The following is a 56993-nucleotide window of genomic DNA, read 5'->3' as shown; positions in this document are numbered from 1 at the left end:
GGCGGCCGTTGCCCTCGTTGACCAGGTTCTGGCCGAACATCGCGCCGTCCTCCGTCTTGCGGTAGGTATCCAGTGTGGCGAAAGGCTCACGGTCGGCACTGCGCTCGCCGGTTTGCGGGTCGATGGTGGTGAGAATGCAGCGTGAGCAGCGTTTGACCGCACGAAACTCCACATCACCGATGCGCAGGCGCTTCCAGCCGTCTTCAGCGAAGGCTTCACCGCCTTCGATCACCAGGTTGGGACGAAAGCGCAGCATCTCCATGGGGCGGCCGATTTTTTGCGAGAGGTCGTCCAGCGACGCTTGCCCGATAACGAGCAACGGATAACCGTCGGCAAACGCCACCTGGTCATCATCGCGACCGTAACCGGCCTCGGTCGTGCGGGCACGGTCCAGGGGCATCTGCACCAGCCGCGTCGGCTTGCCGATAAAGGCGCTGACCCAGGCGGCGGCTTCATCACCGGCGTCCGGCACGCGCAAGGTGTCGCGCCAGATGGTCACGCCGCGCAACTCGGCATCGCTGCCGGGCAGCGCCACGTCCAGCGGCGCATGGCCGGGCGAACTCAAGGTCAGGCCACCGCTGCGGCTCCACAGGGCCGAGAGCTGGCTCATCTTCGCCACTGCCCGCTGCGTAAGGAAACGCCCGCTGGCCTCATCCACCAGCATCCAGCGTCGATCCCCGTCCAACCCGAGTTTATCCAGGCCGATCTGCTGCAAGGTTTCGGCCTTGCCGGACTTCAAAGGGTAACGGTACAACGCACTGAGACGAAGCATGGGCCTGCATTCCTGAGGGGGCAAAGATGCAACCCTAAGGTCAAGCGGTGGCTTCGTCCAGCATCAGTCGCTGACGCACCACATCCACCAGTTTGTCGGGCTGGAATTTGGACAGGAAGTTGTCGCATCCGACCTTCTTCACCATCGAGTCGTTGAAGCTGCCCGACAGCGAGGTATGCAGCACCACGTACAGCTTGCGCAGACGCGGGTCGTTGCGGATCTCGGTGGTGAGACGGTAGCCGTCCATCTCGGGCATTTCGGCGTCGGTGAAAATCATCAGCAGCTTGTCGGTCATCACGTGGCCGGCCTCGGCCCAGGCCTTGAGCATGTTCAGTGCCTTGAGGCCGTCGCTGGCGATGTGCATCTTCACGCCCAGTTGGCCCAGGGTGTCGCGCAATTGCGACAGGGCAACGTTGGAGTCGTCCACCAGCAATACTTCGCGGCCACGGGCTCGTTCCAGCACCGGGTCTTCGAGCTTTTCGCGGGAAACCTTGGCGTTGTAGGGCACGATCTCGGCAAGGACTTTTTCCACGTCGATGATTTCCACCAGTTGATCATCGACCTTGCTGATGGCGGTGAGGTAGTGCTGACGCCCGGCGCTGGTCGGCGGCGGCAGGATGGACTCCCAGTTCATGTTGACGATGCGGTCCACGCCGCCCACCAGGAACGCCTGCACCGAACGGTTGTATTCGGTGACGATGATGGTGCTGTTCGGGCCAGGCACCAGCGGGCGCATGCCGATGGCCTGGGACAGGTCGATCACCGGCAGGGTCTGGCCACGCAGGTTGACCACACCGCACACAAAGGGATGGCGCTGGGGCATCAGGGTCAACTTGGGCAGTTGCAGGACTTCCTGCACCTTGAACACGTTGATTGCGAACAGCTGCCGCCCGGCCAGGCGAAACATGAGGATCTCCAGGCGATTCTCACCCACCAGTTGCGTGCGTTGGTCTACCGTGTCGAGAATGCCGGCCATTAAAAGCTCCTGGTGTGCGCTGGAAAATGCGCGAAGGGATTGTGCAATTCATTACTGCTGTTATCGGCGGCGAAAGCCAGACCTTGACCCCCTTAAAATGCCACGCAAATTTATTGATGTCACACTGACATCATGCTCTACTGCACGCACGTCTCCAGACAGCGGTACTGCGGCATTGCACGACATTCAAATCGGTGCAAGGTTCCGCCATGTAAGGGATTCCCCTATACACAATCAGGCCCAACCTGATATTCGCAATATCTAATAGCCATTAATGTGACGCCATTCTCATTGCATGAATGGAGTCAGGCTTTTGTTTGTCATCGCAAGCCCTCGGCCCACGGGTCTTCCGGACGCTCACGTCGCGGCAACTGATGGTGTGCAATTGAGCCTGCTCACAAGGGCCACGCGCAGCCGTCGCCATCATTCAAATAAACGTCCTACTGAACAATCAGAAGCGACCTACATACTCCAGTTATCTTTCAGCAGTAGTTTTACGCCATTCACCCTGTGCGACCTCTCATCACCCAACCTTATGTTGCGGAGATTTGCATGATGAACGACGGTAACGAGTGGCAATTTGCACTTCCAGAGTTCCTGTACGAGGCTGAAAAGCTGCTGGCCAAGTCGGAGGAGTGCCTGAGTCACCTGCATTTGATTCGCAACGACAACGACGCCATCGACTGCATGAAAGTCAGCCTGATCAAGCTCGCCGAAAAGGCCGATTGCCTGGCTCTGGGGGCGATCAGCGAATTTTCGCGGCATATCCAATACCTGATCGCCAACGCCGAAAACCCTCTGCAGCTGCACGATGAGGCCCTCAATGCCTTGGAGGATTGCCTGAGACTGCTGGCCTGGCAGCTGGAGTTGATCGATGCGAAGACAGGCCTGTTGGCACTGGATGAAGCGGAACAAACCACATTGATCGCCACGGTCACACTGCAGATTCCACAAAAGGACTTCAGATATAAACCGCAGCAGCGTATTCACCACGCTTCTTGAGGGGTTATCCAGTCGGATTCAGCGCTAAGTTGTCTAAAAACGACAGATTTAATTAACGCGCTGAAATTGAATGCCCCCTGCATGGATATCAATTAGCCATTAAGGCTACAGGCCTTTTAAAACAATAAACCTCACTTCATTAACTCTGGGATTAGCGTCCCGGGGTGTTTGCGCGTCTAAATAAGCCCGCCAGACAGGCACCTGGCGACCAACGGTAAGAGTAGTGGTACTATCACCCGCTCGAAGTGGCTGAACTTTTGCCACTTTGAAAACGATTCAATCACGTATTCCAAACAGCGTCCGGTCAGCGTCGACCGGTCTTCCAGCAGCGAACCTTCATTGGCTACATCCGCTATGCATGCCAGCCTCAAGACATTCATCGCAAGGTCCGCGTCCCGCAGCAATGCACGCCGTTTGATCCTCACCCTCTGCCTTGGCTCGCTGCTGCTGAGCCTGTGGGCTTATTCCCACTCGGCACCGTTGCCGCTGATGATCCTGCTGTTCAACCTGGCCACCGTGTTGGTGGTGGGCGTGCAACAGTGGTACTCGCGCAAATCCATCAAGTTCCAGCCCCAGGAACTGGCCGATCGCCTGCTGCAAGTGCAGGAAAACGAACGCCACCGCCTCAGCCGCGAATTGCATGACGATATCGGTCAACTGTTGACCGCCGCCAAGCTGCAAAGCGAATGGCTCAAGCGCCGCCTGCCGGATGAGCTGCAAACCCAGTGCAACGTCCTGTGCAACACCTTGAACGAGACCCTGGCCAAGGTGCGCGACGTGTCCGCCATCCTCAACCCTCGCCAGCTCGCCAGCCTGGGCCTGGAAGCCAGCCTGCGCGCGCACCTGCTCAAGACCCTGGAAAACACCCCGGTGCATTGGAGCCTGGAATGCCAGCAACGGCTGACCGGCATCCCGGAAGAAATGGCCGTGGCGGCTTTTCGCATCACCCAGGAAGCCGTCACCAACATGCTGCGCCACGCCCAGGCGCGCAACCTGCTGGTACGCCTGCAACGCCTGCCCGAGGGACTGTCGCTGACCATCTGCGATGACGGTCAGGGCTTTTCGCCCGCCATCAATCCCAGCCTGGAAGGCCAGCGAGGCATGGCGGGCATGTCCGAGCGGATCGATCAGCTTGGCGGTTCATTATCCGTGAGCAGCCAGCCAGGCAACGGAACACGCATCGACGCGCTCTTCCCCTGGGCGCCCCGCGCCCTCGAACGGGCCAGCGCCCCTAAGGTTATCGAGTGAGCTGCACATTACTGCTGGTGGACGACCATGCCCTGATCCGGGCCGGCGTACGTGCACTGATCCAGGATATTCCCGGCTACACCGTGACGGGCGAAGCCAGCGATGGCGCGCAGTTGCTGGAGCAATTCAATACGCTGCTGCCGGACATCGTGCTGCTGGACCTGTCGATGAAGCACACCGGCGGCCTGGACGCCTTGCAGCAACTCAAGCGTGCGCACCCCAAGAGCAAGGTGCTGATCCTGTCGATGCACACCGACCCGGAGCTGATCATGTGCGCGCTGGAGGCCGGCGCCCACGGCTATCTGCTCAAGGACACCACCGCCAATGAGCTGGAACACGCGCTGCAAGCCCTGCGCAACAACGAGCGTTACCTGAGCCCGGCGATCGCCCACACGGTGATCAACCAGGCGCTGGTGCGCAGCCAGGGGTCAGTCACACCCGCTGGTCACAGCCATAACCTCACGGCTCGCCAACTGGAAATCCTGCGTCTGATCGTGCGCGGCAAATCCACCCGCGAGATCGCCCACGGCCTGGGCCTGAGCATCAAGACCGTGGAAGCGCACCGGTCGCAGATCATGAAGCGCCTGCAGATATTCGACGTGGCGGGGCTCGTATTATTTGCCGTGCGCGAGCAGATCATCAGCCTGGACGACTAGGGGCGAACCCACCGGTAAATGCACGCGAAGCGCCTTGGGCAGCGCTTCGAAACGCAGGTCGTCCCCTTCCAGCGGCTCACCATCAAGGTTGATGTACAAGCCCTGCGCAACCTTGATGTTGACCCACGGCAGGCGCGCCCGCACGAACATATTGTCGAGCCCGCCGTCGCTCATCAGATTGAGCAACGTGCCGACCACTTCCTGGGGCGCCGGCAGAATGCTGACGTCGAGCAAGCCATCATCAGCCAATGCGCCAGGGCACAGCACATGCCCCCCGCCCGCCTGGCGACCGTTGCCGATGCCCAGCGCCAGCAGCTCGCCCTTCCAGTGGAAGTCCGGGCCTTCCAGCTCGCCATAGGCGGCCTTCAACTCGCTGAAGCGCGTCAGGCCGGTGAACAGATAAGCCGCGCCGCCGAGGACTTTCTTCAGGTCTTCGGAGGTATTGGCCGTGACCTGGCTGCCGAAGCCGCCAGTGGCCATGTTCAGGAAAATCTGCCCGCCGACACGGCCCAAGTCGATTGCCCTGGGCGGCACATCCAGCAACGCCAGGGCCTGGGCCGGCTCCAACGGCACGCCGGCGGCCTTGGCAAAATCATTGGCGGTGCCCAATGGCATCAGCACCAGGCTGGCGTCGCTCTTGGCCTGGGCCATGGCTTCGGCCACGTCACGCAAGGTGCCATCGCCGCCGCCGGCAATGATATGGGTATACCCAACGTCCAGGGCCTCCTTGACCAGCCGTTGAGCGTCACCGCCCTCCCACGTCACCCGCACCGCCAACTCCCAACCCTGCTCGCGCCGGGCCAACACCGCCGCGCGCACGTCCTCGTTGAGGGCTTGCTTGCCGTGGAGGATCAACAATGCCTTGGGGGTGGTCATGGGGGGCGTACTCCTGGGTTCAATGGTGCTTGAAGGATGTTGACCTTTGAGGAGTAGGAAAAAGTCATTCAGGCCGAAAAATAATTGGCCTGTTAGAAATTATCCATCGCGTTGCACATCGACACCTTGCCCCTGGGCGCAGGCTCCACCGCGACCCATTGCTTAGCGCCCGCCGGCAGTTCGTGCAGCTGGAACGAACAGCTTGCATAGATGGACGCCTGCACCATGTAGTCCATCCCCGGCCGAGGCACGAAGGTCATTGTGCTGGAGCATTGCCGGGAATACTGCAACTTCCCCAGGTAATGAAACGCGATCGGCGTGTTCGCCGGCACCACCAGCTCGGACGACACGGCAGCGTCCCACGAGTAAATCGGCCCTGGCATGCCCAGGCTTTCGCCGTTGTGATCGGGGAAGCCCGCCTTCGTCGACGCCATCACCCCGGCGCCCGGCACGTTCCAATCCAGGCAATCACGCCCCGGTACTGCGCGCACCAGACCGTCGGTGATCAACCGCACGCGAGCGGTTTCGCCGGACGTCGGGGCGACGTAGCCGGTGGACAGCGAGCGGATGTTCGCCACCTGGCCGCAGCCCGTCAGCAGCACCAGCAACACCACGGGAACCCCACGTAAAACATTCATTGGCAATCAACTCGCAAAGGAAAAAAGAGCCGCTTACGGCTGTCGGCAATTCTGGTTGACCGACAGCTGCGGCGCCGGCTCGTACTTCACCATCTGCAAGCCATCGGCGCCCTGGAAGATGAAGTACTTGATACGGCAGTCCTTGAACATCGGCGAGTAACCCTCAGCCCGAAAGCCTTCGCCCTCGACCCGCTTGGTCACGGCGTTGTTGCGGCTGACCACCGCGAGCACCTGGGCATAGCTCTGGCCCATTTTCACCCCCGGCTCGCCGGTGACCGTCATCGACGAGGCACAACCGCCCAACCCTGCCGCCACCAATGCCAGCGCGACGCCGTACAGTCCATTGCGTAGCTCGTTCATTCCCTGCTTCCTTTCAGTAATGGATTACCGGCGGCCTTCGCACACCGGTGATTCGCCGATACGGCCTTCCTTGCACAAGTCAATGTTGTCCGTACGCTTGAAACCGGCGTCTTTCATGCAATAAAACCGTTTGAGTACCTGATCAATCGGCGTCTTGTCCCCCGTCCCTGTCAGGTTGGTATAGCCGCAAGCGGTCATAGCGCTCTTGACGCCTGCTTGCGAGACGCCGCTTTTTTTCCAATTGGTGAATTCCGGCGGCGGTGGTTGAAAGCCCCTCCCCGTGCAGCCGATCAATAACACCGCGTAAACACTCAGCAGCAGGCTCTTCCTGAACATCGTGTTCTTCCTAAGGGTTTGCGCAGATCGTTCATTCCCTACGACCTTTTAGTGATGGATCAGCGGCGACCTTCACACACCGGTGATTCGCCAACGCGGCCAAGCTTGCATAGGTCCAAGTTATCTTTGCGTGTGAAGCCCGCATCTTTCATGCAGTAGAAGCTCCTAAGCCTCTCATCGATTGAGCCGCCGCCCGTGCCCGCCACATTTTCGTACCCGCACGCGAGCATGCTGTTCTTGACGCCATCGACAGAGACCCCGCTCTTTTGCCAATAGGTAAAATCCGGGGGCGGTGGTTGGAAGCCCCTGCCCGTGCAACTGATCAATAACACAGCGCAAACACTCAATAGCAGGCTCTTCCTGAACACCGCGATCTTCCTCATGGTTTGCGTAGATCGTTCATTCACTACGCCCTTTTAGTGATGGATCAGCGGCGGCCTTCACACACCGGCGATTCGCCGATACGGCCAAGCTTGCACAGGTCTAGATTATCCTTGCGTGTGAAGCCTGCATCTTTCATGCAGTAGAACCGCGTCAGAACCACATCAATTGGCGACGTGTCTCCCGCCCCATCTAGATTCGTATATCCGCAAGCGCGCATGGCATCGTCAACCCCCTGTTGCGAAACGCCGCTTTTTTTCCATTGGGTGTAATCCCCAGGCGGCGGCTGAAAGGGTGTACAAGCGCCGAGGGCCAAAAAGCCAAGACTGAACAGCAGATGCCGTATGAACATGCCCGAATACCTCATGATTGCGGTTTGACCTTGACGAACTCCGGCTTGCCCGTGGGGGAGCTGGTCCAGTACTTGCGGCACGCTTCACCGCCATTGCCATAGCAGTTATGCACGGTGCTTTCCGCACCAAATACTTTCAGCCACTCCCACACGGGGTTACTGCCATCTGGAATGTTTCCGCCGGTCCCGGGGTTGAACCCGACGCCAGGGGTACGGGCAACAGGGTCGAAATCGTGGTTCTGGTACTGCAACGCCATCTTCTCGCGTTGTGCCTCAGAGCTGAATGTTGAGCGATCCTGCAATACCCCTAACAACGTATCGGCTTTTTGCACTCCATAAGCGGCACCAAAGAAGTTCATTGACGTATCGCCCAGCACGCCAATATTTGATGGGTCCCGTGCCAACGAATCCATGGCATTGCCCGTGGTCATGGTGCCCCGGCTATGCCCGTCGATATGCAGCCCGCTTTGACCGAACTGGACCATGTATTCCTTGGTCTGCACGGTCGCGTTGGAGAGGCCCCAGAAATCGTTTTCCAGATTTTTCTGATACGCCGCAATCATCAACTCCGAGGTGAAGTTGTTGGCCTTCTCGAAGTGGATCAAATATTGCGGCCCGGTATCGGCCGAACTGTGTTGCTCGGCATATTTGGCCGCGCCATCGGCGTCGTTGAAAATGCCGTTGTTGGCAATATGCACTTTGTTGTCCGGCCCGGGCTTGAGGTGCTGTTTTTCTTCGTCGCTCAACTCGCGATAACGAACATGTTTTTTGTCGTCCAGCAGCGCCTTGCCATCCGGACCTTTTTCAATCTCATACACCCTGGCCTTCTCCAGAAAGATCTTGCGATACGCCTCATCCGCCAACAACGAAACCTGATGATAGAACTCGCGCTTGATCTCCTGCTCGGCCTCGACCTTGCGCCCCATTTCCGCCACATCCAAGCGTCCCACGGCGACATGGGCAGCCTCGGTGTTGCGGTTGAGGTTGGCAATCGTCTGGTCGACCGTCATGCCGCCAACCACACGCTGGCGCTCGGCGTTGGTGATCACCAATGTGCCGGCGCTGATCGCGCTGCGGGTGTCGCTGGATTCGGAGTCGGAGTCCGAGCCGTTGTTGAGGCTGTTGGCGAGCAGCGCCTTGGCCGTGCCCAGTTTGCCGTCGAGCATGTCCGAGCTCAGGTCGACGCCTGAGGTCTTGGCGCTGGCTTCGGACACGTTGTGGATGTCGGACACGGTCAGCGTGCCGGTGGTCAGGCTGTTTTTGCCGTCGGCAATGGCCTTGTCGGAACTGGCGATCACGCCGCCCTTGAGGTCGGTATTGCCGCGCACGTTGATGTCGAAACCACCGTCGCCGGCCCGGATGCCCGATTGCTCGATCACGCTGGCAAAGTTGGACTTCTGCTTGGCGTTGGTGGAACTGAAGCTGGCGGTCGCCGCACCGGCACACACCGGCGGGATGCAGATGCTGATCCCGGCGCTCATGCTCTTCTGCTCGGACGCGAAGGTACTGGTGTCCTGCAGGCTCTCGACATTCAGGTTGCCGCCAACGTCGGCCTTGACCGTCTCGCCCGACACCACCGCACCTCGCAGCGTGGTGTCCTTGCCGGAAATCAGACTGGCCTGTTTGCCGGCCGTCACGTGGGTGTTGCTCCACACCAGGTCATTGCCATCGGCATTGCCACGGCTCTGGGAGGCGGACGCGTTGAAGCTCAGGCCGTTCTTCTCGCTGCCAAACGAGATGCCGATGCCCAGGCTGCCATTCACGCTTTTGTTGGTGCTGTGTTGCTCGATGGTGTTCTGCGCACCCGCCAGCAGGATATTGCCGTCGGCTTTCAACAACGCATTGTTGCCCGCCGTGATCTCACTGCCCTGCACGGTCAGGTCGTTGTTGCGCGTGCCGCCCGAGGACACGATCGTCACATCCCCTCCGGCGGCGACCGTCGAAGCGGCCGCCGTGTTGCTGGTCTGCTCGCTTTTGCTCTCGCTCTTGTTCATGCCCAGGGCAATGCTCAGGTTGATCCCACCTGCCGCCGCCGGGTCGGCCATGACCTGAGTATGGGCGTCGTTGGCGGACCACGCGGTACTCAGCGCCGCCAGGGTCTTCATGCGTTTGTCGTCGGTACGCTCGGCGGCTTTGTTCATGCGCTGGGCGGTTTGTACCGCACTCACAATCGGGTTGGTCAGGGTCAGGCTCACGCCGGTCTGCTTGAAGCGCTGCTCCTGCTGCTGCGCACTGAGGTTGCGCGCTTCGAGGATATTGACCTCGGACGCCTCGATCGACACATCACCATTGGGCGCGTTCACATTGCTGCCCACCTGACGGTACTCGCCGCCGGCGCTGATCAGCACGTTGCCGTCGGTTGCGCCAATGTTGCTCGCGGCCGCCGTGGTCTGCTGACCGCTGTCCTTGTTGGTCTGTTGCTTGGAACCAACGGTGACGGCGATCGCGCCGCCGCTGAACATGCCGCTGGTCTTCACATCCTTCATGTGTTTTTCGTCAAGCTGCTCGGTGGCCGCCAATACCTTGATGTCATTGCCCGCCGCCAGCACCGTGCCCGAGGTGGACACCACGTTGCTACCGGTGACCGTGATGTTGTTGCCGGCCTGCATCACCGCCTGCTCGCCACTGAAGGTCGAGGCCTGGGCGGTGGTCTGGCTGACCGTGTCACGAGTCGTGGTGGTCTTGCTCGAAAACATCCCGTTGCTGCCCTTGACCTTGTGCGCTTCATCGGCGCTGTTGAAGCGCTCGCCAGCCTCGACGTTGATATCGCGCACCGCACTCACGGCCACAGCCCCCGCGTCGCTGTTGACCAGCGCCCCGCGCACCTGCACGTCACGCCCGGCGCCCACGCGGATGTCGCCGTTGGCCTGCACCGAACTGCCGACTTCATTGCGCCCGGCTTCCTTGCGCCAGTTGTCGCCATCCCATTGGTTGGCCTGGGTGTAGGACTCTTTCACGGTGGTCAGGCTGATGTCGTTGCCCGCCACCAGCGACGTCTTGCCGCCGGCGCCGGTATTGCTGACTTGCGCCGCTTGCAGGTTGATATCGTTGCCGGCAGTGGCAATCAGGCTCGCCGCCGGTGCCGACACATACAGCCCCGCCACACGCGACAGGCCGGTGCGGGTGCCCTGCGCGCTCTCGCTGTCGGTGGTGACCGAACGCACATTGATGTCGTTGCCGGCGCTCAGGGCCAGCCGGCTGTTGGCGCTGATCAGGCCGCCGATGTTGTTGATGTCCTGGCTGGCGCTCAGGGCCACGTTATTGCCCTGGATGCGCCCGCCGAGGTTGTCGAGGTTCTGCACACTGATGTTCACGCCATCGCGCCCGGACAGACTGCCGGAGTTCACCAGATCACCGCGCACATCAAGGTTCAAGGTGCGCCCGGCCATCAGTGCGCCGGAGCCATCCAGATCGCCTTCGCGAACCCGCACATAGACCTGCGGCACCAGCACCTGGCGGACTTCACCGCTGGCCAGCGTCACGTCCCTGGACACCAGCCAGACGATGTCGCTGGTCAGCTGCGCCATCTGCTCGGCAGTCAGGGCGACGCCGGGGATCAGCTTCCACTGACCCGCCAGGGTCACGGCGCTGTCGATCATGCCGCGATACTGTTCCTCATCACTGGCGTAGCCGTCGAGAAAGCGCCGGCCGGTGAGTTGCGCGATTTGCTCACGGATCAGCTTCTGTTCGTAGAAACCGTCACCGAGGCGCTGTTGCGTGGCAGCCGGGTCCAGGTTCAGGCGCCCAAGCATGTAGTCCGAAGACAACCACTTGCGATAGTTGGCAAAGCGCGGATCGGTCTCCACCAGGTAGCTGGCGGTGCTGTTCGGGTTGGTCTGGAACAGGCTGCTGTTAGGCAGGTCGGGGTTGAAACCGCCAGTGCGGATCTGCTCCACCGCGCCTGCCGCGTCCAATTGGGTCAGCGCCTTCACTTCGCTGATCGGGCTCACGGCGTGGGTGCGGCCAGCGCCCGCCAGCGCACCGGTGCCCGCCGTGCTGTCGGTAACGTTGGCCAGCACCAGCGCGCCGACCTGGGTGCCGCTGCCGTTGATGGCCGCGTACTCGGTGTACACCGAGGGTTTGAGCGAGATCTGCTGAATCAACGGTGCCGGCGTGTACGCAGTGACGCCGCGGCCCTGACGGTCGCGGCCTTTGCGCTGAATACGATAGAAGTTGCTCAGCGTGCCGCTGTCGGTGGTGATGCGCTCGCCATTCAACTCGGTATTGATCACGCTGCCGACGCCGCTGGCATTCAACGCCTGGCCGGCGATGATCCGACTCTTGTCGTTGAGCACCTGGTCGGCGATCAAGTTGAGGTTGCCACCGGCGAGCATCTGCGCCGGGTCGGAGCTGACAATCTGCGTCTCGGTGACGCTGCGCGTGTAGTCATAGCGGTTCCAGCGCGTACCGGAGCTTTCCGGCGTGACGAGGTGCAGCACCTCGTCGTTGTACAGCGAGATCTGGTCCGGCGTGTAACGGTTGGTCGAGCCCGACAGCAGGAACTCCTGCAGTACCTGATTGGACACCAGCACGCGCTGGGTGGCGAAGTGTTCGTTGGTGTTGTTGATCTGCCTGGCGTTGACGCTCAGATGACCCAGCGCTTCGACGGTGGCGCTCGCATTGTTCAGCACCTGTGCCTGGCCAGTGGCCTGGTCGTTGGCGTCGAGCAAGCCGCCGATCACCGTATCGCCGGCGCTGAAGATCAGCCCGTGTTCACGGTTGTTGATGACCTGCGCGCCGATATCCAGGCGGTTGCGTGCCGCGATGGTCGCCGCCGTGGCGCCTTCGAGGGTGTTGTTGAGGGTGCCGGCGCTGATCGACAAATGATCACCGTAGAGGCGCCCGGTGCCGAGGTTGTTCAGGGTCGCGGCGCTGAGGCGAGTGCTCTCGCCATCGACTACGCCACGGTTGTCGAACTGGTTGACCGCGTTGACCTGCGCGCGCCGCCCACTGATCACGCCGCTGGCGCCGTTGTCGATGGCGCCGGCATCCACGCGCACCAGTGCGCCGGACTGCACCGCGCCCTGGTTGCTCAGAGTGCCGCCGATCTGCAGCGACAGGTCGCCGTTGCTCTGCACCAGGCCGCTGTTGATGAGATGCTGGGTCAGTCGAAAAGTCAGGTCGCCCAGGCTCTGCACCCTGCCGGCGCCGCTGTAGCTGGCGCTGTCGATCAGCACCGACTGGCCCGCAATCAGGGTGCCCGCGCCGTTATTGATGGCCAGGCTTTTCTGCGCCGGGTTGCGATCGGCCAGGGTCAGCACGCTGCCCGCCGAGAGGATGCCCGCGTCGTTGTCCACGCTGCCGCTGCCCTTGAGGTTCAGCGTGGTGTCGGACACGATTGAGCCGACGCGGTTGGTCAGCGTATCGGTGTCCAGGTCGACGCTCTGGCCCTTGATGCCCTGGTTCGCGCCCTGGGTCGCGCTGTTGTCCACGCTCGCGGCGGTCAGCAACAGATGCCCGTCGGCGCGCAACAGGCCCGCCTGGTTGCTCAGTTGCTGGGCGTTGATGTCCAGGGTGCGCGCGCTGCCGATAAAACCCTGGTCGTTGAACACCTGACCGGCGCGCACCGTGACGTCGCGCTGGCCGAGGATGCCGCCGGTACTGCCGGAATTGCGGTTGCTCAGCTGTTGGCCGTGGGTATCCACGCTCAGGTCCGACTTGGCCTGCATGATGCCGCCGTCGTTGATCAACGCGCCGCTGTCGACGCCCAGCGTATCGCTGGCGTTGACGGTGCCTGCGCTGTTATCGAGCTGCTGGCCATGGGTATCGAGCAGCAGTTGCGCGCCGGTGATCACGCCACTCTGGTTGTTCAGGCCGAAGGCGTTGAGAGTCAGCGCCGTGGCCGCCTCCAGACGCCCGCCACGGTTGTTGAGCACGCCGGTGTCGCTGTTGACGATCAGGTCGGCCGCCACCGAACCAAGGGTGCCGCCCTGGTTCAACAGGCTGTCGGTCTTGACCGTCAGGGTTTGCGTGGCGGCGACGGTGCCGTTGGCGTTGTTCAACTGCGCGGCCTTGATCCCCAGCGCGCCGCCGGCGGTGATCTGCCCGCTGCTGTTGTCGAGGGTGCCGCCGTCAAGGGTCAGTTTTGCAGCGGTGACCAGCTTGCCGTTCTGATTGTTCAGGTGCTGGCGCGCGCTGACGGCCAGGTCGCCAAGGCCGCCCGACTGCACCAGGCCGCCGGCGTTGTTCAGGGTGTCGGCGCTGACGCCGAGGGCGCCGCCGCTGGAAAGCGTACCGCCACTGTTGTCGAGGCTGCGCGCGACGGTCATCTGCATACCGGTGCTGCCGGTCTGCACCCACTTGCCGGCGACGTTGGACAAGTCCAGCGCGGTCACGCTGATCTGTGCCGCGCCGACCTGTGCGGCATCGCTGAGCAGGCTCTGATTGGCGTCGGCCGTGAGGATCCGGCTGGCGGTGACGCGGCTGCGACGCAGGTCGAGGTTGCCGGCGGTGCTGGTCAACTCGACGGTCTGGGCGGACGTCTGGCTGTCACTCAGGTCGACGTGCGCGGCGCTGGCCTTGAGGGTCTGCGCGGCGAGGTTCTGGCCCTTGGCGCTCAGGGTGCCGGCCGAGGTCAGCGTCAGCGAACCGCTGCTGCCGAGCTTGCCGGCGCTGTCCACGCCTGCGGCCAATGCGGAACCTGCGTGGCTGCGAATCGCCGAATTAGCGCCGGTGGCGGTCAGCGCGGCATTGCCCTGGGCGGACACGATGCCACGGTTGTCGATGTCGCCAGCGGTGTGCGCGTCCAGGTTGCCCTGGGCGTACAGCGTGCCGTCGTTGTCGATGCCCTTGGCGGCGCGGACGGTCAAGTCGGTGGCGCTGCTGATCTGGCCGTGGTTTTCGATACGGCCGTCGCTGCCGATCACCACTTCACCGGCACTGGAACCGATCTGCCCGGCGTTGCGCACACCGACGCCTGCGCCGTTGCCGACCAGGGTGATCTTGCCGGCGTACATGCCGCCCAACTGCGCCACGTCGATGCCGACGGTGGGTGTGTCGGTCGGCGCCGCGCCGGTGGTGCCGGCCTTGATGGTCAAGTCTTTGGACCAGATACCCGCGTTCACCTCGACGGTGCGCGCGATGATTTCGGTGTAGTCGGCACGGCTGGCGTCCATACCTTCGCCGCCGATGCTGACCTTGCCGCCCGAGACTTGATAGCCGCTGATCAGGCCGTTCTCGAACTGTGCGCGGCCGGTGGTCAGGGTCGCACGGTCGGCGTTGATAAACCCGCAGCCCTCACAGGTGATGCCCGACGGGTTGGCAATGACCACCTGCGCCTTGGAGCCGCCCACTTCGACAAAGCCGCGCAACTGGCTGGGATTGTTCGAGTTGACCTCGTTGAGAATCACCCGTGCGCTGCCGTTGACCAGGTTGCGGTTGCCTTCGATCCAGCCGCCCAGCTGGGTCTGGCTGTTGGTCACGCCGTTGTTGAGGATCACCCCGCGCTTGTCCACGTCGAACTGGGTGTAGGTGTTGCGCGACACGCCCGCGCCGCTCGGCCGGGTGATGTCCACCACCGTGGTGCCGTTGCCGGCGGCACCGATGGTCGGGCGCTGGCCCGCGGGTGCGGAGCCGTCGACCACCACTTGGGCCTGCACCGGCGCCACCAGCGCGACCCAGCCCATGCCTAGCATCAGCGCAAACCGCAGTGGCGTCAGCGTGGCAACCGCCGTACCCGGACGCGCCACGGCGCCGGAAGTGCCGGGGGCCTTGCACACGCTCTTGACGTTTTCGGCCACCACCATCAGCAGGCCGCGAGCCTGGTTGAAGACAATTCGATACAGATGCTTATTCATGCAGATCCTTTGCGCGGTGGCTGATCAGAGCGCGTCACTGGGTAACGGGTGAGTGGCAAACCAGGCTTGCGCCTCCAGGTCCAGGACGGCGATCCCCTGGAAATTCATGACGCGCAGTCCGCGCTCATCGCCTCGGTGGTACAGCGAACGGAAGATCCGTCCAGGCCACAGCCGCCGTCGCAACAGGCCGCTGACCCGTCGCGTATGCCCGAACGGCGCGACCCAGTCGTTGATCCACAGGCGGTCGCCGCTGTCCCAGTCTGCGGCGGGCAGGCAGACGGCCGGCTCGCGCAGATAACGCGCCTCGGCCTCGGCACTGAGGTTGAGCCACGACAGGAAAAACACCGGGCGCCCCGCTTCGCTGATCAGGATGAACTGGCGGAGCTTGATCGCCGGCAACAACAGGGTCGACAGGCTGTGCAACGGCGCATCGCGATGCGCCGCCGAGTGCATCCACAACCACACCGCCGAACCCAGCACCTGGGCTTCGTCGATGGGGCTGTCAGGCGCCGTGGGCGCGAGCACTTCGAGGGTGTCGTCGGACATGCTGGTCTCCTTCAAAATGACCAGTTGGCGCTGAAGCCACTGGTCACGTCGGCGGTCTGGAAACCCTTGGGTTTTTCCAGGGGTTTGCCGGTATAGATGTCATAGGAAAACTGCTTGTAGCCGCCGCGCAGGCCCACCACTGCACCGGCCAGGCGGCGACCCAGCAGGTACTCGGTGGAATGCCCGCCAACCTGACCGTAATCCACGCCCACATAGAGTTCCTGGCCGGTGTTGCCCAGGCTCAGGCCGAGGTCATTGCTGAAGGTCCAGCCGCGTTCGGCAGACAGAATCTGCTCGCCATCAAACCCACGCACGGTGTAGCGCCCGCCGATCGAAAAGCGGTCCTGGGGGATCAGCGGCGTGCGGTTCCATTGCCCGCGCCAGCCGCCGATGTAACGCAGCTTCTGCTGGCCGACGCTGAACGGCACCTGCAATTGTGCGTTGGCGGAAATGATCTGCGAGCGCGACGTGCCTTCGCCGTTTTCTTCCTCGGGCGCGCGCAAGGCATCTCGTGCGCCGGTGCCACGGCGATAGCCGACGCCGAGGTCGAGGGTGTTCGCACCGATGAACTCACGGTGATTGATCCCCGCCTGCCAACCGGCCATGCGCCGGCGCTGAAATTCGATTTCGGTGTCTTCGATGTAGTTGCTGGACGTACGGCTCCAACCGCCGAAGGACACGGTGGTCTTGCGCACCGCATCGCGATAGATCACCCGCGACAGCTGCACCTCATTGGTCCGGCTGCGGCCGCTGTAGGAATACGCCTGGTTCACCCCGGCGATAGTCTGGTGGTAGTCGTACTCGCTGGACGTCAGGCTCAACTGCCAATAGTCGTAGGGCACCGAATAGTGAATGGTGTGGCCCTTGGACCCACGGTCGCCGCTTTCACCGCCGCCCAGGTCATGGTTGAAGCTGATATAGAACAGGTCGTTGAGAGTCGCCAAGTTGTCCAGTGACAGCGCGACGTTGCCCTGGTACTTGCCGGTCTGCTTGCTGCCGGAGTCGTCCACCGACAGGCTGACCCGTACCGGCACGGCCTGCTTCCAGGCGATCACCACATCGCTTTCGCCCGGCTGCGCATCGGCGCCTTCAGCGGGGGTGATCTGCACGTCGGCTTCGGCAGTGGGCACGCGCTTGAAATTTTCCAGCGCCTGTTCGATGTCGCGCAGGTTCAGCACATCGCCATCGGACGCGGGCATCGCATTCCAGTAGTGGGCGCGGGCGGAGGTGCCGGCGGCAAAACGGATGTGTTTGATCCGGCCGGGCACCACCACCAGCGACAGGGTGCCCTGGTTCAAGTCCTGGGCCTGGGCCAGCACGCGGGTGGTGATAAAGCCTTTGGCGATGATCGCATTCTGGATGCGCTTCATGGTCAGGTTGATCCCGCGCGCGCCGACGCAACGGCCCTGCACGGGATCATCGGACGGGTTGGCGGCACGCAGGGCCCACTGGAAATCTTCGGCCTGGTCGCCGCTGAGGACCACGCGGTCGATCTTGAAGCACGGCGCTTCATCGCGCGGCAGGCGCAGGCTGGCATCGGTATCTTGAGGCGCTTGCAGGCGCACGTCGGGCGACGGCTCCAACTGCTCGCGTTGTGCACGCTCGCGCTGTTGCTGCTGGATCAATTGCTGGGCCGGTGCCTGCGGCTCGGCCGCCGACGCAGCCACGCTGACCAGCAAACCAACCGCAGTACAGGTGGAAATGCAGGACTGCAGCAACACTGATGGTTTTGTTCTAGGTACAGCGACGACAGACATTTCGCATCCTTGTGAGTGAAACTTCCTACATGCGCAGGCTTTGTCACCACAACGACACAAAAGTGCCCTGATAAAAGATGGCACTGTGACACATTTCGCAAAAGCAGCCATTCCCGGCTGCCCCAACTTTCACACTGCACCGCTCTAACTCAGGGGTCAGAGCGGTATTGGCAGGCGTGAACCCATCCTCAGCTTTTGTGCAATTTACTCATCAATTGCGCTTCAGCCTGGGTCAAGCCGCAGGACTGGGTCAGCTCATCCACCGTCGCGCCCATGCCCACCAGCTTCGCCGCCTGGGCAAACGACAGGCTCGCCGGGTCGCGCTGTTCGATCTGCGCCAGCTTGTCCGGCAACGGCGCGAGGATGGCGCGCAGTTCATGCACCTCATCCCCCACCTTCACCGCACTTTGCTGGAAGTGATCAACCCGTCTGACCAATTCCAGGATGCGCCGGTCACGCACTGCATCGCGCTCGGCCTGCTGCATCGCCAATTCGCGCTGCTGACGCACGTAGCGCAGCAAAAACGCCAGCGTCCCGGCCCACAGCAGGGCCAGGACAATCACCAAGGCTTCAAAAAACAATCAGATGTTCTCCAGATCCGACCACTCTTCTTCGCTCATCATCTTGTCCAGCTCAACCAGAATCAGCAGTTCGTTGTTCTTGTTGCACACGCCCTGGATGAACTTGGCCGATTCCTCGTTACCCACGTTCGGCGCGGTTTCCACTTCCGATTGGCGCAGGTAAACCACTTCGGCGACGCTGTCGACCATGATCCCGACCACTTGCTTGTCGGCTTCGATGATGACGATACGCGTGTTGTCGCTGATCTCGGTCGCATCGAGACCGAATCGCTGGCGGGTGTCGATTACCGTCACCACGTTGCCGCGCAGGTTGATGATGCCCAGCACGTAGCTTGGCGCACCTGGAACCGGGGCGATCTCGGTGTAGCGCAACACTTCCTGCACGCGCATCACGTTAATGCCGTAGGTTTCGTTGTCCAGCTTGAAGGTAACCCATTGCAGGATCGGATCGTCTGTAGTGCTCTTACTTGGATTACTGCTCATACTCATGACCCCTTCAAATGCCGTTGCGTACGGCGTGTGTGCTTCGTTGGCCGCACTCGCGCGCGGCCCTTATTGTTCAATCAACTGCGTATGTTTACGGGCATCGACTTGACGGCACCGCTGGCGATCAACTCGGCCAGTTCGGCAACGTCGAGCAACGCGCACATGTGTTCGATCACGGTGCCGGCCAGCCAAGGCCGCTGGCCCCGGTGACTGCGCCATTTGATTTCGTTCGGGTCCAGGCGCAACGAGCGGCTGACTTGATGCACGGCCAGCCCCCATTCGTAGCCCTGCACCGAGATTACATATTGCAAGCCCTGGCGGAAGTCATCGCGGTAGCGGTCGGGCATCACCCAGCGTGCGGTGTCCAGGACCTTGAGGTTACCGGCCTGGCTCGGCAGGATCCCGAGGAACCACTCCGGTTGCCCGAACAGCGGGGTCAATTCCTGGCCTTCCAGGGAATAGATTGAACCCAGGCACACCAGCGGCACCGCGAGGGTCAACCCGGCGACGTCGAACAGCAGGCATTCGAACGGCTCGGCCGCCCAGGCCGGACGATCATCACCGCTTACGGGTGGCGGCGTAATGCTCGGTGGCATATGCACTTCCACAACCGGTTCGACCACCACCGGCGCGACAGGCATGGCCACCGGCACGGCGACCGGCACGATCACCGGCGCGGTATACGCGTCACGCGCCTGCTCTTCCAATACGGCCAACTGGAACTCATCCAGAATACTCGCCGACGGTTCTTCTACCGCAGGCTCCAGCACCAGGATCGGTTCCGGCAGTTCTTCCCCGGTCGCTTCCTGCAGCAAGGCATCCAGGTAGGATTCCAGTGCCAGTTGCGGCCGGGTCTTGAGTTGGACAGGACGATTCATCAGGCCACCTGCGCGACAAGCTGCTGGGACAGCAGGTGCTTGAGCAATGCGCGGTAGGCCAGCACCCCACGGCTCTTGCCGTCGAACTGCGATGGCGTCAGCCCGGCACGGCTGGCGTCACGCAGGCGCGTGTCCACGGGGATGTAGCCGTTCCAGATGGTCTCCGGGTAGGCGTCACGCAATACGCGCAAGGTGCCCAGCGACGCCTGGGTCCGGCGGTCGAACAAGGTCGGCACGATGCTGTACGGCAGCGCCTGCTTGCGCGAGCGGTTGATCATTGCCAGGGTGCTGACCATGCGTTCCAGGCCCTTGACCGCCAGGTGCTCGGTCTGCACCGGGATCACCAGTTGCTGGCTGGCCGCCAAGGCGTTGACCATCAGCACACCGAGCAACGGCGGGCTGTCGATGATCGCGTAATCGAAGTCCTGCCACAGTTGCGCCAGGGTCTTGGCGATCACCAGGCCGAGGCCGCTCTGCCCCGGCGATTGGCGCTCAAGGGTGGCCAACGCGGTGCTGGACGGCAGCAGGGAAATGCTCTCGTTACTGGTCGGCAGCAGCAATTGGCCGGGCAAGTCGCTCGGCACATTGCCCTTGTGCAGGAACAGGTCGTAGTTGCTGTGCTCCAGCGCGTCCGGGTCGTAACCGAAATAGCTGGTCATCGAGCCATGGGGGTCGAGGTCGACCACGACCACACGCTTGCCCGCCTCGGCCAGCAAGCCGGCTAAAGCGATGGAGGTGGTGGTCTTGCCGACCCCACCTTTTTGATTGGCAACTGCCCAGACTCTCATTCGGATGATTCCTCCCGGTGGACACACGCGCGACCGAGACATTGCATAGGTTATTGAGCCGGTGACGGAGAATTGACGGCACTCTGCCGAACCGGCGGCTTTGCAGGGGCCGGTGCAGTTTGTGTGCCAGCACGCTTCAAGGCCGCGTCCGGTGTTGCATTGGCAGTGCCGGTGCCGGTCAGGCTGCGGCGCACATCCAGGTTGCGTGAAACGACCAACACCACCCGACGGTTGCGCGCACGGCCTTCGAGCGTGGCGTTATTGGCCACCGGCTGAAACTCGCCATAGCCCACCGACGCCAAACGACCGGGGTTCACGCCCTGCATCGCGAGCATACGTACGATGCTGGCGGCACGGGCCGAGGACAGCTCCCAGTTGGTCGGGTACTGCGCGGTGCTGATCGGCACGTTGTCGGTAAAGCCTTCGACGTGGACCGGGTTTTCAAACGGTTTGAGGATCGCCGCCACCTTGTCGATGATGGTGAACGCCTGATCGCTGGGCAACGCATCGGCGCTGGCGAACAACAGGCTGGAATTGAGCTCGATCTCCACCCATAACTCATTGCCGCGCACCGTCATCTGGTTGGAGCTGATCAGGTCGCCGAACGCGGCGCTGATGTCATCAGCAATGCTTTTCAGCGGGTCGCTGGTACCGCCCACGCCGGCAGCGGTTTCGTCGCTGTCGTTGACCAGCGGCTTGGCCGGGGTCACGCTCTTGGGCCGTTCCTCACCAATCGGGATCGGCTTGAGCGAACGGTCGGCATCGTTGAACACGCCGATCAACGCCTGGGAAATGACCTTGTACTTGCCTTCGTTGATCGACGAGATGGAATACATCACCACGAAGAACGCGAACAGCAAGGTGATGAAGTCCGCATAGGACACCAGCCAGCGTTCGTGGTTGACGTGTTCTTCAGGCTCGCGACGGCGACGGCTCATTGGCAGCTCACCTCTACAGAAAGCATCCCCATCAATCCATGAAGCCCTGAAGCTTCAATTCGATGGAGCGCGGGTTCTCGCCCTCGGCAATCGACAGGATGCCTTCGAGCAACATCTCGCGGTAACGGGATTGGCGCATGGCAATCGACTTGAGCTTGCTCGCCACCGGCAACAGCACCAGGTTGGCACTGGCCACACCATAGATAGTCGCGACGAACGCCACCGCAATACCGCTGCCCAATTGGGAAGGATCGGCCAGGTTGCCCATCACGTGGATCAGGCCCATGACTGCGCCGATGATGCCGATGGTCGGCGCGTAGCCGCCCATGCTTTCAAAGACTTTGGCGGCGTTGATGTCGCGGCTTTCCTGGGTGTAGAAATCCACTTCAAGGATGCTGCGGATCGCTTCCGGCTCGGCGCCGTCGACCAGCAATTGCAGGCCTTTGCGCGAGTAGCTGTCGGGTTCGGCATCCGCCACGCCTTCCAGGCCCAGCAGGCCTTCCTTGCGTGCGGTGAGGCTCCAGTTGACCACCCGGTCGATGCCACCGGCCAAGTCGACACGTGGCGGGAAGATAATCCAGACCACGATCTGCATCGCACGCTTGAACGAACTCATCGGTGACTGCAACAACGCAGCGCCCACAGTGCCGCCGATCACGATCAGCGCCGCCGGGCCGTTGGCCAGCGCGCCGAGGTGACCACCTTCGAGGTAGTTGCCGCCGATAATGGCGACAAACGCCATGGTGATGCCGATCAGGCTCAACACATCCATCAGAGGCAGGCCTCCACCAGATGCTTGCCGATGTCGTCCAGGCTGTACACGGCGTCGGCCAGGTCAGCCTTGACGATGGCCATCGGCATTCCATAGATCACGCAGCTGGCTTCGTCCTGGGCCCAGATCGCGCTGCCGCCCTGCTTGAGCAGACGCGCGCCTTCACGGCCATCGGCGCCCATGCCGGTAAGCACTACCGCCAGAACTTTGTCGCCGTAGGACTTGGCTGCCGAACCGAAGGTAATGTCCACGCACGGCTTGTAGTTGAGGCGCTCGTCACCCGGCAGGATTTTGATTGCGCCACGGCCGTCGACCATCATCTGCTTGCCGCCCGGGGCCAGCAACGCCAGGCCCGGACGCAGGATGTCGCCATCCTCGGCTTCCTTGACGCTGATGCGGCACAGCTTGTCCAGACGCTCGGCAAAGGCTTTGGTAAACGCCGCCGGCATGTGCTGGATCAACACGATCGGCGCCGGGAAGTTGGCCGGCAGTTGGGTCAGTACGCGCTGCAAGGCCACTGGGCCGCCGGTAGACGTACCGATGGCAACGAGTTTGTAGGCCTTGCGCTTGGGCGCTGGCGAATGGGAATGCCCAGCCGCCGGTGCCGAGGTGCGTACCGGCGGCGGCGCGGGCCGGGCAACCGGTGCAGGCGCCGGGCGACTGAACGAGGAACTGGTAGGTGCAGCCGCAGGCGCTACCGGGGCAGGCGCTGGCGTAGGCGCGCTGAACAGGCTGCGACGGTTACTGCGGGAAATGCTGTGGACTTTCTCGCACAGCATTTGCTTGACCTTCTCGGGGTTGCGCGAGATGTCTTCGAAATTCTTCGGCAGGAAGTCCACCGCACCGGCATCCAGCGCATCGAGGGTCACTCGGGCGCCTTCATGGGTCAGCGAGGAGAACATCAATACCGGGGTCGGGCAGCGTTGCATGATGTGACGGACTGCCGTGATGCCATCCATCATCGGCATCTCGTAGTCCATGGTGATCACGTCCGGCTTCAGCGCAATGGCTTGATCAATCGCCTCTTTGCCGTTGGTGGCCGTACCGACCACCTGGATGCTTGGATCGGCGGAAAGAATTTCCGAGACGCGGCGGCGGAAGAAACCCGAATCGTCCACCACCAGGACCTTGACTGCCATAAACACTCCGTTAGGTGGGGCGGGCATTACCGCCCTGCCCCACCAGAATCAAATACGCCGTGCGGCGTAACGCTTGAGCATGCTCGGAACATCGAGAATCAGCGCGATCCGACCGTCACCGGTGATGGTCGCACCCGACATGCCCGGGGTCCCCTGCAGCATTTTGCCCAAAGGCTTGATGACCACTTCTTCCTGGCCAACCAGTTGGTCGACGACAAAGCCGATCCGCTGGGTGCCCACCGAGAGAATCACCACATGGCCTTCGCGCTGTTCTTCATGGGCAGCCGATGCAACCAGCCAGCGCTTGAGGTAGAACAGCGGCAGCGCCTTGTCGCGCACGATCACCACTTCCTGGCCGTCCACCACGTTGGTGCGCGACAGGTCGAGGTGGAAGATCTCGTTGACGTTGACCAGCGGGAAGGCGAACGCCTGGTTGCCCAGCATCACCATCAGGGTCGGCATGATCGCCAAGGTCAACGGCACCTTGATCACGATCTTGGAGCCCTGGCCCTTGGTCGAGTAGATGTTGATCGAACCATTGAGCTGGCTGATCTTGGTCTTCACCACGTCCATGCCCACGCCACGGCCCGACACGTCGGAAATCTCGGTTTTGGTCGAGAAGCCTGGGGCGAAGATCAGGTTGTAGCACTCGGTGTCGGTCAGGCGGTCGGCGGCGTCCTTGTCCATCACGCCACGCTTGACCGCGATATTGCGCAAGATCGCCGGGTCCATGCCCTTGCCGTCATCGGTGATCGACAGCAGGATGTGGTCGCCTTCCTGCTCCGCCGCCAGAATCACCTTGCCGCCACGGGACTTGCCCGAGGCTTCGCGTTCTTCCGGCGTTTCGACGCCGTGGTCGACAGCGTTGCGCACCAAGTGGACCAGCGGGTCGGCCAGGGCCTCGACAAGGTTTTTGTCGAGGTCGGTTTCTTCACCCACCAGTTCCAGGTTGATCTCTTTCTTCAGTTGGCGCGCCAGGTCACGAACCAGGCGCGGGAAGCGGCCGAAGACTTTCTTGATCGGCTGCATCCGGGTCTTCATCACCGCGGTTTGCAGGTCAGCGGTCACCACGTCGAGGTTCGACACGGCCTTTTGCATGGCTTCATCACCACTGCTCAGGCCCAGGCGCACCAGACGGTTACGCACCAGCACCAGCTCGCCGACCATGTTCATGATGTCGTCCAGGCGCGCGGTATCAACCCGCACGGTGGTTTCGGCTTCACTGGCAGGTTTTTCCGGTGGCGGTGGCGCCGCAGCACGCGCAGGTGCTGGCGCCGGGGCGGCTGGCTTGGCCGCTGCCACAGGGGCAGGTGCAGGCGCGGCGGCCTTGGCGGCAACCGGTGCCGCCGTGGCCACAGCCGCCGTCGAGGCGACTTCGGTGAACTTGCCCTTGCCGTGCAAATCGTCCAGCAGCGCTTCGAATTCGTGATCGGAGATCAACCCATCGTCCGCAGGCTTGGCACTGGCGGCCGCAGCAGGCGCTGCCGCCACTTCCGGCAGGGCGTCGACCGCAAACGTGCCTTTGCCGTGCAACTGGTCCAGCAAGGCTTCGAATTCGTCATCGGTGATGTCGGTGCTGGCCGGGGCCGCAGGTGCTTCGACAGCCGCGACAGGCGCCACCGCATCGGCGGCAAACTGGCCCTTGCCGTGCAACTGGTCGAGCAGCGATTCGAACTCGGCGTCGGTGATGTCTTCGCTGGTCGGCGCCGCTGGCGGGGCAACGGCGGCCGGCGCTTCAGCCTCGGCCTTGACGGCACTGAGGGAGTTGAGCAACTGCTCGAACTCACTGTCGGTCACGTCCGCTTCAGGCTCCGCCACCGGCTCAGGCTCAGCCTCGACCACCGGCGCTGCCGTGGTGTCGGCCGGCTCTGCATAGCGCGCCAGGGCGGCCAGCAGTTCCGGGGTGGCCGCGGTGATCGGGGCACGTTCGCGAACTTCGCTGAACATGCCGTTGACCGCATCCAGTGCTTCGAGAATCACGTCCATCAACTCCGAATCAACGTGACGCTCACCCTTGCGCAGGATGTCGAACACGTTCTCGGCGATGTGGCAGCACTCCACCAGCTCATGGAGCTGGAGGAAGCCGGCGCCCCCTTTTACAGTATGAAAACCGCGAAAAATTGCATTGAGCAGGTTCGCATCATCCGGTCGGCTTTCCAGCTCGACCAGTTGTTCGGACAGTTGCTCTAAAATTTCGCCGGCCTCTACAAGGAAATCCTGAAGGATCTCTTCATCGGCGCCGAAGCTCATGTGGGTGCTCCTTAGAAGCCTAAACTGGATAACAGGTCATCTACGTCATCCTGACCTGACACAACGTCTTCACGTTTATCGGCATGAATCTGCGGACCTTCACCCTTGGCGAGATGTTTTTGTGGATCTTTTTCAGAGAGGATCGCTTCGCGGTCATGTTCGATGCCGGCAAAACGGTCTACCTGGCCAGCCATGAGCACCAATTTGAGCAGATTGCTTTCCACTTCGGTGACCAACTGGGTCACGCGCTTGATCACCTGACCGGTGAGGTCCTGGTAATCCTGGGCCAGCAGGATGTCATTGAGGTTGCTGGCGACCGTGCGGTTTTCCTGTTCGCTGCGCGACAGGAAACCGTCAACCCGACGGGCCAATTCACGAAACTCTTCAGCCCCCACTTCACGACGCATGAAGCGGCCCCAGTCAACGCTCAGCGCCTGGGCTTCAGTGGCCATGCCATTGACCAGAGGCGTGGCGTTTTCCACCAGGTCCATGGTGCGGTTGGCCGCGGCCTCGGTCAGCCTGACCACATAGGACAGGCGTTCGGTGGCATCAGTGATCTGCGAGATTTCTTCGGCCTGGGGCATGTGCGGGTCAATCTGAAAATTGACGATCGCACTGTGCAGCTCGCGTGTGAGCTTGCCCACTTCCTGGTACAGGCCGCGGTCACGGGTCTGGTTGAGCTCATGGATCAACTGCACCGCGTCGCCGAAATGGCCTTTTTCAAGGCTGTCGACCAACTGGTGAGCATGCTTTTTCAGGGTGGACTCGAAGTCTCCCTGTGACGATTCGTTATGCTCCATAGCTCCCCCGCGATGGCATTAGCCGTGGATGCGTTCAAAGATCTTTTCGATCTTCTCTTTCAAGGCCTGTGCAGTGAATGGCTTGACCACGTAACCGTTGACCCCGGCTTGGGCGGCTTCGATGATCTGCTCACGCTTGGCTTCGGCGGTTACCATCAACACGGGAAGACTGCGCAATTTTTCGTCGGCGCGCACGTGGCGCAACAAGTCGATGCCCGTCATGCCCGGCATGTTCCAGTCCGTTACCAGAAAGTCGATGCTCCCGCTGTTGAGGATCGGAATCGCCGTAAGGCCGTCATCCGCCTCGACCGTGTTTGTGAACCCAAGGTCACGCAACAGGTTTTTTATGATCCGCCGCATCGTTGAGAAGTCATCAACGATGAGGATTTTCATGTTCTTGTCCAATTCGACCTCCAAGCAGTCTTAAACGCGCCCAGCACCTGGACGCGCCATTTCAATCAACAGGCATTACACAAAAAGGACTGCCGGGGGCACCACGGATCGAACCCGCGATGGCCTATCACCATCGCGGTATCGCTTTGCAGTGCTCCCCACACTGCCTGTCAGCGCGCTCGCCACTCTCCCAAACGCCCCCGCAAGCGGGCTGCGCATTGGCTGTGCAACTGGCTGACACGCGATTCGCTGACCCCCAGGACCTCACCGATTTCCTTGAGGTTCAGCTCTTCGTCGTAGTACAGCGCCAACACTAACCGCTCGCGCTCGGGCAAGTTGGCAATGGCGTCCGCCAATGCGCCCTGGAAGCGTTCATCCTCCAGGTCACGTGACGGCTCCATGTGCGCGCTCGCGCCGTCCTCGTGCAACCCTTCGTGTTCGCCGTCCTGCAACAGGTCGTCGAAACTGAACAGGCGGCTGCCCAAGGTATCGTTCAAAATCCCGTAGTAATCGTCGAGACTCAATTGGAGTTCGGCCGCAACTTCGTGATCTTTAGCGTCGCGGCCGGTTTTTGCTTCAATTGCACGAATTGCGTCACTGACCATGCGCGTATTGCGGTGCACCGAACGCGGTGCCCAATCGCCTTTACGCACCTCATCGAGCATCGCGCCACGGATGCGGATGCCCGCATACGTCTCGAAACTCGCGCCTTTGCTGGCGTCGTATTTGGTCGACACTTCGAGCAAGCCGATCATGCCGGCCTGGATCAGGTCTTCGACCTGCACGCTGGCAGGCAGGCGTGCCAACAGGTGATAGGCGATACGCTTGACCAGCGGCGCATAGCGCTCAATCAACTCACCCTGACTGTCACGGGCAGACTTCTTGTAGGCGTTGTAGCCGTTCGCTGTCATAGCACCGGTCCTGCGCTCGTCTGATGTACCAATCGCTCGACGAAAAACTCCAGATGCCCCCGTGGGTTGGCGGGCAACGGCCAGGTATCGACCTTCTGGGCAATAGCCTTGAACGCCAGTGCGCATTTGGAACGAGGGAACGCTTCGTAGACCGCACGCTGCTTTTGCACAGCCTTGCGCACACACTCGTCGTAGGGAACTGCGCCGACGTATTGTAAGGCGACATCGAGAAAGCGATCCGTGACCTTGGTCAACTTGGCGAACAGGTTGCGCCCTTCCTGCGGGCTCTGGGCCATGTTGGCCAGGACGCGGAAGCGGTTCATGCCGTAGTCACGGTTAAGCAGTTTGATCAGGGCGTAGGCGTCGGTGATCGAGGTGGGTTCATCGCAGACCACCAGCAACACTTCCTGCGCGGCGCGCACGAAGCTGACCACGGACTCGCCGATCCCGGCGGCGGTGTCGATCACCAGCACGTCGAGGTTGTCGCCGATATCACTGAATGCCTGGATCAGGCCGGCATGTTGCGCCGGGCTCAGGTGCACCATGCTCTGGGTGCCGGAGGCGGCCGGCACGATGCGGATCCCACCGGGGCCCTGGAGCAGCACATCGCGCAGCTCGCAGCGCCCTTCGATCACATCGGCAAGGGTATGTTTGGGCGTCAGTCCCAGCAGAACGTCGACGTTCGCCAACCCCAGGTCAGCGTCCAGCAGCATGACGCGACGGCCAAGCTCTGCCAGGGCCAGGGACAAATTCACTGACACGTTAGTTTTCCCGACGCCACCTTTGCCGCCGGTCACCGCGATCACCTGTACGGGATGCATGCTGCCCATTTTATTTCTTTACCTTGTCTTGCTTAGACGCAGGCTACATGGCTTGGCCGCGTGAATCGCTTGCAGACCATCGATGTAGGTACATTTCACGGTGTTCATCCTGACTTCAACCGACCCGTTTTGCCGGGTTGTGGTAGAGGTCGGCGAACATATCGGCCATCGCTTCCTCGCTAGGCTCTTCTTGCATTTGCACGCTGACGGCGCGGCTGACCAACTGATGACGGCGCGGCAGATGCAGATCATCCGGGATCCGCGGCCCGTCGGTCAGGTAGGCAACCGGTAGTTCATGGCTGATAGCCAGGCTCAACACTTCGCCCAGACTGGCGGTTTCATCCAGTTTGGTCAGGATGCAACCGGCCAGGCCGCAGCGCTTGTAGCTATGGTACGCAGCGGTAAGAACCTGTTTCTGGCTGGTGGTTGCAAGCACCAGGTAATTTTTCGACTTGATGCCACGCCCGGCCAGGCTTTCCAGCTGCATGCGCAACGCCGGGTCGCTGGCTTGCAGGCCAGCGGTGTCGATCAGCACCACGCGCTTGCGCAGCAGCGGGTCGAGGGCGTTGGCCAGGGATTGGCCCGGGTCGACGTGGGTCACCGGCACATTGAGGATGCGGCCCAACGTCTTGAGTTGCTCCTGGGCGCCGATGCGGTAGCTGTCCATGCTCACCAGCGCGATGTTGTTCGCGCCGTACTTGAGCACATAACGCGCTGCCAGCTTGGCCAGGGTGGTGGTCTTGCCCATGCCGGCAGGGCCGACCATGGCAATGATACCGCCCTCTTCCAGGGGTTCGATTTCCGGGGTAGTGATCATCCGCGCCAAGTGGGCCAGCAACATGCGCCAGGCCTGGCGTGGTTCTTCGATTTCGGTGGTCAGGGCCAGCAGGTCGCGGGACAACGGGCCGGACAAGCCGATGCGTTGCAGGCGGCGCCATAGGTTGGCCTGTTGCGGTTTGCTGCCTTGCAGTTGCGTCCAGGCCAGTGAGCCGAGCTGCACTTCGAGCAGTTCGCGCAGGCCGTTGAGTTCAAAGCGCATCGAGTCGAACACACGCTGGTCGACAGCCGCGGCCGGGGCTGGCGCGGCAGGACGCGGCGGCTCGACGAAGGTCGGCTCAACCAGGGGCTCGGCAGCGGTCAGCGGCAGGCCGGCGAACAACTGGCGATTGGTGGTGGTATCGCTGTCGCCACGCATGCTCAGTTCAGCCTGGGCCGAGACGATGCGCGAGGCGGTCTTGCGCAGCTCGTCTTCGAGCTCCATGTTCGGCACACGGGGCGCCAGTGCCGAGGGGGTGTAATCCAGGGCAGCCGTCAGCTCGACACCACCGGCAATACGACGGTTGCCGATAATCGCGGCGTCGGCGCCCAGCTCATCACGGACCAGTTTCATGGCCTGACGCATATCGGCGGCGAAAAAACGCTTCACTTGCATAACCCACTACCCTCAGCCGTTGGGCCCTACTGTCGCGACGATAGTCACTTGCTTGTTGTCAGGAATTTCCTGATAAGCCAAAACGTGCAAATTCGGTACTGCCAGGCGTCCAAAACGCGACAACATCGCGCGGACCGGGCCTGCCACCAGCAGAATCACCGGTTGGCCCTGCATTTCCTGGCGCTGCGCGGCGTCGATCAACGAGCGCTGCAGCTTTTCAGCCATGCTTGGCTCCAGCAGAACGCCCTCTTCCTGGCCTTGTCCTGCCTTCTGAATACTATTGAGCAATATTTGTTCCAACCTTGGTTCCAAGGTGATCACAGGCAGCTCGGAGTCAAGCCCTACAATGCTTTGCACGATTGCGCGGGACAATCCGACACGCACCGCAGCCACCAGCGCGGCAGTATCTTGACTCTTGGCGGCGTTGTTGGCGATGGCCTCGGCAATGCTGCGAATGTCGCGTACCGGCACCTGTTCGGCCAGCAACGCCTGCAGCACCTTGAGCAATTGCGACAGCGACAGCACGCCCGGCACCAGCTCTTCTGCCAGTTTTGGCGAGGCTTTGCCCAGCAAGCCGATCAATTGCTGGACTTCCTCGTGGCCGATCAGCTCGTGGGAGTGCTTGTACAAAATCTGGTTGAGGTGGGTCGCAACCACGGTGCTGGCGTCGACCACGGTGTAGCCCAGGGATTGCGCCTGGCTGCGCTGGCTGATTTCGATCCACACCGCTTCCAGGCCAAAAGCCGGATCTTTGGCGGTAATGCCGTTGAGGCTGCCGAACACCTGGCCGGGGTTGATCGCCAACTCGCGGTCCGGGTAGATCTCGGCTTCGGCCAGGATCACGCCCATCAGGGTCAGGCGGTAGGCGCTCGGGGCCAGGTCGAGGTTGTCGCGGATGTGCACAGTGGGCATCAGGAAGCCCAGGTCCTGCGACAACTTCTTGCGCACCCCCTTGATCCGCGCGAGCAATTGGCCGCCCTGGTTGCGGTCCACCAGCGGAATCAGACGGTAGCCGACTTCCAGGCCGATCATGTCGATCGGGGTCACGTCGTCCCAGCCCAACTCCTTGGTTTCCTGGGCGCGGGCCGGGGATGGCAACAGTTCCTGCTGACGGGCGATCTCCTGTTGGGCAATCACTTTGACCTGGTTCTGCTTCTTCCAGAACAGGTACGCGCCACCGCCGGCCAGGGCCGCCATGCTGAGGAACGAGACGTGGGGCATGCCCGGCACGATGCCCATGATCGCCATGATGCCCGCCGCCACGGCCAGGGCCTTCGGCGAGGCAAACATCTGCCGGCTGATCTGCTTGCCCATGTCTTCGGAGCCCGACGCACGGGTCACCATGATGGCCGCAGCTGTAGATAACAACAGTGATGGCAATTGCGCCACTAAACCGTCACCGATGGTCAGCAAGGCGTACACCTTGCCCGCATCGCCGAAGGTCATGCCGTGCTGGAAGATACCGACGGCGATACCGCCAATCAGGTTGATGAACAGAATCAACAGGCCGGCGATGGCGTCACCGCGCACGAATTTGCTGGCACCGTCCATGGAACCATAGAACTCGGCCTCCTGAGCCACTTCCAGGCGGCGGCTCTTGGCCTGGTTCTGGTCGATCAGGCCGGCGTTGAGGTCGGCGTCGATGGCCATCTGTTTGCCGGGCATGGCATCGAGGGTAAAGCGCGCGCTCACCTCGGAGATCCGCCCGGCGCCCTTGGTCACCACCACGAAGTTGATGATCATCAAGATCGCGAAGACCACGATACCGACCACGTAGTTACCGCCGATCACCACCTCACCGAACGCCTGGATCACCTTACCGGCGGCGGCGTGGCCGTCCTGGCCGTGGAGCATCACCACGCGGGTGGAGGCCACGTTCAGCGCCAGTCGCAGCAGGGTTGCCACCAGCAGGATCGTCGGGAACACCGCAAAATCCAGCGGCCGCAAGGCGTACACGCAGACCAGCAGGACCACGACGGAGAGGGCAATGTTGAAAGTGAAGAACACGTCCAGCAGGAACGGTGGCATCGGCAACATCATCATTGCCAGCATCACCAGCAACAACAACGGCACACCCAGATTGCCTCGCGAGAGGTCAGTCAGGGTCGTACGGGCCGTGCCGAGCATTTGAGAGCGATCCACCACCGGTATTCCTCGTTTCCTTGAAGCAAACTTTTGACGCCGGGAGGCGTCCTGAAGGCGGTATTGCAAGAAGCCTTCCAACTTTGCCTTTGAGGGTGTGGATCGCTACAGACGCCCGAAATATCGCGGATGCAAGAAATCCAAATGTGGGAGGCGGCAAGCCCGCTCCCACATTCGAGCCTTTAAACAGGCTTTATATTTGCGGCCTGCGGGCCTTTTTGTCCTTGTGACACCTCGAATTCTACTTTTTGGCCTTCTTCAAGGGTCTTGAACCCCTCCCCAGTGATTGCCGAATAGTGGACAAACAAGTCAGCACTCTTGTCATCGGGGGTAATAAAACCAAAGCCCTTCTCCGCGTTGAACCACTTCACCGTACCCGTCGCCATCGCCGTTCTCCTTACACTTCAATTAAGGACCTGCACCGGTTTCGTCAGATCAGTTTGATGTCGCATGCATAGATGCCATCGGGCCGATGAATCATCCGAAACGACACATTCTGGCCCTGCGAAAGCCTGCGGCCATCCGAGCTGCGCAGATCTACTGACACCTCATCCCCACCACCATCCGGCGCAATTGAGCCTCTACCGGTCTGCGGGTCATAAGATTTGACTCTGCCTGTAAACAACTGCATCACCTCACTTCCTGCATCTTATTGCGCAGTGCCTGAAGGCTATAAAACAGCGAGAAGGTGATGCTGGCTACTGTCAAAGTTGACAGGTAGACGGAGATTGTCGATCGGTGGTAGTCGAATAAATCAGGAATCGCGCCGCAATTCCGGAGGGATCGGCAGGTCTTTGAGCGGATCCGGGCGTTTGCCCTTCCCTGCGCGGTACTGGCGAATCTGATAGACATACGCCAGTACTTGGGCCACCGCCAGGTACAACCCGGCAGGGATTTCCTGGTCGAGGTCGGTGGAGTAGAAGATCGACCGCGCCAGTTCCGGGGATTCGAGCAACAGGATGTCGTTGGCGACGGCGATTTCGCGGATTTTCAAGGCCGTGAAGTCGCTGCCCTTGGCCAGCAGCATCGGCGCGCCGCCCTTCTCCGGGTCGTACTTGAGGGCCACGGCGTAGTGCGTCGGGTTGGTGATGACCACATCGGCGTCGGGCACCGCGCCCATCATCTTGCGCTGGGACATTTCCCGCTGCAGTTGGCGGATGCGTTGCTTGACCTCGGGCCGGCCTTCCTGGTCCTTGTGTTCGTCGCGCACTTCCTGCTTGGTCATCAGCAGTTTCTTGTGGCTTTCCCACAGCTGGATCGGCGCATCCACGGCCGCAATGATGATCAGCCCGGCGGCCATCCACAGCGCGCTCCAGCCGACCACCTGCACGCTGTGGATGATCGCCGACTCCAGCGGTTCATGGGCGATGCGCAGCAGGTCGTCGATGTCGGACGACAATACCATCAGCGCTACAAACAGAATCAGGATGAACTTGGCCAGGGCCTTGAGCAGCTCCACCAGGGCCTTGGCAGAGAACATGCGCTTGAGGCCCGCCGCCGGGTTCATGCGGCTGAATTTGGGCGCCATGCTGCCCGCGGCGAACAGCCAACCGCCGAGGGCGACCGGGCCGATCAACGCAGCCAGCAGCAAAGTGATCAGGATCGGCTGCACCGCCAGGATCGCGATCTTGCCCGAGTGCAGCAGGTATTGCCCCATGGCATCAGGATTGAGCAACACTTCGCGGGGCAAGGTGAAGTTGTGCTTCATCAACTCCAGCAGATCCAGCGCCAGGCCACCGCCGTAGATCAGCAGGGCGCCGGCACCGGCCATCATGGTGGCGACGGTATTGAGTTCTTTGGAGCGCGCAATCTCGCCCTTTTCCCTGGAGTCCTTTTTACGTTTCTCCGTGGGGTCTTCTGTTTTGTCCTGACCACTCTCGCTCTCGGCCATGGCTCAGCGCGCCCGTGCCAGATCACGTAAGAACTGCAAGGCGTCGGTCGCCAGCGGTTGATACTGATTGAGAATGTCGGCCAGGCCGACCCAGAAAATCCCCATGCCCAATACCAGGGTCAACGGGAAACCAATCGAAAAGATGTTCAACTGCGGCGCCGCACGGGTCATCACGCCAAACGCGATGTTGACCACCAGCAACGCAGTGATCGCCGGCAGCACCAGCAACAGCGACGCGCCCAGCACCCAACCGAGGCGCCCGACCGTTTCCCAGAAGTGATTGACGACCAATCCGGACCCCACCGGCAAGGTGGTGAAGCTTTCGGTCAGCACCTCGAACGCCACCAGGTGCCCGTTCATGGCCAGGAACAGCAAGGTCACCAGCATCGTCAGGAATTGCCCGATCACCGCCGCCGACACGCCGTTGGTGGGGTCGACCATGGAAGCGAAGCCCATGCCCATCTGGATCGAGATGATTTGCCCGGCAATCACAAACGCCTGGAAGAACAGTTGCAGGGAGAAGCCCAGCATGGCGCCGATCAGGACTTGTTCGGCGATCAGCATCAGGGCACTCAGGTCCAGGGCGTTCACCGGCGGCATGGGCGGCAAGCCCGGCACCAGCACCACCGTGATCGCCACGGCGAAATACAGGCGCACCCGGCGCGGCACCAGGGTCGTGCCGAACACCGGCATGGCCATCAACATGGCCGTCACGCGGAACAACGGCAGGATGAACGAAGCCACCCAGGTGCTGATCTGGGTGTCGGTCAATGCCAGCAGGGAGTTCACCCGATCAGCCGATCAAGTGCGGAATACTGCCGTACAGCTGCAGGATGTATTCCATAAAGGTTTGCACCAGCCACGGGCCGGCGACGATCAGGGTGACCAGCATCACCAGCAAGCGCGGCAGGAAGCTCAGGGTCTGTTCGTTGATCTGCGTGGCGGCCTGGAACATCGCCACCAGCAGGCCCACCAACAGGCTCGGCACCACCAGCACGGCGACCATGACGGTGGTCAGCCACAGCGCTTCACGGAACAGGTCGACGGCAACTTCTGGAGTCATCGACCTATACCCCGCCGAAGCTGCCGGCCAGGGTGCCGATAATCAGCGCCCAGCCGTCCACCAGCACAAACAGCATGATCTTGAACGGCAACGAGATGATCAGCGGCGACAGCATCATCATACCCATGGCCATCAGCACGCTCGCCACCACCAGGTCGATGATCAGGAACGGGATAAAGATCATGAAGCCGATCTGGAACGCAGTCTTCAACTCAGACGTCACGAAGGCCGGCACCAGGATCGTCAGCGGCGCCTGATCCGGCGTGGCGATGTCAGTGCGCTTGGACAGGCGCATGAACAGCTCCAGGTCGCTGGAGCGGGTCTGCGACAGCATGAAATCCTTGATCGGCACCTGGGCCCGGTCAATCGCCACCTGAGCGGTAATGGTTTCCGCCAGATAGGGCTGCAGGGCTTGCTGGTTCACCTTGTCGAACACCGGCGCCATGATGAACATGGTCAGGAATAACGCCATGCCGGTGAGAATCTGGTTCGACGGCGTCTGCTGCAAGCCAAGGGCCTGACGCAGGATCGAGAACACGATGATGATCCGTGTGAAGCTGGTCATCAGCATCACAAACGCCGGGATAAAGCTCAGCGCGGTCATGATCAGCAGGATCTGCAGGCTGACCGAATATTCCTGGGCCCCGGACGCGTTGGTACCCAGCGTGATCGCCGGGATCGACAACGGGTCGGCGGCCATCGCCAACGGCGCAGCCAGCAACAGCATGAGCGTCAATAAAACGCGCATTACTTCGTATCCTTCTGATCCTTGCCCAGCAATTCCATCAGGCGCTGAGCAAATTCGGGCGTGGCGGGCTTGGACTGGTCCACGTTCACCGGGGTCTTGAGCACATGCAGCGGGGTGATGCGGCCAGGGGTCAGGCCCAACAGGATCTGTTCTTCACCCACTTGCACCAGCACCAGCCGATCACGCGGGCCGAGGGCGCGGGAGCCGATCATCTCGATCACCTGCGCGTTGCCCGGACCGACCTGCTGCACGCGGCGCAACAGCCAGGCCAGCACAAAGATCAGGCCCACCACCAGCAACAGCCCCAGCACCAGCTGGGTCAACTGGCCACCGAGGCCGCTGCCGACCGGCGCCGCAGCGACGGCCGCCTGAGCCACCGGTTCTGCCGCCCAGGCGCTCAATGGCAGCGCGACCCCGAGTCCCACCATCAGCCGCTTCATATCAGCGCAACTTCTTGATGCGTTCGCTCGGGCTGATCACGTCCGTCAGGCGGATGCCGAACTTCTCGTTGACCACCACCACTTCACCGTGGGCAATCAGGGTGCCGTTGACCAGCACGTCCAATGGCTCACCGGCCAGGCGATCCAACTCGATCACCGAGCCCTGGTTGAGCTGCAGCAGGTTGCGGATATTGATGTCGGTGCTGCCCACTTCCATGGAAATCGACACCGGGATGTCGAGGATCACGTCCAGGTTCGGCCCATCAAGGGTCACCGGGTCGTTGTTCTTCGGCACGCTGCCGAATTCTTCCATTTGCATGCGGTTTCCTGCGGGTGCAGTGGCGGCATCGGCGGCCAGCAAGGCGTCGATGTCGTCCTGGCCCACATCGCCGGTTTCTTCCAGGGCCGCAGCCCATTCGTCAGCCAGGGCCTGGTCTTCGGCGGAAGTGTTTTCGTGTTCGGTAGCCATTGCATGTCCTCGGCGAAGCAAAAATGAGTGTTGATCAGCGACGATTGATCGGCTCGACCACTTGAAGAGCCAGGTTGCCCTTGTGGGAACCCAGCTTGACCTTGAACGACGGCACGCCGTTGGCGCGCATGATCATTTCTTCCGGCAACTCGACGGGGATGATGTCCCCCGGCTGCATGTGCAAAATATCCCGCAAGCGCAGTTGGCGACGGGCCACGGTGGCGCTCAAGGGCACGTCGACGTCCAGCAGGTCTTCGCGCAGAGCCTTGACCCAACGTTCGTCCTGGTCGTCCAGGTCGGACTGGAAACCGGCGTCGAGCATCTCGCGCACCGGCTCGATCATCGAGTACGGCATGGTCACGTGCAGGTCGCCGCCGCCGCCATCGAGTTCGATGTGGAACGTGGACACCACAATGGCCTCGCTCGGCCCGACGATGTTGGCCATGGCCGGGTTTACTTCCGAGTTGATGTACTCGAAATTGACTTCCATGATGGCCTGCCAGGCTTCCTTCAAGTCGATGAAGGCCTGCTCCAGCACCATGCGTACGACACGCAACTCGGTGGGGGTGAATTCGCGGCCTTCGATCTTGGCGTGACGGCCGTCACCGCCGAAGAAGTTGTCCACCAGCTTGAACACCAGTTTGGCGTCGAGGATGAACAGCGCGGTGCCGCGCAACGGCTTGATCTTGACCAGGTTGAGGCTGGTCGGCACGTACAGCGAGTGCACGTACTCGCCGAACTTCATCACCTGCACGCCGCCCACCGCCACGTCCGCCGAGCGGCGCAGCATGTTGAACATGCTGATCCGGGTGTAACGGGCGAAACGTTCGTTGATCATCTCCAGCGTCGGCATGCGTCCACGGACGATGCGATCCTGGCTGGTCAGGTCATAACTTTTGACGCTGCCGGGCTCGGCAGCCATTTCGGTCTGTACCAGACCATCGTCGACGCCATGCAACAGCGCGTCGATTTCATCCTGGGACAGCAGGTCTTGCACGGCCATGTCGTGATCCTACTGCAATACGAAGTTAGTGAAGAGCGCCTGCTCGACCACGACTTTGCCGAGCTCTTTCTGGGCCACTTCCTGCACGCTGGCAGTGACCTTCTGGCGCAGCATTTCCTGGCCCACCGGGGTGGCCAGGGTGTCGAAGCTCTGCCCGGAGAACAGCATCACCAGGTTGTTGCGGATCACCGGCATATGCACTTTGAGGGATTCGAGGTCGCCTTTGTCTCGCGCCAGCAAGGTGATGCTCACCTGGAGGTAGCGCTGACGACCGTTCTGATTGAAGTTGGCGACAAAGGCCGGAAGCATCGGCTCGAAGATTGCCGGTTGCTTGACGTTACTGGCGGTTTCAGCGGCGGGTGCCGGTTTGCTTGCACTGCTGTGCATGATGTACCAGGTGCCGCCCACGGAGGCGCCGATGGCCAGGAGCAGGCCCACGACTATCATCAGGATAAGCTTGAGCTTGCCTTTGCCTGCGGGTGCTTTTGCTGCGTCTTCGCTCTTCGCCATGCCAATAATCCGTCACTATTCGGGGATTCATAGATCTACGGAAAGGCAAGAGCAAGTGTTATGCCAGAGTTGTCCGGGCAAGCGGGGATGAAGGGCACCACAAAACAAATGTGGGAGGGGGCTTGCCCCCGATGAGGTGTTTCAGTTCATACATCAGTTGACTGACACACCGCTATCGGGGGCAAGCACCCTCCCACATTTTGACCCATGCCAGGCTCAGGTCAGGCGTAGTAATCGACGGCGCTGGAGCCGACCACCGTAGACGTCACGGGCGCAACCGCTTCAGCCACATCAAGGTGGCTGCCGCTGTCACCGCTGTCGCCACCGCGCCCAGCGCGACTCACGCCACCGGTCTGGGCCTGCTGTTGCTGCTGCTCCTGACCACGGGACTGGTCGGACACATTGACGTCCACCTGCCCCATGCCCTGTTGCGCAAACATCTCCCGCAGGCGGCCCGACTGGCTTTCCAGCGCCTCACGCACCACCGGATGAGCACTCATGAAATTGACCTGGGCCTGCTGATCGGCGGTCATGTTGACCTTGATATCCAGGCGACCGAGTTCAGCCGGCTGCAACTGGATCTCCGCCGACTTGAGGTTGGCGCTGGACAGGTACATCACCCGATTGACGATCTCGTCAGTCCAGCCGCTCTGGTGCATGGCCAGTGGCGCATTCGTCGTCGGCGGCAAGGCGTTGGCCGTTCTCGGCGTGGCCGCCTGGGTCAGCGCCGCCAAGCGATTGGCGAAGTCATCGACACGGGTGTCGCTGCTGGCGTTTTTCAGATCCTTGAGGCCGCCTTCGATCAAGCCGCTGAAGGCCTTGTCGCCGCCTTGGTCAGTGCTGTCTTTGGTGGCTTGCTCGTCGACCATCGTGGCCAGCCCGGCGGCAAAGTTCTGCGCGGCGGTTGGCTGGTCCTGGGTGGTCGTCGGCGCAGTCTTGGCCTGCGCCTGGCTGCTGGCCGACACATGCCCGCCCTGCTCCATCGCCAGGCGCAGGGTCGGCAAGGCATCCAGGGGATCGGCCTCGGGGTCGAACACCGGCTTGGCTTCTTCGCTCGCCGCAATTGGCGCTGCGCTCACGGGCTGAGCCTTGGTGTCGGCTGCGTCAGCGACAGGGGCCGGGACTGCCACCGGAACGGGCACGGCCACCGGGGTGACAGCGGCAATCAACGCCGGGTCGACAACCGGATCAACGGCGGGCTGTTGCACCACCAGCGTCGGGTCAGCCGGCGCCTCCTCATCCGCGCTGGCGCTGTCGTCGGACGCGACTGGCGGCTTGGCAGGCAAGGTATTGCCGCTATCGGCAACGGCGGGCGTACTGGCGGCAGGCTTGTCGCTGCCGGTCGCCGGTTTGGCGGCGGCATCGGCAGGCTTGTCCCGCGCTGGTTTGACCGAGTTGTCGTCGGCCTTGACCGGGGCTTTCGTGCCTTGGTTGGCGAACACTTGAGCGAAGCCAGGGCCCTTGTCCCGTGGGTCCGCGGCCGTGACCAGTGCATTAGCGGCAGGCGCTTGCGGCTTGGCCGCAGGAGCAGCCTGAAGAAGCGAATTAGGGGCGACTGGCATAAGTAAAGGTCTCCACTGCATGGGGATCGGGGATGCAGTATCAGGAGATATAGCAAGAGTTGGGCCAGGTTTGCGGGATGCGCTGTGCAACGGGTGCATAGCCGGTGCCTGGCCAATGGCACGCTCGATCAAACCCCGGCAAACCGCTCCCGCTCATGCTCATACAACGGCCGAACCAACTCAAACTCCCGATCAATCTGATCCACCAAGCCCCCCAGGTCCGAAGCAGCCTCAACAGACTCAGCCTCCAGCAACTGACACAACTGCGCCAAACGCACCGCCCCAAGGTTGCCACTGCTGCCCTTGAAACTGTGCGCAATCTGCCCCAGCGCCTTGGCATCATCCCGCGCCTGGCGCAGCGCCTCGACGCGTTTGCGGGAGTCGTCCAGAAAGGTTTCAAGCAGCTTGGGATAGTCGCCTTCCATCACCTCCTGCAAACCCGACAACACATCCGGGTCCATATGAATCTCTGCCACTTGCTCGCTCCCTGATCAAGAATCGGCGGATTATGCCAGAGCCCCCCAGCAAAACTCCACGCAGACACTGCGCCCACCGTCGGACCAGCGTACCTCGCTACTCAGCTGGCGCACCAGGCTCAGGCCCCGACCAGACAGACGGTCCACGTCCAGCGGCCGCGCCAGTACCCGTTCCACGTCGAAGCCCGGCCCGCTGTCTTCCAGGCGCAGGGTCATTTTGCCGCCCATCGGGGTGGGTACCACTTGCACATGTACCCGCACGTAACCGCTGTTCAACTGCGCCAGACGCTCGTTGCGCTGGCGATAATATTCGGCGAAACCCTGGGCATCGCACTTGAGCCGCGAGTCCAGCCCGAGCACGCCGTGCTCCAGGGCATTGGAATACAACTCGGCCATCACGCTGTAGAGCGCCCCGCTCTGCTCGCGCAGGCCGTGGATTTCCAGCAGCAGTTGCAGCAGATAAGGCAAAGGGTTGTAGCGCTTGAGGGTCTCGGCACGGAATTCGAAGCTGACCGACCAATCCAGCGGGCACGATTGGCCACTGTCGGCATACAACGGGCCGGTGGCACGCAGTGACTGGCCGGCCCGCAGGGTGATTTCCACCATGCTCACGTCATCCCGCGCCTCACCGCGAAACGCCGCCAGGGCCTCTTCGATATCCTCGAACAGGCGATTAGGCTCGCGATTGGCCGCGAAGACCTGCTGCAAACGCTCGGCACCGAACAGTTGATCGTGGGCATCGGCGGTATCCAGCACGCCGTCGGACAGCAAAAACACCCGGTCGCCCAAGGCCATGGGCCACACCTCGGTGCGGTCATCAAAGGCTTGCGCCGACAGCACCCCCAACGGCAAATGCCGCGATTGCAGCGGCGTGCGCTTGCCGCTGGCGACGTCATGCACATAACCGTCGGGCATACCGCCGTTCCACACCTCCAGCGCACGCCGCTCGGTGCTCAGGCACAACAGCGTGGCGCAGCAGAACATGTCCACCGGCAGGATGCGCTTGAGCTTGGCATTCATCTCCCGCAGGATCTGAGACAGGCCATACCCCTTGGCGGTCATGCCGTAGAACACTTCCGCCAGGGGCATGGCGCCCACTGCCGCCGGCAGGCCGTGGCCAGTGAAATCGCCGAGCAGCACGTGCATGTCGCCCGACGGCGTGTAGGCCGCCAGCAGCAGGTCGCCATTGAACAGCGCATAGGGCGATTGCAGGTAGCGGATGTTCGGGGCGGCGTTGATGCAGCCGGAGTGGGCGACCTTGTCGAACACCGCCTTGGCCACCCGCTGCTCATGCAGCAGATAGTCATGGTGCCTGGCGATCAGGTCACGCTGTTGCAACACCGTGGCTTGCAGGCGGCGCAGGCGGTCCATCGCGTTGATCTTGGCCGCCAGGATCAGTTGGTTATAGGGCTTGGGCAGGAAGTCATCACCGCCGGCATCCAGGCAATCGGCCAGGGCGGCGCTATCGCGCAGGGAGGTGAGGAAGATGATGGGGACCAATTCCTCCCCCGCCAGTTGCTTGATCCACCGCGCGGCGCCGTAGCCATCCATCACCGGCATCAAGGCATCCATCAGCACCAGTTGCGGACGCTCGCGGGCAAAGAGCTCGACAGCTTCTTCGCCGTTGGTGGCGGTAAGCACCTGATGCCCCTGGCGCCGCACAATGGTCGACAGCAGCAGAAGATCGGTCGCATTGTCATCGGCGATCAAGATCGTCAGCGGCTCAACCGCAGGGGCCAGGGCGCTCAATTGATGTCGAACAGCTTGTCGAAGTTGGAGATGGCGAGGATCTTGCGCACGTCGGAGTTGCTGTTGATCACCTCGACTTGCGCATCGTCCCCACCCGCGTGATCGCGCAGCAGCAGGAGCATGCCCAGGGCCGAACTGTCCATATACGTGGTGTCTTTCAGGTCGACCACATAGGACTTAGGCACCTTGTAGAAACGCTCGTAGGACTCACGAAAGTCATGATGACTGCCGAAATCAAACCGGCCCTTGATTGCAATCGTCAACTTCTTCCCATCCAGGGATACTTCTGACTCGACTGACATACGACGGCTTCCTTGTCATTGGCGATATGCACAAGGTGTAGCAGGTGATGGGGCTGTGGGCAACTTCTCGCCAAGATCAATACACATCTTTACGCGGCATGCGCTGGGACAACTCATCCAGCAGCTTCTGCTCGCGCTTGTCTTCGAGGGCCCGCGCCTCATCGATATAGCGCTGCACCAGCTTGCGCAAGCCTTCGACTCGCGCAAACGCTTCCTGCCAACTTTCGCGGGCTTTATCGAGGTTGTTCTGGTGCCAGGCCAGGCTCTGGCGCTGTTGGCCGACGGCGGTTTCCAGTTGATTGAGAAAGCCCTGGTAGCCCATCAGCCATTGGCCCGAAACGCCCTTGGTGCCGCGCTCGATCCATTGTTGCTGGTACTCGCCGCGAAAGCGCTCCAGGTCGCCCAGCTTGCTTTCCGCCAGGCGAACCTGGCCCTGGAAATAACCCAGGCGCTGCACGGCGGTTTTTTCGGCCTTTTCGGCCATGTCCACCACCGGGGCCAGGCGCGCGGCGCGGCTGTTGGCCATGGCTTAGCCGCCTGGCGCAGGCGCGAAGATGGAGTGCAGATGGGCTTCGCTTTCGCCCATGCTGATCTTGTCGTTGAGGCCCTGGCGCAGGTAGGTGACCAACTGCGGTTGCAGGGCGATCGCCAGGTCGGTATCGCGATCGCCACCGGCCACGTAGGCGCCGACGCTGATCAGGTCGCGGCTCTGTTGATAGCGCGACCACAACTGCTTGAACTGTTGCGCACGGACCATATGCTCCGGCGTGACCACCGCCGGCATGACCCGGCTGATGGACGCTTCGATATCGATGGCCGGGTAATGCCCTTCTTCGGCCAAGCGGCGCGACAGCACAATGTGACCGTCGAGCACGCCCCGCGCCGAGTCGGCGATGGGGTCCTGCTGGTCATCGCCTTCGGACAATACGGTGTAGAACGCGGTGATCGAGCCGCCACCGGCCTCGGCGTTACCGGCGCGCTCCACCAGCTTGGGCAGCTTGGCAAACACGGACGGCGGATAACCCTTGGTCGCCGGCGGTTCACCGATGGCCAGGGCGATTTCCCGCTGGGCCTGGGCGAAACGTGTGAGCGAGTCCATCAGCAACAGGACGTTCTTGCCCTTGTCACGAAAATATTCGGCGATGCGCGTGCAGTACATCGCGGCGCGCAAACGCATCAGCGGCGCATCGTCGGCTGGAGAGGCGACAACGACGGAGCGCTTGAGGCCTTCTTCACCGAGGCTGTGCTCGATGAACTCCTTCACCTCGCGGCCCCGTTCGCCGATCAGCCCCACCACGATGATGTCGGCCTCGGTAAAGCGCGTCATCATGCCCAGCAACACCGATTTACCCACACCGGTACCGGCGAACAGGCCCAGACGCTGGCCGCGGCCGACCGTCAATAATCCGTTGATGCTGCGAATGCCCACGTCCAGCGGCACGCTGATGGGGTTGCGGTTGAGCGGGTTGATGGTGGGGCCGTCCATCGGCACCCAGTCTTCGGCTTTCATGCCGCCCTTGCCGTCCAGTGCGCGACCGGCGCCATCCAGCACGCGGCCAAGCATGCTCATGCCCATGGGCAGGCGACCCGTATCGGCCAGCGGCACCACGCGGGCACCGGGGGCGATGCCCGCCAGGCTACCCACGGGCATCAGGAAAATCTTGCTGCCGGAAAAACCCATCACTTCCGCTTCGACCTGCACCGGGTGGTAGCTGTCGTCGTTGATCACCATGCAGCGGCTGCCCATGGCAGCGCGCAGGCCCTCGGCTTCGAGGGTCAGGCCGACCATACGTAACAAGCGCCCTTCGAGGATGGGCTGGCCGGGCAGTTCAGTGGCTTCGACGTAGCCGCTCAGGCGCTTGGCGAAGCTGGTGCGATCAAGGCGCATCGGTAGCGTCCAGGTCCACGCTGAGGTCAGGTTCGGCGGGGTTCAATACCTGCTCGTGAACTTGATCCAGCAACTTGGCCATGATCTGGCTGATGCGGGTTTCCACCGTGGCATCGATGCGGCTGTGTTCGGTCTCGACCCGGCAACCACCGGGCTGCAGCGCTGCGTCTTCGACGATGCGCCAGGTTTCTTCATGGCGCTCGCGCAGGGCTTTGACCTGCTCGAAATCCTGCGGATTGATGTACAGCCGTACATTGCCGACACCCAGGGGCAGCAGCTTGAGGGCTTCGCGCATCACGCTTTCGATATGGCTGGAATCGAGCACCAGTTCGCGCTGGATCACCTGGCGGGCAATGTGTTCCACCAGGCCGACCATGGATTTTTCGATCTGCGAATCCTGCTCGGCGATGGGGTCGAACAACACGCCCATCAAGCGCTCCAGGCTGGCCAGCTGGACGCTCAGCGCCGCTTCGGCCTCTTGGCGCACCTTGAGGGTGGTGCTGCGAAAACCGTCTTTTTCACCGGCCGCGAAGCCTTCGTTGTAAGCCTCCTGGCGGATGCTTTCCAACTCTTCCAGGGTCAGTGGCTGGACTTCTTCCAGCGGCACTTCTTCCATTTCCACCGGCAGCTCTTCAACCGGTTCCGGCTCAGGCTCCGGCACGTGCGGATCGAAACTGGGCAACGACCAGATGTCGAACCCACCGACATCCCGTGCGCGAATCAGATCGCTGGGCGCCTCATCTTTGTTCGACATCAGGGGCGCCTTAGATCATTTCTTCGCCGCCCTTCCCGCCGAGAACGATTTCTCCGGCTTCGGCCATACGGCGGGCAATGGTGAGGATTTCTTTTTGCGCGGTTTCCACGTCGCTGACGCGCACCGGGCCCTTGGCTTCCAGGTCGTCGCGCAACAGTTCCGAAGCACGCTTGGACATGTTCTTGAAGATCTTCTCCTTGACGCCTTCGTCCGAGCCTTTGAGAGCCAGCACCAGCACGTCGGAGGAGACTTCGCGCAGCAGCGCCTGGATGCCACGGTCGTCGACATCGGAGAGGTTGTTGAAGACGAACATGAGGTCTTCGATCTGGCCGGACAGGGTGTCGTCGATCTCGCGGATCGAGTCCATCAACTGGCCTTCGACCGAGCTGTCGAGGAAGTTCATGATGTCCGCCGCGCGCTTGATGCCACCCAAGGTGGTCCGTGCGGCGTTGGAGTTGCCGGAGAACTGTTTCTCCAGAATGGTGTTCAATTCTTTCAGGGCCGCTGGCTGCACGGTGTTCAGCGACGACACCCGCAGGATGATGTCCAGGCGCACTTTATGGTCAAAGTGGCCGAGCACTTCACCGGCCTGGTCCGGGTCGAGGTACGCGACGACGATGGCCTGGATCTGCGGGTGCTCGAAGCGGATCACGTCGGCGACCGCACGCGGTTCCATCCACTTGAGGCTGTCCAGACCGCTGGTATTGCCGCCCAACAGGATGCGGTCGATCAGGCCGTTGGCTTTGTCTTCGCCCAGGGCCGAGGTGAGCATCTTGCGGATGTAGCTGTCGGAGCCGACGCCCAGGCTGGTCTGGTCGCCGACGATCTCGACGAACTCGCTCATCACCTGTTCGACTTGCTCACGGTGCACATTGCGCATTTGCGCCATGGCCACGCCCACTCGCTGAACCTCTTTGGGGCCCATGTGGCGCAGCACTTGGGCGGCGTCGGTTTCACCGAGGGACAGCAGCAGGACTGCGGCTTTGTCGACCTTGGTGAGCTTGGCAACAGCGGCTCGATTATCACTCATCTGCGTTGATCCACTCTTTCACGACCTGGGCCACACGGCCCGGGTCTTCTGCCACCAGACTTTTGATTGCGTTCAACTGTGCGTCGTAGCCTTCGCTCGGGCTTGGCAACAGGATGCTTTGCGGGCCGCCGAGGCTGACGCGGTCGTTGGCCAGTTCGCCGTCCAGGCCGCCCATGCCACCCAACTCGACGTCACTGCCACCAAACGCCGCCAGTTGTTTGTTCTTGCCGTTGCCGGTGATGTTGTTGAGCACCGGACGCAGCACGCCGAACACCAGCACCAGGATGAACAACACACCCAGCACTTGCTTGACGATGTCCCAGAACCACGGCTGGGTGTAGAACGCCGCTTCGGCGATGACTTCACCACGCTCGGCGGAGAACGGCATGTTGATCACGCTGACGCTGTCACCACGGCTGGCGTCAAAACCGACGGCGTCCTGCACCAGGCGGGTGAAGCGCGCCAATTCGTCGGCGCTCCACGGCGCACGGGTAACGGCGCCATCCGCCGCATTGACCTTGACCTGATCATCGACCACCACCGACACCGACAGGCGATTGACGCGACCCTGTTGTTGCTTGGTGTGGCTGATGGAACGGTCGAGTTCGAAGTTCTTGGTGGACTGGTTACGCTTGTCCGCCGGGTACGGTGCGAGCATCGGCTGGCCGGTGGCCGGGTCCATGATCTGCTGGCCGTTGGCGTCCAGCAATGGCTGGCCAGGCTGGATCGCAGCAGCGGCAGCAGCAGCGCCACCGGTGGTTTGCGGGGCCGAGGCCGGGGCCGGTGGCTGGTTGCTCAGGGCACCCGGCACGCCTTGCGGCGGGCCATTGGCGGCGGTGCGTTGTTCGCTGGTGGACTGCTCGCTGCGCAAGGCCGGCTGGTCCGGGTTGAATTGCTCGGAGGTCGACTCGACCGCGCTGAAGTCCACGTCGGCGGACACTTCAGCCTTGTAGCGGTCGTTGCCCAGCACCGGTTGCAGGATGTTGTGCACACGCTGGGTCAGCATGCTTTCCATGCGGCGGCTGTAGTCGAACTGCTTGCCGGCCTGGGTCAGCGCGGAATTTTCCGCCATATCCGACAGCAGGTTGCCCTTCTGGTCGACCACGGTGATCTGGGATTTGCTCAGCTCAGGCACGCTGGTCGCCACCAGGTTGACGATCGCCAGCACTTGGCCTGGCTCCAGGGAACGGCCGGAGAACAGCTCGACCAATACCGAAGCACTTGGCTTGCGTTCATCACGCACAAACACCGAGCTTTTCGGAATGGCCAGGTGCACACGGGCGCCCTTGACGTTATTGAGGCTGGAGATGGTGCGGGCCAGCTCGCCTTCGAGGCCACGACGGTAACGCGTCGCTTCCATGAACTGGCTGGTCCCGAGGCCCTGGTCCTTGTCGAGGATTTCAAAACCGATATTGCTGTCGGACGGCGTTACGCCAGCGGCGGCGAGCTTCATGCGCGCACGGGCCACGTCATCGGCCTTGACCAGCAGCGCGCCGGAATTGGGCTCCACGGTGTAGGCGATGTCGGCGGCGGCGAGGGTTTCCATGATCTGCTTGGAATCCATGCCCGCCAGGCTGCCGTACAACGGACGGTAATCGGGTTGTTGCGACCACAACACCACGGCAAAACCAATTGCCACGCTCGCAGCCAGGCCGACCATCAGGCCCACCTGACGCAGCATGGTCATTTCCGAGAGGTTTTCCAGGAACGACAGGCCAAACAGCGGCGGCTTGCCATCTGCCTTGGCGGGTACGTTGTCGGAGACTGCTTCTGCCATGACTTAAATCTCGCCCTTAAACCGGCATCTGCATGATGTCTTGATAGGCCTGAACCAGCTTGTTACGCACTTGGGTCAGAGCCTGGAAGGAGACGCTGGCCTTTTGCGAGGCGACCATCACATCGGTGAGGTCCACGCCGCTTTTGCCGATCTCAAATGCATTGGCCAACTGGCTGGAGGCTTGCTGGGTGTCACTGACTTTGTTGATGGCCTGGCCGAGCATGTCGGCGAAGCTGCTTTGGCCCAATTGCGGCGCTGGCGCGACGGATTTCGGTTGAGCCATGGCATCCATTTGCATGGAGCGCATATCCAACATCAATCGATTGAACTCAATACCCTGGCTCATGAACTTCTCTCTCCAACCCGCAAATTTTTGACACTACGCAGCGATTACTAGGGGAGGTAGCAACAAGGGTGCCAGCTCTGTATCAAGTCGTAAGAAAAGGCGACAAACCTTGTCGACCTTGTTACCGGTCAGGTGGCGAACAGATACGCTTCCACGTCCATCCCGGCGTCACGCATTTGCGCCAGCTTGTAGCGCAGGGTGCGCGGGCTGATGCCCAGGCGCTCGGCGGCCTCTTTGCGGCGGCCGCGCTCGGCGCGCAGGGTGTCGATGATCATCTGGAATTCGCGGCGACGCAGGTCGTCGCCCAGGGCACCGCCGGGCTCCGCCTCGGCAACAACGGGCGCAGGCGCCAAGGCAGGCAATGGCGCCGCACCACTGCCCATGGACAGGCAGAAATCCTGGGGCTGGATCAAACCGCCCTGCTGCAGAATCAGCGCGCGCTGGATGGCGTTGTCCAGTTCCCGCACGTTGCCCGGCCAGGGATAGCTGATCAGGCAGGCTTGCGCCTCGGCCGACAGTCGCGCCTGGGCGTGCTTCATTTTTTTGACGTGGTTGTTCAGCAGCCGCTCGGCCAGCGGGACGATGTCCGCTGGGCGCTCACGCAGCGGGCGCCAGGCCAGGGGAAATACCGAAAGCCGGTAGAACAGATCTTCACGAAAGCGCCCCGCCGCCACTTCGCCGGCGAGGTCACGGTTGGTGGTGGCGACCACACGGATGTCCAGCTGGATCGGCTTGCGTGCGCCCACGCGCTCCACTTCGCGCTCTTGCAGCACGCGCAGCAGCTTGGCTTGCAGGCCCAGCGGCATTTCCGAGATTTCGTCCAGCAGGATGGTGCCGCCGTCGGCCTGTTCGAATTTGCCCGCCTGGGCCGCGATGGCGCCGGTGAACGAGCCCTTTTCATGGCCGAACAAGGTGGCTTCCAGCATGTTGTCGGGGATCGCCGCGCAGTTGATGGCGATGAACGGTTGTTTGGCGCGAGTGGATTGTTGGTGGATATAACGCGCCAGCACTTCCTTGCCGGTGCCGGACTCGCCGGAAATCAGCACCGTGGAATCACTGCGCGCCACGCGGGCCGCCAGCTCCAGCAATTGCGCACTGGCCGGCTCGAAGGCAATCGGGCCCTCGCCTTCGCTGGCGGGGATCACGCCCAGGGCGTGCCGCGCGACCAGTTCGATCAGCGCCTTGGGTTCGAAGGGCTTGACCAGGTAGTCCGCCGCGCCCTGGCGCATGGCGTCCACCGCGCGCTCCACGGCGCCATGGGCAGTCATCAGCAACACCGGCAGTTGCGGTTGGCGCGCACGCAGCAGGGCCAGCAATTGGTGGCCGTCCATGCCTGGCATGTTCACGTCACTAACCACCAGGCTGAAGGTTTCCTGCTCCACCGCCTCCAAGGCCTCCTCGGCAGAACCGACCGCCCGGTAGTCATGGCCCGCCAACAGCAGCGTGTCAGCCAATGCTTCACGCAGGGCGCGATCGTCTTCCACCAACAGAACCTTGATAGCCATTACTTTTTACTCCGCGCCTGCCGCGCATGAAAACAGCGGCAGGCTTATCAGTGCACAGGTGCCACGCCCCAGTCGGGAATGCAGTTGCAATTCTCCCTGATGGGCACGGGCCACGGCCTTGACCACGGTCAGGCCGAGGCCGGTTCCGTTGGTCTTGGTAGTGAAGAAGGGTTCGCCCAGGCGCTTGAGCACCACAGGGTCGATGCCGGCGCCGCTGTCGCTGATGCACAGGCGCAAGGTTTGCTCGCGGCTATACAGGTGGACCTTGAGCCGGGCACCCGGGCCGCTGGCCTGGATAGCGTTTTCGATCAGGTTGAGCAGCGCGCCCACCAGGGTGTCTCGATTGCACAGCAGCTCGCCGAGGTGGCTGTCGCACTGCCAGCGCACCTGAGTGTCTTGAATATGGGTGCTCGCAGCCGCTTGCAGAGCCTGCATCAGGTGGGCGGGTGTCACGCGGTCGGTCAGCGGCAATTCGCCGCGGGCAAACACCAGCATGTCGCGCACCTGGTGCTCCAGTTCGTGCAGACGCTCCTTGAGACGGCCGGCAAACCGCTGCTGGGTGGCGACAGGCAATTGCTCATCAGTCAAATGACTGGCGTAGATCAACGCCGCCGACAGCGGCGTGCGGATCTGATGCGCCAAAGAAGCGACCATCCGCCCTAATGATGACAAGCGCTCGTGGCGCGCCAATTGGTCTTGCAAGTGACGGGTTTCGGTCAAGTCATTAAGCAACACCAATTGCCCCGGCTCCGCGTCCAGGGAACGGGTGGCGATGGACAGGCGGCGCCCGTCCTTGAGGGAGATTTCGTGACCGTCATCTTCACGCGGCGCGAAGCAACGGGTGATGACATGGCGCCACAACTCGCCTTCCAGCGGCAGGCCGAGCATGTCGCAGGCCGCAGGGTTGGCCTCGCGCACGCGGCCCTGGTCATCGATGACAATCACCCCACCGGGCAGCAGCGACAGCAGGTTTTGCAGACGGTTGGCCAGGCGCTCTTTCTCGGCCAACTCCTGCATGCGCTGGGCGCTCACCACTTCCAACTCGCCTTTAAGCTCCGAGACGCGGGCTTCGAGCAGGCTGTAGGAGTCAGTCAATTGGCTCGACATCTGGTTGAACAGCGAAAAAGCCTGTTCGAGACCCTGACGGCTTTGCTGCTCCACAGAGGGAATAAGCCCCGGGATAGAGGGGCTGGAAGATTGCTGGGCGGCGTGGGGCATCATGCTCTCTCGCTGGCTGACCGTCAGTTAAACGGAACGTTGCGAGGGCTGTAGCAATACTTGTGCCGAAAAAAAACCGCTGATAAATCAGCGGTCTCTGGAATCAGGCGTCAATCATCCGCCTGTTCATCGCCTTCCCGACGACTCATGCCGTACTTGCGCATCTTCTCCACCAGGGTGGTTCGGCGGATGCGCAAGCGCTCGGCGGCGCGGGCGACGATGCCGTTGGCGTCGTCCAGGGCCTGTTGGATCAAGCCTTGTTCCAGGTTGCCGAGGTAGTCCTTGAGGTCCAGGCCTTCGGGCGGCAGCATGGCGGTTGAACCAAAGTCCGGCGTGTGGCCGTTGATGGCGACACGCTCTTCCATGTCGCTGCGCAGGCTGTCGACCATCTGCTCGTCTTCATCATCGACGTAGCGGAATTTCTTCGGCAACTCGATCACGCCGATCACACCGTACGGGTGCATGATCGCCATGCGCTCCACCAGGTTGGCCAGCTCGCGCACGTTGCCCGGCCAGCCGTGGCGACACAGGGACATGATGGCGGCAGAGTTGAAGCGAATCGAACCGCGCTTTTCGTGTTCCATGCGCGAGATCAGTTCGTTCATCAGCAGCGGGATGTCTTCCACGCGCTCACGCAGCGGGGCCATCTCGATTGGGAAGACGTTGAGGCGGTAGTAGAGGTCTTCGCGGAAGCTGCCCACCTCAATCATGCTTTCAAGGTTCTTGTGGGTAGCGGCAATGATGCGCACGTCGACGCTCTGGGTCTTGTTGCTGCCCACGCGCTCGAAAGTGCGCTCCTGCAACACGCGCAGCAGCTTGACCTGCATCGGCAGCGGCATGTCGCCGATTTCGTCGAGGAACAGGGTGCCGCCGTTGGCCAGCTCGAAACGCCCGGCACGGCTGGTGATCGCCCCGGTAAAGGCGCCCTTCTCATGGCCGAACAGTTCACTTTCAAGCAGCTCTGCCGGGATCGCCCCGCAGTTGACCGGCACGAATGGCCCGTCGCGGCGCTTGGAGTGGTAGTGCAGGTTGCGTGCGACCACTTCCTTGCCGGTGCCCGACTCGCCGAGGATCAGCACACTGGCGTCGGTATCGGCCACTTGCTGCATCATCTGGCGCACGTGCTGGATGGCGCGGCTGGTGCCGACGAGGCTGCGGAACAGGTTGGGTTCGCGGTGGCGACCGCGCTCGCGGGCCTGGTCGTACATCTCGCGATAGACCTGGGCACGGTGCAGGGAATCCAGCAATTTGCTGTAGCTGGGGGGCATTTCCAGGCTGGAAAGTACGCGGCGGCGTTGGTCTTCCGGCAGCTCGACAGAAGAAATATCACCAATCAGCAACACGGGAAGGAACTCATCCCAAGTAGACAGTGTCTTTAACAAGCCCAAAACAGCGCCTGGAGCGTTTACCGTCCCGATCAGCACACAAATGACTTCACGGCTCGATGACAACGAGCTGACCGCCTGCTGCCAGTCATGGCTACCGCAGGGCAGATTTTCTTCGCCAAGAAAATTCAAAATCACCGCCAGGTCGCGGCGGCGGACGCTATCGTCATCGATCAGCAGAATTTTGGTTTCACGCCACATGCAATAGCAACTTCCCTAGTAAAACTTCCTGCCCCGAGATTGAGGGCAATCGAGGCGCCTGTAAGACTTCTTACCCTACTAGACGTCTGAAATCTGAAAACAGCACTAGTTAAGTCAAAAATGCGAGCACAGTCAAATATATGACGCGCCGTTCGGATTAACTGAGCCATTCAGCCGAACAGATGGTAAACCTTTGACGCATTTTTAGCTTGGTTGATCTGCGACATCTCTTCAAAAATAGCCTGCCTTTCGCCCGTCGTCACCTGCAGCAATTGCTGGTAGACCGCCAACAGGCTCTCAAGCTTCTCACGCAACGCATCTTCGTCTACCGGCGCCTCACTGAGCACCTGCTCGATCACGTCGCGACAGCCCATATCCAGCTCGCCGATGGCGTCCCAGTTACGGTCCGCCAGCGCGCCCATCAGCGCCTCACGGGTTTCATCAATGCGTTGCAGTGCGTGGCTCATGACGTGTTCCTCAAGGCACCCAGGCCTTATTCTGCGGTGGCCTGTGGGGCGCCAATCGCATCCCAGCCTTCTTTAACGGTAATCATCAAACGAGCCACTTCGTCGATCATGTCGACGTCGTTATGCAGGTTGGCTTCCATCAGACGGTTGGTCATGTAGGCGTACAGACTCTCCAGCTGTTGGACGTAAGCCGGGTTATCACTCTTTTCCGCGTCCAGGCCGTCGCGCAGGCCGATCACGATGTCGATGGCCTTGCCGAGCATCAGGCCCTTCTGGGCGATGTCGCCACGCGCCAGCGCGCCCTTGGCCTGGGCCATACGGTCGAGCCCGCCTTCCATCAGCATTTGCACCAGGCGATGCGGGCTGGCTTCGGAGATCTGAGCATGGGAATTGACCTTCTGGTATTGGCGAAGGGCTCTCATGGGATTCATGTTTCTACCTCGTGACAGGCGACAGCGAAAAGGATTCTAGTAACCAATATGTCGACGGGTTCGCAAAAAGCTTTAGCCCCGTCGTCCCGCGATAAAAAAAGGCCAGGCAGAGTGCCTGGCCTTTTTTTGGTCAGCAGGGGATCAAGTATTGGTCTTTGGATTGTTCAAGGCGTTGAGCGTGGTCATAACGCTGGTGCTTTGCTGGCGCAATTGGGCGACCAGGGTGTCCATGGCGTTGTATTTGTCGGAGAGGCTCTTGGTCAGCAGGTCCATGCGTTCATTCAAGCTGTCTTGCTGCTTTGAGAGATCTTTCAGACTATCGGACAGTGAGGTGGAACGCGTCGCCAGAATCCCCGTTGAAGACTTGGCGAAATCATCAGTCGCACTCTTCATGCGCGCCAGCATGCCATCCGGGCCGCTAAACATGCTGTTGATATCGGCGGCATTGGTCTTGACCGCTGTATCCCATTTTTTGTCATCGATCGTCAGTAAGCCAGTGGTCGAGTTAGTGCTGACACCAAACTGGGCCAGGGACTTGAGCGTACCGGTACCCGACAACTCGTTGAACGCGTTACGAATAGCGGTTTGAAGGGAGCGCATGGTCGAATCACCCGTCAGCGTTGCTGGCGTGGTGGAGCCATCCAGGTTCTTGGTGACCTTGGTTTCGGCATTCATCGCGCTGATCAGGGCGTTATAGGTGTCAACGAAACCTTTGACCCCAGACTTAAGCGCCGTGTTGTTGGTACTGACGGTGATCAAGGTGGCGTTTTTGTCGCCAGAAGTACCGGTCTTATAGGTCGAGGCAGCGACCAACTTGATGTTCACTCCACTGAGTGCACCTTCAATATTGTTGCTCTTGGAGACCGCGGCAATCCCATCAATGCTGTATTTCGCATCTTGAGGTACATCAACCACGGTAGCCCCCACATCCAGACCGGAGGTGCCCGACAACGTAAGGTCCGAGCCGGTGCCCATGTTGGTCGACGTGAGGATCAATCGAGACCCGTTGGAGTCAGTCAAAATGTTTGCACTCAATCCCGACGTCGAAAACTGAGTGTTGATCGAATCGCGCACCTGTTGCAGGGTCGCCCCCGCTGGAACGCTGACATCAAATGCCTTGCTGGACTGAGTAATAGTCAGCGTCGTCGGCTTATTCGTAGCATTGACAACCGTCGAAGTGCCGCCGGGAAAGTTTTTGCTCGACAACTTGGAAGCCTGCGCCAACTGATCGACGATCAGCCGAAAACTACCGTTGGAAGCGGTGTTGCTGGCCGTCATGGTCGCTGTCTTTTCATCCGAAGACGTACCGGTCAAACCAGTAAAACTGCTGTCCTTGGCCATGGAGTCGAGACCGCCCCGGAAGGCATCCAGCGCCGCCTGAATCTTGCCGATCGAAGACAGCGTGGTGGTCGCCTTCTGGGACGCGGTATTGATCTGCGTCTGCTTGGGCACCTTTTCGGCGTCCACCAAGGACTTCACGATCGCTTGCGTATCGATGTTCGAACCGATACCACTTACCGTTGAACCCGCCATCATCTATCTCCTGTTCGGTGGCTGCCGTTATCTTGACTTATTACGCTTCAAGACCAGACAGCAACAAGTTTCATGCCAGCTCAGACCTTGTCGTCAAACAACAAGTTGCTTGCGCTGCTGAGGTTCTGTGCCAGCTTCAAGGCTGTTTCCGACGGAATCTGGCGAATCACTTCACCATTGTCGGTATTGATGACCTTGACCACCACGCGGTGGGTGGAGTCATCAATGGAAAAGTCCAGGCTACGTTGAGTGGCCTGAACGAAATCACGAATATCGGTTACTGCTTTTTCCAGGTCGGCGCGTGCGGGCTCTTGGCTGATCGCGGGCGTTGCCTGGACATTCTTGACACTGTTGTCAGTCACTACCTTGGCAGGTGCGCTTTGAGGTGCAACCGGCGGATAAGACTGGTTCAGCTTTACACTCATGTCCATGTCCAATCTCCTCTAAACCGAAAAAACGGAAGGGCACGTAGACGCGCCCTTCCGTTAGTTACCAAGCGCTGGGATTACTGAAGCAGCTTCAGTACAGCGGATGGCAGCTGGTTAGCCTGCGACAGGATCGCGGTGGAAGCCGACTGCAGGGTTTGTTGCTTGGTCAGTTCGGCGGTTTCGGAAGCGAAGTCGACGTCCTGAACGGTGGAACGTGCAGCGGTGGAGTTCTTCTGAATGTTCTGCAGGTTGTCTGCAGTGGTAGTCAGACGGTTCTGGGTAGCACCCAGGCCCGAACGAACGCTGTCGATGGTGCCGATGGCCTTGTCGATCACGGCCAGGGCGTTTTGTGCCTTGGTGGTGTCGGTCACGTCGGTGTCAGCGATGGTTTTCTTAACCGAGGAGGCAGTTTCAAGTGCGCCGGCTGCGAACAGACCGTCTACACCGTCGCCGTTCAGAGCGTAGCTCTTGGCGGAGTCAAGGGATACTTGACCGGTAACGATGGTGCCTACAGCGATGGCAACGCCAGCAGCTGCATATGCGCCGGCACCGTCTTTAGGGTTGACAGTGATGGCTGCGATCGCGCCAGCATCGGCAGTCACGAAAGTCAGGTTTTCACCGGAGTCGGATTTAACCGACAGAGTGCTCTTGGATTCGTCGAAGTTAACGCTGATGCCCAGTTTAGCAGCGTTGGATTTCAGCTGGTCAGCCAGATCCTGAGTGCTGCTTACGCCGACGAAACTAACGGTTTGCGTACCGATCTTCAGGTCGAAGTTAGCTGGAGTAGTTGCAGCAGCGGCGGCAACGCCGAACTGTACTTCAGTGCTTGCAGTAGCGGTCAGGCCACCGACAGCGCCATTCATGTTGCTGGCGATGGTTTTAGCGGAGTCACCAGCAGCTACAGCGACTGCAGCAGTCTGGCCGTTACCGGTAACGTTGATAGTACCTGCGGCAACACCGGTGGTGCTTGGTACGATCGCGGTGCTTTTGATCTGCTGCGAACCGATTTTGTCGGCTGCAACGTTTTCCAGGCTCAGGTTGATGGTTTCGTTAGCGTTGGCGCCAACCTGAATGGCCTTGGTACCGTACGAACCGTCCAGCAGCTTCTGGCCACCGAAAGTAGTGGTTTGCGAGATACGGGTCAGTTCCGAAGTCAGAGCCTGGTATTCGTCGTTGTTCGACTTACGGTCGTCAGCGCTGAGGGAGCCAGTAGCGGAAGACAGAGCCAGGGTACGCATTTTTTGCAGGATGTCGGTCGAAGCCTGCATCGCGCCTTCAGCGGTCTGAGCGATGGAGATACCGTCGTTCACGTTTTTTACTGCTTGGCCCAGGCCGTTGATTTGGCTGGTCAGGCGGTTAGCGATCTGCAGGCCGGCAGCGTCGTCTTTAGCGCTGTTGATACGCAGGCCGGAAGACAGGCGCTGCATGGAAGTGGCCAGGGCGCCGCCAGCTTTGTTCAGGTTGCCCTGAGTAGTGATCGAAGCAATGTTGGTGTTTACTGTTAAAGCCATGACGAAATCCTCGTTGGATGGATACTGCGGCTTCCGGCCCTGGCAACCGCCGGGTGTGGCCTGAGAACCTACGTAATAGTTATCGTCGTGGTGGGCAGTTGCTTGAGGATTTTTTTGATTTTTTTTACTGGCGCCGTGCCACCCCTTGCAATTCAAGGGTTTACGCAGACGCAACCCCCCTATTTCATTGGTGTTTCTGGCGCCAAATAAAAAACGCCGATGATCTCTCGATCATCGGCGTTTTTTTATAGGCCCTGCCAAAGGGTCACGGGCGATACA

Annotated in this window: 57 protein-coding genes (2 of these 57 running past the window's edge); 3 read left to right on the top strand and 54 right to left on the bottom strand. The window is 61.3% G+C overall.

Going from position 1 to position 56993, the window contains the following annotated elements:
• Together AOA60_RS09230 and AOA60_RS09225 are read right to left on the bottom strand one after the other, a co-directional pair.
• Positions 1–772 carry the 5' portion of an MOSC domain-containing protein gene (locus AOA60_RS09230; RefSeq protein ID WP_099584155.1) on the bottom strand. Its footprint begins 35 nt before the window's first position, so the window shows 772 of its 807 coding nt (coding positions 1–772); its start codon is at positions 770–772; its stop codon lies beyond the left edge, outside the window.
• A 40-nt stretch (positions 773–812) separates the two neighbouring features.
• Positions 813–1748: a chemotaxis protein CheV gene (locus AOA60_RS09225; protein ID WP_099584154.1), complete on the bottom strand. Its 936-nt coding sequence runs from the start codon at positions 1746–1748 to the stop codon at positions 813–815.
• A 552-nt stretch (positions 1749–2300) separates the two neighbouring features.
• On the opposite strand from AOA60_RS09225, the gene AOA60_RS09220 reads away from it, so the two are divergent.
• From AOA60_RS09220 to AOA60_RS09210, 3 genes are all read left to right on the top strand, one after another.
• Positions 2301–2750: a hypothetical protein gene (locus tag AOA60_RS09220; RefSeq protein ID WP_177411557.1), complete on the top strand. Its 450-nt coding sequence runs from the start codon at positions 2301–2303 to the stop codon at positions 2748–2750.
• A 354-nt stretch (positions 2751–3104) separates the two neighbouring features.
• Complete coding sequence (locus AOA60_RS09215) at positions 3105–3998, top strand: sensor histidine kinase (protein WP_099584153.1); 894 nt, start codon at positions 3105–3107, stop codon at positions 3996–3998.
• Positions 3995–4654 (top strand): response regulator transcription factor, encoded by a 660-nt coding sequence (locus tag AOA60_RS09210; protein ID WP_099584152.1) that lies wholly within the window; start codon positions 3995–3997, stop codon positions 4652–4654. The genes AOA60_RS09215 and AOA60_RS09210 overlap by 4 nt, the downstream gene beginning before the upstream one ends.
• On the opposite strand, the gene yegS is transcribed toward AOA60_RS09210, so the two are convergent.
• The 52 genes from yegS to AOA60_RS08950 form a co-directional block, all read right to left on the bottom strand.
• Positions 4613–5530 carry a lipid kinase YegS gene (yegS, locus tag AOA60_RS09205; protein ID WP_099584151.1) on the bottom strand — a complete coding sequence of 306 codons (918 nt, stop codon included), beginning with the start codon at positions 5528–5530 and terminating at the stop codon, positions 4613–4615. The genes AOA60_RS09210 and yegS overlap by 42 nt on opposite strands.
• Before the next feature lie 92 nt (positions 5531–5622).
• On the bottom strand, positions 5623–6168 hold the full coding sequence (locus tag AOA60_RS09200; RefSeq protein ID WP_099584150.1) for a hypothetical protein: 546 nt from the start codon (positions 6166–6168) through the stop codon (positions 5623–5625).
• A 33-nt stretch (positions 6169–6201) separates the two neighbouring features.
• A complete protein-coding gene (locus tag AOA60_RS09195) occupies positions 6202–6528 on the bottom strand; it encodes a hypothetical protein (RefSeq protein WP_099584149.1) in 327 nt (108 codons plus the stop codon).
• A 24-nt stretch (positions 6529–6552) separates the two neighbouring features.
• Positions 6553–6864 (bottom strand): hypothetical protein, encoded by a 312-nt coding sequence (locus tag AOA60_RS09190; protein ID WP_099584148.1) that lies wholly within the window; start codon positions 6862–6864, stop codon positions 6553–6555.
• A 59-nt stretch (positions 6865–6923) separates the two neighbouring features.
• The gene (locus AOA60_RS33840) at positions 6924–7232 is read right to left on the bottom strand and encodes a hypothetical protein (RefSeq protein ID WP_099584167.1); all 309 of its coding nucleotides are present in this window, start codon (positions 7230–7232) and stop codon (positions 6924–6926) included.
• Positions 7233–7291: 59 nt separating this feature from the next.
• The gene (locus AOA60_RS09180; protein WP_099584147.1) at positions 7292–7597 is read right to left on the bottom strand and encodes a hypothetical protein; all 306 of its coding nucleotides are present in this window, start codon (positions 7595–7597) and stop codon (positions 7292–7294) included.
• 11 nt (positions 7598–7608) lie between these two features.
• Complete coding sequence (locus tag AOA60_RS09175; RefSeq protein WP_099584146.1) at positions 7609–15393, bottom strand: hemagglutinin repeat-containing protein; 7785 nt, start codon at positions 15391–15393, stop codon at positions 7609–7611.
• Between the two features lie 24 nt (positions 15394–15417).
• Positions 15418–15939: a toxin-activating lysine-acyltransferase gene (locus AOA60_RS09170; RefSeq protein ID WP_099584145.1), complete on the bottom strand. Its 522-nt coding sequence runs from the start codon at positions 15937–15939 to the stop codon at positions 15418–15420.
• An 11-nt stretch (positions 15940–15950) separates the two neighbouring features.
• On the bottom strand, positions 15951–17696 hold the full coding sequence (locus AOA60_RS09165) for a ShlB/FhaC/HecB family hemolysin secretion/activation protein (RefSeq protein ID WP_256592816.1): 1746 nt from the start codon (positions 17694–17696) through the stop codon (positions 15951–15953).
• 188 nt (positions 17697–17884) lie between these two features.
• Positions 17885–18277, bottom strand: coding sequence for a DUF2802 domain-containing protein (locus AOA60_RS09160; protein ID WP_099584144.1), 393 nt, complete (start codon positions 18275–18277; stop codon positions 17885–17887).
• Positions 18278–18760 (bottom strand): chemotaxis protein CheW, encoded by a 483-nt coding sequence (locus tag AOA60_RS09155; protein WP_099584165.1) that lies wholly within the window; start codon positions 18758–18760, stop codon positions 18278–18280. It lies immediately after the preceding gene.
• Positions 18761–18840: 80 nt separating this feature from the next.
• Positions 18841–19641: a CheW domain-containing protein gene (locus AOA60_RS09150; protein ID WP_099584143.1), complete on the bottom strand. Its 801-nt coding sequence runs from the start codon at positions 19639–19641 to the stop codon at positions 18841–18843.
• A complete protein-coding gene (locus AOA60_RS09145) occupies positions 19641–20429 on the bottom strand; it encodes a ParA family protein (RefSeq protein WP_090399980.1) in 789 nt (262 codons plus the stop codon). Before AOA60_RS09145 ends, AOA60_RS09150 begins: the two co-directional genes overlap by 1 nt.
• 50 nt (positions 20430–20479) lie before the next feature.
• Positions 20480–21367: a flagellar motor protein MotD gene (gene motD, locus AOA60_RS09140; RefSeq protein WP_099584142.1), complete on the bottom strand. Its 888-nt coding sequence runs from the start codon at positions 21365–21367 to the stop codon at positions 20480–20482.
• A 31-nt stretch (positions 21368–21398) separates the two neighbouring features.
• Complete coding sequence (locus AOA60_RS09135) at positions 21399–22139, bottom strand: flagellar motor protein (protein ID WP_099584141.1); 741 nt, start codon at positions 22137–22139, stop codon at positions 21399–21401.
• Positions 22139–23278 (bottom strand): chemotaxis response regulator protein-glutamate methylesterase, encoded by a 1140-nt coding sequence (locus AOA60_RS09130; RefSeq protein WP_099584140.1) that lies wholly within the window; start codon positions 23276–23278, stop codon positions 22139–22141. The genes AOA60_RS09135 and AOA60_RS09130 overlap by 1 nt, the downstream gene beginning before the upstream one ends.
• 48 nt (positions 23279–23326) lie before the next feature.
• Positions 23327–25528, bottom strand: a complete 2202-nt coding sequence (locus AOA60_RS09125) for a chemotaxis protein CheA (RefSeq protein WP_099584139.1) — start codon at positions 25526–25528, stop codon at positions 23327–23329.
• Positions 25529–25539: 11 nt separating this feature from the next.
• Positions 25540–26328, bottom strand: a complete 789-nt coding sequence (locus AOA60_RS09120; protein ID WP_099584138.1) for a protein phosphatase CheZ — start codon at positions 26326–26328, stop codon at positions 25540–25542.
• 18 nt (positions 26329–26346) lie between these two features.
• The gene (locus tag AOA60_RS09115) at positions 26347–26721 is read right to left on the bottom strand and encodes a chemotaxis response regulator CheY (protein WP_160385018.1); all 375 of its coding nucleotides are present in this window, start codon (positions 26719–26721) and stop codon (positions 26347–26349) included.
• 170 nt (positions 26722–26891) lie between these two features.
• A complete protein-coding gene (fliA, locus tag AOA60_RS09110; protein WP_015885174.1) occupies positions 26892–27632 on the bottom strand; it encodes an RNA polymerase sigma factor FliA in 741 nt (246 codons plus the stop codon).
• Positions 27629–28462, bottom strand: coding sequence for a flagellar synthesis regulator FleN (fleN, locus tag AOA60_RS09105; RefSeq protein ID WP_003192912.1), 834 nt, complete (start codon positions 28460–28462; stop codon positions 27629–27631). The genes fliA and fleN overlap by 4 nt, the downstream gene beginning before the upstream one ends.
• A 106-nt stretch (positions 28463–28568) precedes the next feature.
• On the bottom strand, positions 28569–29885 hold the full coding sequence (gene flhF, locus AOA60_RS09100) for a flagellar biosynthesis protein FlhF (RefSeq protein WP_099584137.1): 1317 nt from the start codon (positions 29883–29885) through the stop codon (positions 28569–28571).
• 12 nt (positions 29886–29897) lie between these two features.
• Positions 29898–32027: a flagellar biosynthesis protein FlhA gene (gene flhA / locus AOA60_RS09095; RefSeq protein ID WP_099584164.1), complete on the bottom strand. Its 2130-nt coding sequence runs from the start codon at positions 32025–32027 to the stop codon at positions 29898–29900.
• A gap of 182 nt (positions 32028–32209) precedes the next feature.
• Positions 32210–32413, bottom strand: a complete 204-nt coding sequence (locus tag AOA60_RS09090; protein ID WP_099584136.1) for a cold-shock protein — start codon at positions 32411–32413, stop codon at positions 32210–32212.
• A 44-nt stretch (positions 32414–32457) separates the two neighbouring features.
• The gene (locus tag AOA60_RS09085) at positions 32458–32658 is read right to left on the bottom strand and encodes a cold shock domain-containing protein (protein ID WP_099584135.1); all 201 of its coding nucleotides are present in this window, start codon (positions 32656–32658) and stop codon (positions 32458–32460) included.
• A gap of 123 nt (positions 32659–32781) precedes the next feature.
• Positions 32782–33918, bottom strand: coding sequence for a flagellar biosynthesis protein FlhB (gene flhB, locus AOA60_RS09080; RefSeq protein ID WP_099584134.1), 1137 nt, complete (start codon positions 33916–33918; stop codon positions 32782–32784).
• A 3-nt stretch (positions 33919–33921) separates the two neighbouring features.
• Positions 33922–34707, bottom strand: a complete 786-nt coding sequence (gene fliR / locus AOA60_RS09075) for a flagellar biosynthetic protein FliR (RefSeq protein ID WP_099584133.1) — start codon at positions 34705–34707, stop codon at positions 33922–33924.
• 4 nt (positions 34708–34711) lie between these two features.
• Positions 34712–34981: a flagellar biosynthesis protein FliQ gene (fliQ, locus tag AOA60_RS09070; protein ID WP_099584132.1), complete on the bottom strand. Its 270-nt coding sequence runs from the start codon at positions 34979–34981 to the stop codon at positions 34712–34714.
• Positions 34982–34985: 4 nt separating this feature from the next.
• Positions 34986–35729 carry a flagellar type III secretion system pore protein FliP gene (gene fliP, locus AOA60_RS09065; RefSeq protein WP_099584131.1) on the bottom strand — a complete coding sequence of 248 codons (744 nt, stop codon included), beginning with the start codon at positions 35727–35729 and terminating at the stop codon, positions 34986–34988.
• Complete coding sequence (gene fliO, locus AOA60_RS09060; RefSeq protein ID WP_099584130.1) at positions 35729–36169, bottom strand: flagellar biosynthetic protein FliO; 441 nt, start codon at positions 36167–36169, stop codon at positions 35729–35731. Before fliO ends, fliP begins: the two co-directional genes overlap by 1 nt.
• Before the next feature lies 1 nt (position 36170).
• On the bottom strand, positions 36171–36638 hold the full coding sequence (gene fliN, locus AOA60_RS09055; protein ID WP_099584129.1) for a flagellar motor switch protein FliN: 468 nt from the start codon (positions 36636–36638) through the stop codon (positions 36171–36173).
• Between the two features lie 34 nt (positions 36639–36672).
• Positions 36673–37641: a flagellar motor switch protein FliM gene (gene fliM / locus AOA60_RS09050; RefSeq protein WP_010208755.1), complete on the bottom strand. Its 969-nt coding sequence runs from the start codon at positions 37639–37641 to the stop codon at positions 36673–36675.
• A gap of 9 nt (positions 37642–37650) precedes the next feature.
• A complete protein-coding gene (gene fliL / locus AOA60_RS09045; RefSeq protein WP_099584128.1) occupies positions 37651–38151 on the bottom strand; it encodes a flagellar basal body-associated protein FliL in 501 nt (166 codons plus the stop codon).
• Positions 38152–38372: 221 nt separating this feature from the next.
• Positions 38373–39713 carry a flagellar hook-length control protein FliK gene (locus AOA60_RS09040; protein ID WP_099584127.1) on the bottom strand — a complete coding sequence of 447 codons (1341 nt, stop codon included), beginning with the start codon at positions 39711–39713 and terminating at the stop codon, positions 38373–38375.
• Between the two features lie 128 nt (positions 39714–39841).
• Entirely contained in the window at positions 39842–40189 is a 348-nt protein-coding gene (locus AOA60_RS09035) for an Hpt domain-containing protein (protein WP_099584126.1), read from the bottom strand.
• 30 nt (positions 40190–40219) lie between these two features.
• Positions 40220–41938 carry a fused response regulator/phosphatase gene (locus tag AOA60_RS09030; RefSeq protein ID WP_099584125.1) on the bottom strand — a complete coding sequence of 573 codons (1719 nt, stop codon included), beginning with the start codon at positions 41936–41938 and terminating at the stop codon, positions 40220–40222.
• Positions 41935–42240 (bottom strand): STAS domain-containing protein, encoded by a 306-nt coding sequence (locus AOA60_RS09025; RefSeq protein WP_099584124.1) that lies wholly within the window; start codon positions 42238–42240, stop codon positions 41935–41937. Before AOA60_RS09025 ends, AOA60_RS09030 begins: the two co-directional genes overlap by 4 nt.
• 76 nt (positions 42241–42316) lie before the next feature.
• On the bottom strand, positions 42317–42766 hold the full coding sequence (fliJ, locus tag AOA60_RS09020; protein ID WP_099584123.1) for a flagellar export protein FliJ: 450 nt from the start codon (positions 42764–42766) through the stop codon (positions 42317–42319).
• A gap of 3 nt (positions 42767–42769) precedes the next feature.
• The gene (fliI, locus tag AOA60_RS09015) at positions 42770–44128 is read right to left on the bottom strand and encodes a flagellar protein export ATPase FliI (RefSeq protein WP_099584122.1); all 1359 of its coding nucleotides are present in this window, start codon (positions 44126–44128) and stop codon (positions 42770–42772) included.
• Positions 44118–44882 carry a flagellar assembly protein FliH gene (gene fliH / locus AOA60_RS09010; RefSeq protein WP_099584121.1) on the bottom strand — a complete coding sequence of 255 codons (765 nt, stop codon included), beginning with the start codon at positions 44880–44882 and terminating at the stop codon, positions 44118–44120. The genes fliI and fliH overlap by 11 nt, the downstream gene beginning before the upstream one ends.
• A gap of 10 nt (positions 44883–44892) precedes the next feature.
• Positions 44893–45912, bottom strand: coding sequence for a flagellar motor switch protein FliG (gene fliG / locus AOA60_RS09005; RefSeq protein WP_017735208.1), 1020 nt, complete (start codon positions 45910–45912; stop codon positions 44893–44895).
• Entirely contained in the window at positions 45905–47689 is a 1785-nt protein-coding gene (fliF, locus tag AOA60_RS09000; protein WP_099584120.1) for a flagellar basal-body MS-ring/collar protein FliF, read from the bottom strand. The genes fliG and fliF overlap by 8 nt, the downstream gene beginning before the upstream one ends.
• 16 nt (positions 47690–47705) lie before the next feature.
• Positions 47706–48035, bottom strand: coding sequence for a flagellar hook-basal body complex protein FliE (gene fliE / locus AOA60_RS08995; protein WP_099584119.1), 330 nt, complete (start codon positions 48033–48035; stop codon positions 47706–47708).
• A 128-nt stretch (positions 48036–48163) separates the two neighbouring features.
• On the bottom strand, positions 48164–49540 hold the full coding sequence (locus AOA60_RS08990; RefSeq protein ID WP_099584118.1) for a sigma-54 dependent transcriptional regulator: 1377 nt from the start codon (positions 49538–49540) through the stop codon (positions 48164–48166).
• A gap of 6 nt (positions 49541–49546) precedes the next feature.
• Positions 49547–50758 (bottom strand): PAS domain-containing sensor histidine kinase, encoded by a 1212-nt coding sequence (locus AOA60_RS08985; protein WP_099584117.1) that lies wholly within the window; start codon positions 50756–50758, stop codon positions 49547–49549.
• 110 nt (positions 50759–50868) lie between these two features.
• Positions 50869–52344 carry a sigma-54 dependent transcriptional regulator gene (locus tag AOA60_RS08980; protein ID WP_099584116.1) on the bottom strand — a complete coding sequence of 492 codons (1476 nt, stop codon included), beginning with the start codon at positions 52342–52344 and terminating at the stop codon, positions 50869–50871.
• Positions 52345–52514: 170 nt separating this feature from the next.
• The gene (gene fliT, locus AOA60_RS08975) at positions 52515–52811 is read right to left on the bottom strand and encodes a flagellar protein FliT (protein WP_099584115.1); all 297 of its coding nucleotides are present in this window, start codon (positions 52809–52811) and stop codon (positions 52515–52517) included.
• 26 nt (positions 52812–52837) lie between these two features.
• Entirely contained in the window at positions 52838–53242 is a 405-nt protein-coding gene (gene fliS, locus AOA60_RS08970) for a flagellar export chaperone FliS (RefSeq protein WP_099584114.1), read from the bottom strand.
• Between the two features lie 141 nt (positions 53243–53383).
• A complete protein-coding gene (gene fliD, locus AOA60_RS08965; RefSeq protein ID WP_099584113.1) occupies positions 53384–54775 on the bottom strand; it encodes a flagellar filament capping protein FliD in 1392 nt (463 codons plus the stop codon).
• 80 nt (positions 54776–54855) lie between these two features.
• Positions 54856–55206 (bottom strand): flagellar protein FlaG, encoded by a 351-nt coding sequence (locus tag AOA60_RS08960; RefSeq protein WP_099584112.1) that lies wholly within the window; start codon positions 55204–55206, stop codon positions 54856–54858.
• A gap of 74 nt (positions 55207–55280) precedes the next feature.
• On the bottom strand, positions 55281–56714 hold the full coding sequence (locus AOA60_RS08955; RefSeq protein ID WP_099584111.1) for a flagellin: 1434 nt from the start codon (positions 56712–56714) through the stop codon (positions 55281–55283).
• 265 nt (positions 56715–56979) lie between these two features.
• Positions 56980–56993: the final stretch of a ketoacyl-ACP synthase III gene (locus tag AOA60_RS08950; RefSeq protein WP_099584110.1), read on the bottom strand. 916 nt of this gene lie beyond the right edge of the window; 14 of the gene's 930 nt are visible here — the last part of the coding sequence; the start codon falls outside the window, past its right edge; its stop codon occupies positions 56980–56982.

Origin of the sequence: Pseudomonas sp. 2822-17, assembly GCF_002742485.1 — a bacterium.
GTDB classification, from domain to species: Bacteria; Pseudomonadota; Gammaproteobacteria; order Pseudomonadales; family Pseudomonadaceae; genus Aquipseudomonas; species Aquipseudomonas cyclaminis.
The sequence above is the reverse complement of the archived record's forward strand: the minus strand, read 5'-3'. Positions and strand labels throughout refer to the sequence as shown.

Excerpts from the sequence above, each read along its gene's own strand:
- fliT (WP_099584115.1), bottom strand. The coding sequence starts at position 52,811 with ATGAGCCACGCACTGCAACGCATTGATGAAACCCGTGAGGCGCTGATG.
- fliO (WP_099584130.1), bottom strand. The coding sequence starts at position 36,169 with ATGAAGCGGCTGATGGTGGGACTCGGGGTCGCGCTGCCATTGAGCGCC.
- AOA60_RS09220 (WP_177411557.1), top strand. The coding sequence starts at position 2,301 with ATGATGAACGACGGTAACGAGTGGCAATTTGCACTTCCAGAGTTCCTG.
- fliN (WP_099584129.1), bottom strand. The coding sequence starts at position 36,638 with ATGGCTACCGAACACGAAAACACTTCCGCCGAAGACCAGGCCCTGGCT.
- AOA60_RS09180 (WP_099584147.1), bottom strand. The coding sequence starts at position 7,597 with ATGTTCATACGGCATCTGCTGTTCAGTCTTGGCTTTTTGGCCCTCGGC.
- AOA60_RS08980 (WP_099584116.1), bottom strand. The coding sequence starts at position 52,344 with ATGTGGCGTGAAACCAAAATTCTGCTGATCGATGACGATAGCGTCCGC.
- fliA (WP_015885174.1), bottom strand. The coding sequence starts at position 27,632 with ATGACAGCGAACGGCTACAACGCCTACAAGAAGTCTGCCCGTGACAGT.
- AOA60_RS09120 (WP_099584138.1), bottom strand. The coding sequence starts at position 26,328 with ATGGAGCATAACGAATCGTCACAGGGAGACTTCGAGTCCACCCTGAAA.
- fliI (WP_099584122.1), bottom strand. The coding sequence starts at position 44,128 with ATGCGCCTTGATCGCACCAGCTTCGCCAAGCGCCTGAGCGGCTACGTC.
- AOA60_RS08960 (WP_099584112.1), bottom strand. The coding sequence starts at position 55,206 with ATGGACATGAGTGTAAAGCTGAACCAGTCTTATCCGCCGGTTGCACCT.
- fliH (WP_099584121.1), bottom strand. The coding sequence starts at position 44,882 with ATGTCGAACAAAGATGAGGCGCCCAGCGATCTGATTCGCGCACGGGAT.
- AOA60_RS08985 (WP_099584117.1), bottom strand. The coding sequence starts at position 50,758 with ATGCCCCACGCCGCCCAGCAATCTTCCAGCCCCTCTATCCCGGGGCTT.
- fliJ (WP_099584123.1), bottom strand. The coding sequence starts at position 42,766 with ATGGCCAACAGCCGCGCCGCGCGCCTGGCCCCGGTGGTGGACATGGCC.
- AOA60_RS08990 (WP_099584118.1), bottom strand. The coding sequence starts at position 49,540 with ATGGCTATCAAGGTTCTGTTGGTGGAAGACGATCGCGCCCTGCGTGAA.
- yegS (WP_099584151.1), bottom strand. The coding sequence starts at position 5,530 with ATGACCACCCCCAAGGCATTGTTGATCCTCCACGGCAAGCAAGCCCTC.
- fliG (WP_017735208.1), bottom strand. The coding sequence starts at position 45,912 with ATGAGTGATAATCGAGCCGCTGTTGCCAAGCTCACCAAGGTCGACAAA.
- fliL (WP_099584128.1), bottom strand. The coding sequence starts at position 38,151 with ATGGCGAAGAGCGAAGACGCAGCAAAAGCACCCGCAGGCAAAGGCAAG.
- AOA60_RS09200 (WP_099584150.1), bottom strand. The coding sequence starts at position 6,168 with ATGAATGTTTTACGTGGGGTTCCCGTGGTGTTGCTGGTGCTGCTGACG.
- AOA60_RS09090 (WP_099584136.1), bottom strand. The coding sequence starts at position 32,413 with ATGGCGACGGGTACGGTGAAGTGGTTCAACGCGGAGAAGGGCTTTGGT.
- AOA60_RS09145 (WP_090399980.1), bottom strand. The coding sequence starts at position 20,429 with ATGAGAGTCTGGGCAGTTGCCAATCAAAAAGGTGGGGTCGGCAAGACC.
- motD (WP_099584142.1), bottom strand. The coding sequence starts at position 21,367 with ATGAGCCGTCGCCGTCGCGAGCCTGAAGAACACGTCAACCACGAACGC.
- AOA60_RS09130 (WP_099584140.1), bottom strand. The coding sequence starts at position 23,278 with ATGGCAGTCAAGGTCCTGGTGGTGGACGATTCGGGTTTCTTCCGCCGC.
- AOA60_RS09170 (WP_099584145.1), bottom strand. The coding sequence starts at position 15,939 with ATGTCCGACGACACCCTCGAAGTGCTCGCGCCCACGGCGCCTGACAGC.
- AOA60_RS09125 (WP_099584139.1), bottom strand. The coding sequence starts at position 25,528 with ATGAGCTTCGGCGCCGATGAAGAGATCCTTCAGGATTTCCTTGTAGAG.
- AOA60_RS09150 (WP_099584143.1), bottom strand. The coding sequence starts at position 19,641 with ATGAATCGTCCTGTCCAACTCAAGACCCGGCCGCAACTGGCACTGGAA.
- AOA60_RS09195 (WP_099584149.1), bottom strand. The coding sequence starts at position 6,528 with ATGAACGAGCTACGCAATGGACTGTACGGCGTCGCGCTGGCATTGGTG.
- fliP (WP_099584131.1), bottom strand. The coding sequence starts at position 35,729 with ATGCGCGTTTTATTGACGCTCATGCTGTTGCTGGCTGCGCCGTTGGCG.
- fliE (WP_099584119.1), bottom strand. The coding sequence starts at position 48,035 with ATGAGCCAGGGTATTGAGTTCAATCGATTGATGTTGGATATGCGCTCC.
- fliQ (WP_099584132.1), bottom strand. The coding sequence starts at position 34,981 with ATGACTCCAGAAGTTGCCGTCGACCTGTTCCGTGAAGCGCTGTGGCTG.
- AOA60_RS08955 (WP_099584111.1), bottom strand. The coding sequence starts at position 56,714 with ATGGCTTTAACAGTAAACACCAACATTGCTTCGATCACTACTCAGGGC.
- fliF (WP_099584120.1), bottom strand. The coding sequence starts at position 47,689 with ATGGCAGAAGCAGTCTCCGACAACGTACCCGCCAAGGCAGATGGCAAG.
- fliD (WP_099584113.1), bottom strand. The coding sequence starts at position 54,775 with ATGGCGGGTTCAACGGTAAGTGGTATCGGTTCGAACATCGATACGCAA.
- flhB (WP_099584134.1), bottom strand. The coding sequence starts at position 33,918 with ATGGCCGAGAGCGAGAGTGGTCAGGACAAAACAGAAGACCCCACGGAG.
- AOA60_RS09135 (WP_099584141.1), bottom strand. The coding sequence starts at position 22,139 with ATGGATGTGTTGAGCCTGATCGGCATCACCATGGCGTTTGTCGCCATT.
- flhF (WP_099584137.1), bottom strand. The coding sequence starts at position 29,885 with ATGCAAGTGAAGCGTTTTTTCGCCGCCGATATGCGTCAGGCCATGAAA.
- AOA60_RS09215 (WP_099584153.1), top strand. The coding sequence starts at position 3,105 with ATGCATGCCAGCCTCAAGACATTCATCGCAAGGTCCGCGTCCCGCAGC.
- AOA60_RS09040 (WP_099584127.1), bottom strand. The coding sequence starts at position 39,713 with ATGCCAGTCGCCCCTAATTCGCTTCTTCAGGCTGCTCCTGCGGCCAAG.
- AOA60_RS09155 (WP_099584165.1), bottom strand. The coding sequence starts at position 18,760 with ATGAGCAGTAATCCAAGTAAGAGCACTACAGACGATCCGATCCTGCAA.
- AOA60_RS09175 (WP_099584146.1), bottom strand. The coding sequence starts at position 15,393 with ATGAATAAGCATCTGTATCGAATTGTCTTCAACCAGGCTCGCGGCCTG.
- AOA60_RS09165 (WP_256592816.1), bottom strand. The coding sequence starts at position 17,696 with ATGTCTGTCGTCGCTGTACCTAGAACAAAACCATCAGTGTTGCTGCAG.
- fliS (WP_099584114.1), bottom strand. The coding sequence starts at position 53,242 with ATGAATCCCATGAGAGCCCTTCGCCAATACCAGAAGGTCAATTCCCAT.
- AOA60_RS09225 (WP_099584154.1), bottom strand. The coding sequence starts at position 1,748 with ATGGCCGGCATTCTCGACACGGTAGACCAACGCACGCAACTGGTGGGT.
- fleN (WP_003192912.1), bottom strand. The coding sequence starts at position 28,462 with ATGGGCAGCATGCATCCCGTACAGGTGATCGCGGTGACCGGCGGCAAA.
- AOA60_RS09085 (WP_099584135.1), bottom strand. The coding sequence starts at position 32,658 with ATGCAGTTGTTTACAGGCAGAGTCAAATCTTATGACCCGCAGACCGGT.
- AOA60_RS09115 (WP_160385018.1), bottom strand. The coding sequence starts at position 26,721 with ATGAAAATCCTCATCGTTGATGACTTCTCAACGATGCGGCGGATCATA.
- fliM (WP_010208755.1), bottom strand. The coding sequence starts at position 37,641 with ATGGCCGTGCAAGACCTGCTGTCCCAGGATGAAATCGACGCGCTGTTG.
- AOA60_RS09025 (WP_099584124.1), bottom strand. The coding sequence starts at position 42,240 with ATGTCAGTCGAGTCAGAAGTATCCCTGGATGGGAAGAAGTTGACGATT.
- AOA60_RS09190 (WP_099584148.1), bottom strand. The coding sequence starts at position 6,864 with ATGTTCAGGAAGAGCCTGCTGCTGAGTGTTTACGCGGTGTTATTGATC.